The following is a 57,671-nucleotide window of genomic DNA, read 5'->3' as shown; positions in this document are numbered from 1 at the left end:
GCTGTATGCGTGAGACTAGTTGCACATACTCGCGCAGCTGCGTTTTATGATGCCAGGCAAACAGATCTTCGATGTGACGCTTGACCCACGGTTTCTGCTCGGTTTCAAAATCAACGTAACTATTGAGCCACCAATACGAAACAGTTTCGCCATTATTGAAGCCGATGCGCACAGCACCGCAAGCCAGCAAAATAAAGGCGGTTGCGAAAATCGTCAGCTTTTTCGCAATAGCAAGTGAGGGACGCGTGATAAGATTTTGCATTCTTTTTATTGGCTTTCTATGAACATAGTCATTCTTGCTGCAGGTATGGGAAAGCGCATGCAGTCCGCGCTCCCGAAAGTTCTGCACCCATTGGCGGGCAAAGCTCTTTTATCGCATGTAATCGATACTGCTCGACAACTGTCACCAACCAAACTTTGTGTTATTTACGGCCACGGCGGTGAACAAGTCCCGCAGTTATTACAGGCCAAGGATCTGGCATTTGCCAAACAGGAACCGCAACTTGGTACCGGTCACGCAGTGATGCAAGCGGTGCCGCAACTCGATGACAACGCGCCGACCTTGATTCTGTACGGTGATGTGCCGCTGACAACTGCTGCTTCATTGCAACGTTTGTTGGACATCGCAGGTTCCAATAAGTTGGGCATACTCACCGTCAACATGGACAACCCAACTGGCTATGGTCGCATCGTCCGTGAAAAAAATTCTATCAAGCGCATTGTTGAGCAAAAAGACGCTAGCGACGACGAGCGCGCAATTACCGAAGTCAACACTGGCATCATCGTCGCACCTACCGTTTTACTTAAAAAATGGTTGGCCAATCTTTCCAACAAGAACGCGCAAGGCGAGTATTACTTGACCGATATCGTTGCCAGCGCAGTGGCCGATGGCGTTGAAGTCGTATCCGCTCAACCCGACCACGTGTGGGAAACCCACGGCGTCAACAGCAAAGTCCAGTTAGCCGAACTGGAACGCGTACATCAACACAATATCGCCAACGCATTACTGGAACAAGGCGTCACGCTGGCCGATCCATCACGCATCGATGTACGCGGCACACTCACCTGCGGTCGCGATGTATCTATCGATGTCGGCTGCGTATTTGAAGGCAATGTCACCTTGGCCGACGGCGTACGCGTTGACTCATACTGCGTGATCCACAACACGAGCGTCGGTGCGCAAACCCACATTCGCCCTTTCAGCCATTTTGAAAACGCCGTCGTCGGAGAAGCGTGCATCATCGGACCTTACGCGCGTCTGCGCCCAGGTACCGTGCTGGCAGAAGACGTACACATAGGTAATTTCGTAGAAGTAAAAAACAGCGAAATCGCCGCGCACAGCAAGGCGAATCATTTAACCTATATCGGCGATTCGACGGTTGGGTCGCGCGTCAACATTGGTGCTGGCACAATCACCTGTAACTACGATGGAGTGAATAAATCGCGCACCATTATTGAAGACGATGTTTTCGTCGGCAGTGCGACACAATTGATTGCGCCTATACGTGTGGGTAAAGGTTCGACGATTGGTGCGGGTACGACCTTGACCAAAGATGCGCCTGCGGAGAAATTGACGGTATCGCGTGCCAAGCAGATTACGATTGAAGGCTGGCAGCGACCAGTGAAGATCAAGAAGTAAAAGATTTAAAAGTGAATATTCAGCGTAAGCGTTGAATATTAACTCTTGAATAAAAAATCGGGCCGCAAGCCCGATTTTTTATTTCAATGTGCCATCTGCACGACGGCATAACGACGCCCGTAATACATCTGCACTGCAATCGCCAATAAAGACAACACACCACCCATCACGCATACGCCCAGCCAGTGCCAGTGTATCCATGCGATATTGCCGATCAGCGAACCTATGCCGCCGCCTAAAAACCTTGTGACGTTATAGACCGTATTCAAACGCCCCAGCGCTTCGCTTTTCAATGCGAAGTTGCGCGTCATATTCGATACGTGGCCCGACTGCATGCCGAGATCCAGTAACACCACGCCGACTGCTAGGCCGACCAGCGAATAACCAATCGCACCGAACGCGACATACGCAACAACGAAGGCAATGCTGCTCAACATCACGGTTAGCCGCGGACTTTTACTATCGGATAATTTGCCAGCATACGGCGCGGCGATGGCGCCGATCACGCCGACAATCCCGAACATCCCGGCGACATCGCTGCCATATGCTTGCGGCAAGCTGTGCACATGGAATACCAGCGTAGTCCAGAACGCACTGAAAGCTGCGAACTGCAGCGCGGCGACCAATGACGTTTCGCGCAATACGGGTTGCGTGCGTATCAACTCCAGCATCGATTGCAACAGCGATTTGTAATTGCCGTGAAAAGTCGGCGGGCCTTTTGGCAGCGCGCGCCCGAGAGCAAAGAACAACACGATCATCAAGCCTGCAGCAATCCAGTACATGGTTTGCCAACTGAAATGCGCACCGACAAAACCAGCAATCGTGCGCGATAGCAAAATACCCGTCAGCAAACCGCCCATCACAATGCCGACCACCGCGCCGCGATCTTTCGGCTCTGCCAATTGCGCGACGAATGGTGTCACCAGTTGCGGCACGACGCTGGTGAATCCGACGACAAAGCCCGCGATGATCAACCAGTGAATGGATGGTGCCAACGCAGTCGCGACCAATGCGCAGGTGGAAGCGAGCAGCAACAGGCGGATCAACATCCGTCTTTCCAGCATGTCGCTCAGCGGTAAAAATACCAACATACCGAACGCATAACCAAACTGCGTCAATGCAGCGACCGGCCCGACCGATTTCTCGGTAACGCCAAAAGTGCGCGCGAACTCGACCAGCAAGGGCTGGTTGTAATAATTATTCGCAACCACCACGCCGCCCGTGATCGCCATGATCCATACCGTCGATTTGCGCAACATCACTTTCTCCAAATTCTTTAACTGAGCTTCAGTCTAGACGCGCACTGTTCATAAGGAAAATACTGTATTTATTCATCACTCATACCTTTAAAATATAAATAACCAAATCCAAAGGACTGCTATGGATATCCGACAACTCAAATATTTCATGGCCATCGCTGAAGAAGGCCAAATCAGCCGCGCCGCCAAACGTCTGCATATGGCGCAGCCACCACTCAGCCTGCAATTGAAGATGCTGGAAGAAAATCTAGGCGTGCAACTAATAGAGCGCAATACCAAAAGCCTGCGCCTGACGGAAGCTGGCCATGCGCTGTATCAACGCGCCGAACAAATCCTCGGGCTGGTGGATAGCACCACCAAGGAAATCCGCGAATTCGACCAGGGTTTGCGCGGCACTTTGGGAATCGGCAGCCCGCCTGGTATCGGTCATTTATATATGCCGCCGCGGCTTGCTGAATTCCATGCGAAATATCCGGAAGTGACTTTTCAATGGCGCGAAGGGAATACCTATCGCGTGCTGGAATTACTGAACTCCCACGTAATCGAAGTCGGCATCGTGCGACTGCCCATAGACGACAAGATTTATGAAATCAAACCGCTGGTGACCGAACCATGGGTTGCTGTCATGCGCAAAAATGCGGGACAAACGCGCCCTGCGACGATTACGCTGCCGCAAGTTGCGCGTGAACCTTTGCTACTGATGCAGCGCCAGCATGGGATTTTCTGGCACGACATGGTGTGGGATGAATTGCGTGCGGCCAAAGTTGAGCCGACCGTGTTTTGCGAAAGCGACAACGTGATGGCGCTGCTGACATTGGTGGAATTAGGCTTGGGCGCTGCGATCGTGCCGCGTTCGGCTGCTGCGCTCAAGGCTAGCGAGTCGCTGCATATTGCCGAGATCACCGGCTGCAAGCTGGAATCCGCGGTGGCAATTACCTGGCTTAAAGGCCAGCGCTTATCGGCTGCGGCGAAACAGTTTTTGGAAATGTTTTAAGCGACGATCGTCATACTGCGATGCGCGTTTCAAATTTGCTGCGATGGATGGAGAAAAAGCTTTTCACGTTGCGCACATTCGCATGCGATGCAAACAGGCGGTGCACCAGCGCGTTATACGCCGGCATATCCGCCACCTGTATCACCAGCACAAAATCCGGGCCGGGCGACACGCGATAGCATTGCAGCACTGCGCTTTCAGTGGCGACCAAGGCTTCAAATTCCACCTGCCGTTCGGCAGCCTGATTATCCAAAGTAATTTCAACTATCGAAGTTAGACCCGCACCTATCTTTTGCGGCGAGACGATCGCCACCTGACGCTCGATCACGCCCGCATCAACCATACGTTTAACGCGGCGCAGACAAGTTGGCGGCGAAGCGTGCACAGCCACTGCCAAATCGTTGTTGGTTTGCGATGAATCGATCTGTAGCGCATTCAAAATGCGTTTATCGAGTTCATCCAGCAATAGTATTTCGTCGCTCATATGGAAAATATATTCATATATTTGAAATTAAATTTCACTTAATCAATCAAGAGAAATAATAAGTCATTTATTTCAATATTTAGAAAACTTATTTCACAAACCCTCATCTAGACTGTGTCACTTACACAAATCACAACGAGGTTCCTATGTGCGGTATCGTCGGCGCAGTAGCGCAACGCAATATCACCCCTATTCTGGTCGAAGGACTCAAACGGCTGGAATACCGCGGCTATGATTCCTGCGGCGTCGCGCTGCACGTGGACGGCAAGCTGGAGCGCTCACGCAGCACCGCGCGCGTGGCAGAACTGGAAAAACAGATCGCCAAGGAACACCTCGAAGGTTTTACTGGCATCGCACACACGCGCTGGGCCACACACGGCGCACCGGCATCGCACAACGCGCATCCGCATTTTTCCCGCGACCGCATCGCCGTCGTCCATAACGGCATCATCGAAAATCACGATGAACTGCGCGATGAGCTGAAAGCGCTAGGCTACGTTTTCGAAAGCCAGACCGATACCGAAGTCATCGCCCATCTGGTCGACCATTTATATACCGGCGATTTGTTTGAAACCGTACAACTCACCACCAAACGCCTCGATGGCGCATTCGCGATTGCGGTATTCAGCCGCGATGAACCGCATCGTGTGGTCGGCGCGCGTCGCGGCTCGCCACTGATCGTTGGTGTTGGCAATGGCGAAAACTTTGTCGCCTCGGACGCATTGGCATTGGCCGGCACCACCGATCAAATTATTTATCTGGAAGAAGGCGATGTCGTCGACCTGCAGTTGCAACGCGTCTGGATCGTCGATGCGGATGGCAAGCAAGTACAACGCGAAGTCAAAACCGTACACGCCCACACAGGCGCAGTCGAACTCGGCCCGTATCGGCATTACATGCAGAAGGAAATCTTCGAGCAGCCGCGCGCGATCGCCGACACACTCGAAGGAATTGAAAGCATCACGCCGGATATTTTCGGCGACCAGGCGTTCAATATTTTCAAACAGATCGACTCAGTCCTGATCCTTGCTTGCGGCACCAGTTACTACTCGGGCATGACCGCCAAATACTGGATAGAAGCGATTGCCGGCGTGCGCTGCGATGTAGAAATTGCCAGCGAATATCGCTACCGCGACAGCGTACCGAATCCGAATGCGTTGGTCGTCACCATCTCGCAAAGTGGCGAAACCGCAGATACTTTGGCCGCACTGCGCCACGCGCAATCGCACGGCATGAAGCACACTTTAACCATCTGCAATGCTGCCACCAGTGCGATGGTGCGTGAGTGCGCGCTCGCCTACATCACGCGCGCCGGGGTCGAAGTTGGTGTTGCATCGACCAAAGCCTTCACCACGCAACTGGCCGCATTGTTCCTGTTGACGCTGACACTGGCGCAAGTCAAAGGTCGTTTGAGTGACAAGGACGAAGCCGCCTACCTCAAACAAATGCGCCATCTGCCAGTCGCCATCACCGCCGTGCTCGCGCTGGAACCGCAAATCATTGCCTGGGCAGAAGCCTTCGCCCGCAAAGAAAACGCACTGTTCTTAGGTCGTGGCCTGCACTATCCAATCGCACTCGAAGGCGCGTTGAAGCTGAAAGAGATTTCATACATCCACGCTGAAGCGTATCCAGCTGGTGAACTGAAACACGGCCCACTCGCACTCGTCACCGAAGAAATGCCGGTCGTCACGGTTGCACCGAATGATTCGATGATCGAGAAATTGAAATCAAATATGCAAGAAGTCCGCGCACGCGGCGGCGAGTTGTACGTGTTCGCCGATGGCGATTCGCGCATCACTTCGGGCGAAGGTTTGCATGTGATTCGTTTGCCGGAACACTACGGCGCGCTGTCACCGATACTGCATGTCGTGCCATTGCAATTGCTGGCCTATCACACTGCGTTGGCGCGTGGCACTGACGTCGACAAGCCACGCAATTTGGCGAAGTCTGTGACTGTGGAATAAGCCACGTGAGCAAACTGAACGAGCGCAGTCATGCTGATCTGATCGAATCCTTGAGCAAGCTTGAGTACGCGATCAGACAGTCAATGACCGTGCGTGAAGATCAAGACGAACCGGCAAATTCTGAACACAAGGATGAGGCGGAACGTTATGGGATCGAAGTTGATAGCGCCGTGACGAAAGGCGATCTACTCAACGCGGTGCAGACTTTAGTTAGGTCTATGCAAAGAAGAGATAGCCACTAATCGTCTAACCAAGAAAAGTTGGGCTAGGCGAATTAGCGATCCAAAAATGCTTGCCGAATCATTTTTACATTTGGCATGAAGTACGCGGCAACTTGAAGATCACCGGCAAAGTTGTCGATAAATTCGATCTTGCTTTGCGAGTCCATGGTTCTTCCCCACTCTTTTTCCAAACGCGACGCCGTGGCCTGAGCGTGCTGAACTGTCAGCGCTGTCGACGGAATAATGTCGGCCTCAGTAAGCGCAACTGCGATCAATGCCAAACGTGGGTGAAGCTCCAACAAAGCCAATTCACTGGCGATAGACTGAAAAGATATTACCGCCACATTTCGATAATGTTTGCTATAGCACTCGCGCGCGTAGGCTACGCCGGTATGTGTCTCGGTAGCCAGTACAAACGCGGCAAGCGCTTGTCTATCACCCTCTGCCACACTGGCGTTATCCAAATAAGATTGCATGTTCTGTACCGCACTCAACTCCAGGCGATACGGTCGCATGTTCGGCTGACCATCATGATGAAAATCATGCGCGACTGCTGCGACATAGAGTAGCGCTTTCTCGTGCGAGGACATCTCTGCAACAGACGCAATCGCCGAGGCACAGAGCAAGACTTCAAGGAAATGAATTTTATTGTGATAGGCGTTGCCAACACCAGCACCGATGCCTGCATCAATATCATGCGCCAAGGCGATACCCGCTTTATATAGCGGATCGTTAGTCGGCACTTCTGCTATTTCCATAGCGACGGAAAATGCTTCGACGAGTGGCGTAGCAAGCGAACAGAAATATTCTATGCATTGGGCGATTGCAATACCGGCTTCGCACGCATTCATGTCGCGTGTCAGGCGAAACGGAGCTTGCGACAACATCGCAGTTGGGATCATGACTGCTTGCCGAGATACCGCGACACGTCAACTTCATCGAGTTGCTCAGGCTTCAGAAAGCGCTCACCAAATTTCAAATGCAAACCCGACTGTAAAAACAAATCGAACAAACTGCTATCAATATGATTCTTGTCCCGCAGGTCTGCAAGAATCTCTATCGACTCAGACAAAGTCTTTGCGTTTTTATAAGGTCTATCGCTGGCAGTTAGCGCCTCAAAGATATCGGCAATTGCCATAATCCTTGCTGGCACTGAAAGTTGATCGCCATTGAGCTTGCGTGGATAACCACCACCGTTGATTTTTTCATGATGCGTACCTGCATATTCGGCGACGCGTTTTAGATTCTTTGGAAACGGCATTTCTTCCAGCATCACGATCGTCTGCATGATGTGTTCGTTGATCTTGAAGCGTTCTTCTGCAGTCAATGTGCCTCTATCAATTTTGAGATTGTAGAGTTCGCCGTGGTTGTACAAATATTCGGGGATCTCGATAGAGAAGCCGTACTTGGCATCCAGTGAACGAGATGGCGGGCGGGCGACAAGATGATGCGACTTATCTGAAAGAATGCGCTCGGTTGTCGGCAATGCTTCCGCAAGATCGCACCCTGACCGGAGCGCCAACTCTTCGTGTGAGAGTCCGAGGCAATCATCGAAATACCGCAACCATGTACCCTCACCTATTTGCTGAAGGCGATCAATCGCGGCCTGCGACAAGCGTTCGCCGCCGATATTGCATTGCGCGAGAAACTCAAAATCGTCGTTGAGCCGCTGCTCCGTCGCGGCGAAGTTAGCATCGGCATTTTCCCTGGACTCGCCCGCGAGCAAAGCCTCTAGTCGCACAATCTCTGCATCGCGCCGCAGTACTTCAAACCGCATTCTCACTTCGTGAATACGGTTATGGATCATCTCCAGCTTCGTTGCCTTGTCGACGATATGTTCCGGCGTCGTGATTTTGCCGCAATCGTGCAACCAGGCACCGATGCGAAATTCGCGCCACTGTTCTTCAGTGGAAAAACTGAAATCCGCCAGCGAACCGTCTTTGCAATTACTGGCTTCCTCTGCCAGCATCATCGCCAGTTCCGGCACGCGTTCGCAGTGACCGCCGGTATGTGCACTCTTGGCATCGATCGCGCCGGCCAGTACAGTGACGATCCCTTCTATCAATTCATCTTGCGAAGCGATCAAGCCACGCATATCAAGCGCAACTGCAGCTTGCGAAGCCAGCGCCTCTACATAGCGTTGATCGCGCTCTGAAAAAGTGCTGATCTCACCGTCGGAATCGATGGCATTAATCAGCTGCAGCACGCCTATAGATTCGCCGCCGCGAGGACGAATAGGGACGGTCAGCATTGATACCGTGTGATAACCCGACTCTTGATCAAACCGTCTGGTCCCGCTTAAATCAAACCCTTCTTCTTCGTAAACATCGTCAATCGCGACGCTACGGTTATGCAAAGAGACATACGTACTGACGTATTGCTCATTCGCTTGCCCGGTGTCTGGGTCATACAAAGGGATTTCGAAAGCAGGTAATTCGTCTGTGCGTGAACGCAAAGCAAAACGCAATGTCTGATGAGGCGTGTTCAGATATAGAGTCGCCGCGTCGGCATTACAAATCCGTTTGGCGGCCATGAGCAGATGGCGTAGCAGTTTGTCATGATCGCTTTCGGACGAGAGTAGCAAGCAGTTCTCAACCAAAGTAGAAAGTTGATTTTGCATGTGACGAAGCGTATCGCTTCTACCGAACATCGCGTATTCTTGCCCGATTTCCGGTTCGTCAAAAAAAGTAAATGGATGAGTGTTCATACGCCGACCTGAAACGAATGATTAAAAAATCCGAATCAAATTGATAATCTTCGGAATATGGTGCTGAAAATTTAACAAGAAATCGCTAACAATGCCGATCAACTTATTGCGACACATTCTAGATTATTAAATTGTTGAATTGGTTCAACTTTTCTCTCTGTTAACTATATTAATTACAAGGAATCACTATGAAGCGCCTGATGATATTACTTTTAAATGGTTTCTTGATAATAGGCTTGGGCAGTGCGGTTGCTGCAGAGCCGTCCAAAGACCCAATCGGCTATGTAATGAAAGTCACAGGCACTGCCACAGTAACGACAGGCACCGCCACAGTACCGGCAGTTGTGGGCACACCTGTACTTGAGGGCTCTACATTGCGCGTCGCGGAAAAAAGTTCGCTGGGCGTGACATTGAAAGACGATACCGTGATGTCACTTGGTCCAAAAAGCGAAATGCGGATTGATGACTATCTGTACGCTCCGGCAAAAAATGATTTGAAATTAACAACCAATTTGACGCACGGCACGCTGAATTTCATTTCTGGTGTCATCGCCAAACTGCGTCCTGAGAACGTACAGATCAAAACTCCGACCGGCACGATTGGCGTCCGCGGCACGCATTTTTTGGTGAAGGCTGACTAAGTGATACAGCGTTTTCTTGCCAGCATTGTCGTCGTCGCCTGCTGTTTGATTGCAACAGGCTGCGCCTCACCATCCTACGCTGTACTGCTGCCTAGCCCTGACGGCTCCGTTGGAGCAATTGTTGTCAGTACAGCCAAAGGCACCGTGCTATTAAATAAAAAACAGCAGGCCGTCGTGATGGATGGTTCGACAATCAAAACCTTTGATGCAAGCGACAAAGAAATCCAGACCGACTTTGCGTCAGCTCTGGCAGCCCAACCGGATTTACCAGTTTATTTCCTCGTCTACTTCAAAACAGGTGTGGCATCAATGACACCAGAATCGGAAGCGTTCATTCCCATGGTGATTACTACCATTCGTAATCGTGGCGTCGCGGCTGTTTCAGTGATTGGTCATACGGATACTGCCGGCGATCAATCAGCTAACGAACAACTTGCGCTACAGCGTGCGCAAGCCATCGCACAACTGCTAAAGCGCAAGGGTGTGCAGGCACTTGAGATAACGGTAACCTCGCATGGTGAACGCAATCTATTGGTGAAGACGCCGGACAATGTATCCGAGCCCAAAAATCGGCGGGTCGAAATTACAGTTCGTTAAAACGCATGGCTGTTTATTTAACGGCCATGACGATCAACTCTCCACGCTCTCCATTTTTCAAACGCTGCAATTGAAACGCGACCAAGGTATCTTGCGGTCGCGTTTTGTTTAAGTGCGCGAAAGCCGCGAGCGCCGACGCATCTTCTTGCTTTAACAAGTCAAACGCAGCGTCATATTCTGCGTCTTGATGGTGCGGGCTCACGTTGTCCAGCATTGCTTCCGTCAACGGCTCATACACTGCGATAGATTGGGATTTGCCTTTCAACAAAACCTGTCCGACCGCACGCATAGGCACATCCAAACACACCTCACGGATAGCACCGGACACGCACATCGTCGTGCCCAGATGTTGATTCAGTGTTTCCAGTCGCGCCGCTATGTTGACCGCATCACCCATTGCACGATAATCAAAAATAGTGCCTCCGCCGAAATTGCCGACGACGACTTCACCGCAATGCAGACCAATACGCGTGCTGCCGAATGCAATTCCTTTTTCTCGCAGTGCAGCGGCATGCTGTTGCGCATAGCGACGCATTTCCAAAGCACATTTCAAGGCACGCGCAGGATGATCCGCTTGCGGCACCGGCGCTGAAAACATGATTGCTACGGCGTCGCCGACGATGCGATCCAGGGTTCCCTCGTATCGGAACGCAATCTCTATCAAGCCATCGAGATACTCATTCAAGTAAGCGACAACTGTTTCCGGACTATTGCTTTCTACCAGACCGGTGAAGTCGGTCAGATCGGTAAAGATAAAACTACATTGCTGACGTCGCCCACCCAGCTCCAGCGCGTCAGGATTCGACATCAGATACGCAACGCGATTCGGCGACACATAGCGTGCGAAGGCTTGTTGTATCCAACGCTGCTTCGCTTCTGTTGCCATGTGTCGCGCTACGCTGGCGAGCACGTAAGTGATGGCGATACCGATGGATGGCATGACCGCATCCAGCAACAGCCGATGATCTCTGAATGCGATCCAGCCAGCCCAGTTCAGGCAAATGAGCAATAGCAGCGCGCCCGCCGCTGAGACGATGGCAGATGCGCGCCATGCGAGGATGCACAAGGCGATGCTGCCGGCGAGCATGACGAATGCTTCCAGCGCAGAAGCCCACTGCGGGCGTTGCAACCAATGACCGGTTTTGATTTGTTCCAGTGCCTGCGCGTGGATCTCGACACCCGGAATCACGCCGCCCAAAGGACTGAAGCGCAGATCCTGTAAACCTTGCGCCGACGTGCCGACCAACACTAGGCTGCCGCGCAAGCTGTCTTTCGGTAGCGCGTTCGTCATGACCTGCCATGCAGGAATAGTGCGGCCCGGTGCCGTGCGTGTGAAATGAATCCAGAACTGGCCGTCTGCCGAAGTTGGCACACGCAACTTGCCGATATCGAATTGATTGATGCCTGTGGATTCGCTGTGAATGATCACATTGCGCGATTCTTCAGAAACGCGCAGTAATTCGGATACGAGAGAAAGCAAAAGCTCACCGTTTGCATTCACCATCAGCGGCACGCGACGGACGATGCCGTCGGCATCAGGGATAAAAGTGATCGCGCCATTCCCTGCTGCGGCGTCGGCCAGTTGCGGTAACGCCGATACGGTTCCGGATAATTTTGGCAGCCACTGCTCGGCGGGCAAACCTTTCGTGACGACACCGAAGTGTTGCGCTGGCAGTGTGCCGACCTGTTGCGCTTCGGCGATTCCCAGAACAGTTTTGTTATTGCGCAAAGCCTGCGCAAACTGCGCATCCGGATCTGGCAAAGAGGCGACTTGCGCGGCCACGCTTGAAGATAAATTCCAACCACGCAGCATCGCGGATGGCGCCGTACGATCCGGTTCTGCAAACAACACATCAAAAGCAATGCTGTCGGCGCCAGCGGCTTTAAGTTGCGTCACCAAAGTGGCAACTTGCGCACGCGACCAAGGCCACTGACCTACTCGCTTCAGGCTTTCATCATCGAGATCAATAATCCGTACGCCTGCATCCTGATACGCCCGCGGATGCCATCGTTGATATTGATCGAATACGCCGTTGCGCAGCGTCTGCAGCGAAAGTGGCTCCAGAATAAAAATGACACACGCGACGAGCGCAGCAATGAGCGGCAAAACCAGTCGGTAATTTGCAGATTTCAGAATGGACATGCGTGCCAGCGATCGGATCGTGATGAAATGAAGATGCAGTATTGCCGAGGATGAACACCAGCACAAGTTGAAGTGATGCAGGTTTGGTATCTGTGTGCAGAGCGTGTAAATTTTTCACGATCCACGTCGCGTTTCGTGAGCTTCGATCCAATGGCCTGAAAAATAATTATCGATTTATTTCAGCACTCGCTAGACTGTTCGCAGAAAATCGCAAGGTCAGTCGCGAATTAAAAGGAATCACCTTATGGAACAAGAAATCAATCTGCCAGAAGTAGTCGCCGAAGTGACTGCAGCATTCATGCGCTATGACGCTGCACTCACCGGCAACGATGTCGCCGTACTGGATGAATTGTTTTGGAATAATCCAGCGACGCTGCGTTATGGCGTCGGTGAAAATCTTCTCGGTTACGAGGCGATACGCGCGTTTCGCTTGGCGCGTCCATCGAAGGGATTGGAACGCGATTTGATGAATACCGTCATCACTACTTATGGTCGTGACTTTGCCACTGCCAATACTGAGTTCACGCGTAAAGGCGAAGCCCGCATCGGTAGACAAAGCCACACCTGGCTGCGACTCCCGCAAGGTTGGCGCATCGTTGCGGCGCATGTATCGTTGATGGCAGCATAAAAATTTATCAATCTTTTCCGGCCGAGCGACGCATCATTTCGCTCGGCGTCATCCCCATGATCTGCCGGAACGCGTGACCGAAGGCTGCGACGCTGCTGAAGCCCAGTTGCGCCGCCAGTTGTTTGATCGATGTTTTGCCACTGCCCAAAGCTTCAACAGCCGCCATGATGCGTGCGCGTTGTCGCCATTCCTTGAAGGTCAAATTCGTTTCCGCTGAAAACAGTCGCGTGATGGTACGCGCTGAGGCACCTGCCGCATGCGCGAGCAATTCAAGATCTCTGTCATTGGCCGGATCTGCGAGGATCATGTCGGCCACGCGTCGCGCCCGCGGATCGCTAGGCAAAGGGACGAAGGTCGCCGCATCTTCATCCTCAACGAGTTCGAACAAGGCAACCTCCACCAACAGATCAATGCGCTTCGCATTTGCAGCATGCTTGAACGCGGCGAGTATGGTTTCGCGCAATAACGGGCCGACCGTGACGACGAACTCGCGATTCAAACGTGACGCTTCTGGATGAGCGGCCAGCCAATCTGCAGGAACCAGCAAGGCGCGCATTTCAATATCGGCCAGCACATCAACCGCATGTTCGATGCCGGGCGGTAGCCACACCGCGCGCGCAGGCGGCACCAGCCAGCGACCTTTCGGCGTCGCCACTTGCATGATGCCGCTGGACGCGAACAGCAGTTGCGCCTCGCGATGTACATGCAAGCCCAAATGCGTGCCGCGCGGATAAGAGGTGGCGCCAATAATCATGTATTTCTCAAGCTCGGTCGTGCGCAAACAATTTGGCGCTTCGGCGATGTTGCTTGTCTCCCAGTCGATGAGCGGTCAGATTAACCTAGCAGCACTCTTTTAGAAAGGCCTGCTCGTGAACCATCCCCGCACCGTTATCGCTTACATCAACATCGCTCACTTCATCGACCATTACGCCATGCTGGTATTCGCCGCGGCCGTCATCGTCATGGCTCCGGTTTTCAATATGAGTTATGCCGATCTGCTGCCTTATGCGACGCCGGGCTTTATCGCGTTTGGTGCTGGCTCGCTACTCACGGGATGGCTGGGCGATCGCTGGAGTCGGCGTCACATGATGGTGATTTTCTTTATCGGCATTGGACTCGCGATGATGTCTGTCGGTCTGACGCAAACGCCGCAACAACTCAGCATGGCGCTGCTCGCAGTTGGCCTGTTCGCCTCGATCTACCATCCGGTTGGTACTGCGATGCTGGTTTCGCATGCGGAAAAACTCGGCCGTGAAGTCGGCGTCAATGGCGTGTGGGGCAATCTTGGCGTGGCGTCATCGGCGCTGATCACAGGCGTCGTGTGCCAATACATAGGCTGGCGTTGGGCATTCGCAATCCCGGGTTTTGCGGCCATCGCCATCGGGATTTTCTTCGCTAACAAAGTGAAACATGAAGCGCGCGGCGTTCGCAAAGCGGCCAATCACACAGCAGCACGCGTATCGAAGGAAGCAATGTGGCGCGTCATCGCAGCGCTGGTCATCACGATCATCGCCAGCTCGACGACGTTTAATGCATTGACCGTCGCCTTGCCAAAACTGTTTGAAGAACGCTTATCAGATCTGACCACCAACACCGCGCTGCTCGGCGTCATCGCAGCAGGCACGTATGTATTTGGCGCACTCGCGCAGTACATCATCGGTCATCTGCTCGACAAGCATTCGCTCAAAACATTGTTCTTGCCGCTCGCGCTGATACTTGCGCCACTACTTTTCTTCGGCGCAGCTTTATCCGGCGTGCCGCTGGTCTTGGTATGCATAGGCATCATCATCGGCATCTTTGGCCAAATCACCGTCAACGACGCGATGATAGGAAAATACACCAGCGACGAATGGCGAGCACGCGCTTATTCAGTGCGCTACTTCCTCGGCTTTACCGCAGCGGGTGCGTCGGTTGGCCTGGTTGCGACGCTGCATGAACGTGGCGGTTTTACGCTGATGCTGCAAGCGCTTGGTGCTTTGTGCGTGCTGGTAATTTTGGGCGCGATTGCATTTCCAAATGAAGATCGCTCATCCACTTAAGCAAATTTTCAATAGAGCGATGGGCTGCCAATCCGGCGCTCCATCCTGACGCTACCAATTCATCAAGTCCTGTTTATCTTCCTGGCTCAAGCCGTTGTAAATATCTACGTTGGCGAACCACTCTTTGAATGTTTTGGTGAAGTCGATATAGAAGGAAACGATAGTCATGGTCATGATGGATAGCCTCGCGATAAATTGTGCGTGTCGCACTGTGATTAACGAAATGAAGTTGCTGGGCCAAACTCACATCGAAAAAAAACAGCTGCACGGCCCGCCACATCAGAGCGCGACTAAGCGCAGATAGTTCAGCGTGTAGAGCCACTATCCATCGCTATTTTTTGACTATGATTCTTGAAAGAAAACGATTTGAATAGCAATCTAATTCAAGGGCGAAACAAGGTTAAATCCACTCTGAACCTCATTTCACATTTGCTTAAAAATTAAGCAAATCATTGCGGCCGTTATGCCATTGAATTTTATTGAAATGATGCGATTGTAAAAACGTATTTAAAAATAAATACACCTTCTTATTCCATCGCCTGTTTGAGTTTCAGCGCAATGCGTCGCGCATCTTTTTCATCAACCACATTCGCAAAACCCAGCAACAATCCTTGCTGCGATTTGGCATTGATATACCACCGCGATAAAGCATGCGTCGCCAGGCCAAGTTCGCGCGCCTTCTCCGCTATCATCACATCGTCTTCGTGATCTGCCAGCTGCGCGAGCATGTGCAAACCGCCAGGACGCAAATCGATACGTATGCGGTCGCCCAATATTTCCTGAAAAACACGCTGCGTGACCGCGCGACGTTCTGCATACAGCAGGCGCATTTTTTTAAGATGGCGTGAGAAATGACCTTCGGCGATAAAGTCAGCCACGCCGGCTTGAAACAAATAAGGGCAACCAGCATTCAAGTTGGAAGATACCGCCTGAAAACGTGCGACTGCACTGGCAGGCGCGACCACATACGCCAGCCGCAAACCCGGGAACAGTACTTTGCTGAACGTGCCCGCATAAATCACGCGATCATTGCGATCCAGACTTTTCAATGCTGGCAGCGGCCGTCCTTGATAACGAAATTCACTGTCGTAATCGTCTTCAATAATCCAGCTGCCCGCACTACTCGCCCATTCCAGCAATGCCATCCGACGTTCCAGCGATAGCGTCACGCCCAATGGACTTTGATGCGAAGGCGTGACCATCGCGAACTTCGCATACGGACTGAGGCGTTTGCCTTCTTCGACCATCAAACCGTTTTCATCAACAGGCACCGGCACGATCTTGACTGCTGCATTTTGCAAAAACGGGCGCGCCAGAATGTAGCCGGGATCTTCAAACCAGAACTCGTCGCCGACGGTAGAAAGACTGCTGAGTGTCAGCTCCAGTGTTGTGCGCAAACCCGTCGTGATAAATACCTGTTCCGGCAAACAAGTTACGCCACGCGATACGCCCAGATAAGTCGCAATCTTTTCACGCAAACGCTCATAACCGGCCGGCGCCGGATACGCCAGTCGAGCCGGTTCGCTTTCGCGCAAGCGATGCGCAACGATCCGGTTCCACACCTTGCGCGGGAAAGCATCGAGCGCAGGCAAACCCAGTTGCAGCGCCTTCGGTGCCTTGCCATCGTGATCGAGAATCGCCGCCATCGTTTGCCCGGGTAGCGGCGTAGGCGGCTTCAGTACAGCCGGTTGCGGCAAGGTCGGCGAGACGACGGTGCCAGCCGCGCCTCTTACTTGCAAATATCCCTCGTCGGTCAAGATGCGATAAGCCATTTCCACCGTGCCGCGCGCCAGATTCAGTTCGGTCGCTAGCGCCCGCACTGCCGGTACGCGATCGCCCGCATGCAAATGTCCTTGCTCGATCGCCGTCTTGAAGCGCTGGCAAATCTGCAGATACATGGGCAGTTGCAGCGTGCGGTCGATGCTCAGATCAAGCGCAAGCTCGGGCTTATTTGTGGCGGTTTTCATGGACTAGTCCTTTTTGCATTTCTTGGCCCTTCTAACATGGCCATGATATTCGCATACTACTCATCAAGGAAACGCAATTCACTCAACCCGATTCACCTCAACAAGGAGCACCACATGCAAACTCGCCTCGACTTCTACACCGCCGATCCAGCCATCATGAAAGTCTTGATAGCCGTCGAAAACCAACTCGCCAAAGGCACCATCGAAATCCTGACCAAAGAATTGGTCCGTCTGCGCGCATCGCAAATCAACGGCTGCGCGTTCTGCCTCGACATGCACGTCACCGATGCGCTGAAGGAAGGCGAATCACAACGTCGCCTAGCGACGGTTTCCGCATGGCGCGAAACGCCGTTCTTCAACGACCGCGAACGTGCTGCGCTGGAATGGACAGAATCCCTGACACTGGTTTCGCAAAACCACGTACCCGATTCAGTATGGGAAGCAGTTCGCCCTCACTTCACCGATGCAGAATTGATGGAACTGACTGCGCTGATCACATCGATCAATAGCTGGAATCGTTTTGCCATCGCCTTCCGCAAAATGCCGGTGTAATCGCGCGGCATCTTTAGTAACTATTCGCAATCCCTCGCCTGTAAGCGGGCGTATGAAAAAGGTTTACATGAAAATTCTTGTTATCGGTGGCAGTGGCCTGATCGGCTCCAAAGTGGTCACCAATCTTCGCCAGCTCGGCTATGAAGTATTGGTAGGCGCACCCAGCACCGGCATCAACGCATTAACCGGCGAGGGATTGGCGGATGCAGTCAAGGGCGCGCAAGTCGTGATCGATTTGAGTAACTCGCCATCATTCGAAGATCAAGCCGTGCTCGACTTCTTTGAAACTTCCGGTCGCAATTTGCTCGCAGCGGAAGAAGCAGCTGGCGTCAAACATCACATCGCCTTATCCGTGGTTGGTACCGAACGCATGCTGGAAAGCGGCTACTTCCGCGCAAAAATGGCGCAAGAGAATTTGATCAAGGCAGCCAAAGTGCCGTACACCATCGTGCGTTCAACGCAGTTCTTTGAATTCCTCGGCGGCATCGCGCAATACGGCACCGTCGGCAACGAAATTCGCTTGTCGCCAGCGCACGTACAACCGATCTCATCCGACGACATAGCCGCTATCGTATCGGACACGGCACTAGCGCAACCCATCAACGACACCTTCGATGTGGCTGGGCCAGAAAAAGTTGGCCTCGCAGAATTGATGAAGCGTTATTTGACCGCACTCAAGGACAAGCGCGTCGTCGTACCTGATGGCAACGCCGCTTATTACGGCGCACAACTCAACGATCAATCATTGACGCCAACAGGCGAAGCACGTTTGGGCAGCGCAACGTTTGCAGCATGGCTCAGCAAATCGCAAGCGTCGAAATAATCGTCTTACAGAACAGAATGCAATTCTGTTCGCGTCCGTTCTATCGATGATTTATTCAAGTGTCACAGAATCATCGCATCGATAGTGCGGCGCACTTTTTGGAGAAAACAATGAAGTCTCTGGTGGACATCAGTCACATCGAACACAGCACAGATGATCTGGAAGCATCGTTCGCCGTGATGAAAGAATTGCGACCGCATCTGCGCGATCGCGTAACGTACGCGGTGCAAATCGATCACCAGCGCACACAAGGCTATCGCCTGCTCGCCGCATGGAGCGACGGCGCCATCGTCGGCCTGGCCGGTTATCGCCAGATGGATAATTTACTATACGGTCGCTTTGTTTACGTCGATGATCTGGTGGTGAAAAAATCTCTGCATCGCTCTGGCGTCGGCGAACGTTTGCTGCAAGCAGCGCGGCAACAAGCGATAGCATTGAATTGCGAAAACTTTGTATTGGATACCGGCTTGCACATGGCATTGGCGCAGCGCTTTTATTTCCGTCAGGGCTTGCTTGCGCAAGGCATGCATTTCGTCGAACCGCTTAAACAAACGCAATTACAAAAATAGGACTCAACAACATGACACGCATTTTGTTATTGAACAGCGGCCCGCACAGCGATGCCAGCCACGGCTACCAACTCGCGACCGAAACGATAGCCACATCAGGCATCAGCAATGTACAAATCACCGAACGCGATTTAGTGCGAACACCGATTCCGCCTATAGGCCGCGAGTATGCGACGGCCATCACCTCGCACACTCCGCACGATGCAAAAGAGTTCGATTGGTCGGAGCGCCTGATCACAGAACTGGAACAACACGATCTGCTATTCATCGTCACGCCCATGCACAACTTCACGGTGCCAGCTGCGTTGAAATTGTGGATAGATCATGTGATCCGCATCAACCGCAGCTTCAACGCGACGCCGCAAGGCAAGGTCGGCCTGATGAAAGACCGACCAACGTTTGTATTGGTCAGCTCAGGCAGTTTCCATGTGGGTGAACGTGCGAAGCAAGCTGACTTCCTGACGCCGTATTTGAAATATGCGCTGGCATCGATAGGCATCAGCGATGTGCACTTCTTCCCGCTGCAAGGTTTGGCCTTTGGGCCGGAAGCAGTGGCGCAAGCAGTCGATGAAGTGCGTCCGCAATTAAGTGAAAAATTGTCGCAGTCCGTCAGCGCAAATTAATTCGTCGCCCATTAGTGGACAAGTATTCCCTCCATCCATATTCAACCGCCGGCAATGTCGGCATGCGGAGCTTGGCAATATGACTTTCATCAAAAAACACATCATTCTCTTCGTCCTAAGTTGCGTCGCTTTGCTGTGCGCAAGCACCCTGCAACTGTCACAAGCAGCTGACCTTACCGGCAAAGATAAGCAGTCGCAACGCACGCAAGAAAGTCTTGATACAGCCAAACCCGCCGTCGTCAACGAAGGCGAGTCTCGCGCCCGCAGCGCCGGGCAATCGCTCATCGGCGCGCCAGGTCCGTATCTAAAGCTTAAAACCATCGATGGCAAAACCATAGCTCTCGGCAAGTTGTATGGCAAACAGCCGATCTACCTGAAGTTCTGGGCAACCTGGTGCATACCTTGCCGCGAGCAAATGCCCGGCTTTGAGAAAATCTATCAACAAGATGGCAAGCGCATCAAGGTGATCGCCGTCAATGCGGGCTTTAGCGACAACGAAGCCGCCGTGCGCGAGTTCAAAAAGAAGATTGCGATGCACATGCCTATCGTCATCGATAACGGCGATCTCGCTGCTGCCTTCAATGTGCGCGTGACGCCAACGCATGTATTGATCGACACGGATGGCCGCATCGCGCACATCGGCCATCTGGAAGATGACAAGTTCCACGCCGCGCTCAAACGCGTGATGGCTGGCGAAACTGCCGCGACTGAAGCGCGACGCTCAGGTGCCAAACCTGCGCAACAAGCCGTACTCAAACCCGGCGATGTGGTCACCGATTTGAACATCACAACTACTGATGGCAAAACCATATCGCTGGCGACGACTAGCGGCAAACCGCGCGCCTTGGTTTTCACCGCACCGTGGTGCGAATCGTATTTGGCACAAAGTCGCCCTGCCGTTTCGCAAGCCTGCAAACGCGTACGGCTGGAAGCCGAACAACTCGCCAAAACCGGCAACGTCGAATGGCTCGCTATCGCATCTGGTTTGTGGGCGAGCGAACAGGATTTGCTCGACTATCAAAAGTTGGAAAAAATCGAGATGCCATTAGCGCTGGACGCCAGCGGCAGAATCTTCCGCGCATTCGACATTCGACAGATCCCGAGCATCGTCTTGATAGATGCGAACAATCGCATCGTTCAAATATTGGGGCCAAACGATGTCACTCTGAAGAAAGCTGTGCAATCACTTCAACGTAAGTAAGTGCAAACTTTGAATAATGGGGATGTAAACGAAACGCGCGCGGCTTTGATTAAAAGTCGCGCGGTTTTAAAGAATCTTGAAGAATGAGAGCAAGGATCTGCGGTGCGCCTTACTTTTTCGCCTTGACCTTGATGTAGTGTTGCTTGGCCATTTCGCTCGCCTCTACCGCGAGATACAAACCGCCGAATACCCATAGCGGCAAGAGCAGACAAAAAAGTGCGTACAGTAAGACGTCCATCATTACCTCGCTTGGGGATTTCCAACCATCGCGCTTGATGATCGGTACAGCGGGAAACAGAATCTACACACACTCAAATGTACTCATGCTGCCGGCATGTTTCAAGTACCTGCCCTTAAATAGCCGCGATTAGGCGATGCACTTAGGCAAAACCGCCACAAAGTCCTGCGCTGCAAATTCCCGTTCCCAGCCGCATCAACTGCCGTCGCAACAGCCACTGAGCACCAAGCAAGGAACCATCGGCCCGATCAAGAACCTTAATGGATAAGCAGATTAATAATTTGTCACTAGCGCAATGTCCTTGCGGCAAACCCGAATCCAGGAGTTCCGATATGCCCGAACAACCAAACGCAAAACCGAGCGCAACACCAGACGATCCGCGCAGCCAGCGCGACAAGATGCAAAGCGGCGATCTGTATCTGGCCGACGATCCCGAACTGGCCGCAGCTTCGCGCCGCGCTTACTTACTGATGCGCGAATATGAAAAGCAATACGCGATCAACCTCGCCGACGCGCACAAAGTGCTGGAAGAATTGTTGGGTTCGGTCGCGCCCGATGTGCACATCAAGCCGCCCTTCTTTGTCGATTACGGCAAGTACATCACGATAGGTGCAGGCTCGTTTGCCAACTACGGCTTGATGGCGCTGGATGTGGCGCCCATCACGATAGGCAAAGACGTATTGATGGGACCAAACGTGCAGTTGCTGACGCCGACACATCCTATCGACATCGAATTACGCCGCGCCAAATACGAGGCGGCCAAGCCGATCGTGATTCACGACAATGCTTGGCTGGGTGGCGGCGTCATCGTGCTGGCGGGCGTGACGATAGGCGAGAACAGCATCATCGGTGCGGGATCTGTTGTGACCAAGGATATTCCAGCAAATGTGGTCGCGGTCGGCAATCCGGCGCGAGTGATACGTGCTATCGAATAATCGTCTTTATCAAAACGACAGACAAAAAAAGAGGACGAATTAATCGTCCTCTTTTTTATTTCAGCGATGCCACTTAAGGCTGGCGTGTCACCGCGTACTTATTGCTACTTACTTCCGTTTGCTGCCCAGCTTGATCATCGGTTTGCCGGAAGGACCGGTCGATGGTTTGGACGGCGAACGCGGTGCATCGTAGGACTTGCCGCTGGCAACAGCTGCTCGTTTCGATACTGGTTTGCCGCCACGCGCTTTTTCAGCGACACGTCTATCGCCGCCTTTGTTTGGTGGCGCAATCGTCACGCGCTTGTCCAAGGTCTTGTCTTCCATCGGACGCAAGCCAGAATGGCTGATGCGCAAAGGATTGCCAGCGATGGAAACGTTTTTCAACTGAGCGAAAACTTCATCCGGCATACCGGCAGGCAGATCGAGCAGAGTGTGACGTTCGAAGATTTCGATGCGGCCGATGTACTTGGCTTCCAGCCCTGCTTCATTCGCAATCGCGCCGACGATGTTGGCTGGCTTGACGCCGTGATCGTGACCAACCTCGATACGGAAAGCTTCCATATCCACTGCGCCAGCTTTTTTCTGTGCTGTGCGTTCTTTCTTTTGCGCGCCCGGTTCTTTCACCGAAGGCTCGTCGCTCTCACCATTTTCCTTGAAAACGGACGCTGCAACGGCGGGAGTTAAACGTTGCTCAGTGCGTGCTGGGCGCTCGGTCTGCGCAGGCTTGTCAAAATGCGCGGCGAAATCGCTGCGTGCTGGGCGATCCGAGAACGGCACTTGCGCCGGTGCTGCTTTTTTAGGTGCAGGCGCTGATGACGGTGAAGAGGTTGCCGCTTCGCCATCTGCAGTGATATTCAATTGCTGACCAGCGACCCAGACTTTTTTCAAATGTTCGAGCATGTCGGACGGCAAGCTGTTCGGCAAATCGAGTGTGCTGTAGTCGTCGTAGATTTCGATGCGACCGATGTATTTGGAATCGAGGTTCGCTTCATTCGCAATCGCGCCGACGATATTGCCCGGCTTGACGCCGTGCGTGTGGCCGACTTCGATGCGGAAGGTTTGCATGCCTTCATCCGGTGCGCGCGCGACGCGTTCCTTGCGCGGAGCGGCTGTGCGTTCGCTGCGTTCTGCGCGCTCAGGACGTTCGAATCTTTCCGAACGTTCTGGTCGGTCATTACGTTCAAAACGTTCTGCACGTTCAAAGCGACCGCCAGATACTGGCTTATCGCTGCCCCATGATTCACGCGGTGCTGGTTTGTTCTTGTCGATCACCAGTGGCACATCGCCACGCGCCATTTTAGCCAGCGCTGCAGCGATCTCGACTGCTGGCACATTGTGTTCGCGCTCGTAGTCTTCAATCAGCGAATGGAAAATTTCCAGTCCGCCAGCCGCTATCGTTTCTGCAATCTGTTCCTTGAACTTCGAGATACGCACATCGTTGACCGCTTCGACAGTCGGCAATTCCAGCATGGCGATCGGCTGGCGTGTCGCGCGCTCAATCGCTTTCAACAGATTGCGTTCGCGTGGCGCAATGAACAAAATCGCTTCGCCGCTACGGCCAGCGCGACCGGTACGACCGATGCGATGGGTATAGCTTTCCGGATCGTGCGGTACGTCGTAATTAATCACGTGGCTGATGCGCTCAACATCCAGACCACGCGCGGCAACGTCAGTCGCCACCAGGATATCGATCTTGCCATCCTTCAGTTGCTGAATGGTGCGCTCGCGTTGTTGCTGTTGAATGTCGCCATTGATTGCCGCAGCAGAGAAACCGCGTGCCTGCAATTTGGTCGCCAGTTCCTCGGTACCCAGTTTGGTACGCGCAAAGATGATCATGCCATCGAAGGTTTCCGCTTCCAGGATGCGGGTCAGCGCTTCCAGCTTTTGCATACCGCTGACCAGCCAGTAACGCTGGCGAATATTGTCGGCAGTGCCGGTTTTGGCAGCGACGGTAATCAACTCCGGATCGCGCAAATAGGTTGTTGCAATGCGTTTGATGGCGGAAGGCATGGTCGCCGAGAACAGGGCGGTCTGGCGCGATGCCGGCGTTTTTTGCAGGATCTTTTCGACATCGTCGATAAAGCCCATGCGCAACATCTCATCGGCCTCATCCAGCACCATCGTCTTGACCTTGGACAGATCGAGCGAGCCTTTTTCCAGATGGTCGATCACGCGACCCGGCGTACCGACAACCACATGCACGCCACGGCGCAAGGCGCTCAATTGCGAAACATAGCTCTGGCCGCCATAAATCGGCAACACGTGAAAACCGGGAATATGTGACGCATAACGCTGAAAAGCCTCCGCCACCTGGATCGCCAACTCACGCGTAGGCGCCAGCACCAAAGCCTGCGGCGTGGTTTGTTTGATATCAATACGGGACAAGATAGGCAGCGCGAACGCCGCCGTTTTGCCAGTACCGGTCTGCGCCTGCCCCAGCACATCTTTGTTATCCAGCAGCAGCGGAATCGTAGCGGCCTGAATAGGCGACGGCGCCTCGTAACCCAGCTCTTTCAGCACGCGCAACAGCGGCTCGCTCAGGTTAAGGTCGGCAAATAGGGGAAAGGATGCTTCAGACATAAGTACTCACAAGAATGGTCGTATCGCGGAAATGCGAAAGATGGGGCGTAGTTTACTCTGTTGGCACTCAATATTCCTTAAAACGTGTTCATTCGATACAACCTTTGAAACCCTCACGCGTTACAGGCGCGCATGCTTACAAAACGAGGGGGCAAAAAAAAGCCGCCCAAGGCGGCTTAATAAAGCATGCTTAAAATCAGCACCGCTGACCATATGGACAAATAGAATTTGCCCCACGGTTTGTAGGCTGTGGGTTATATGGCTGGTAATTCTGCTGAGGCTGTATGGTGCCTTGCTGCCCGGTGTATGGATTCACATTCCCTTGCGTGCCGTAATTATTGTATTGACTGTTATCGGGAGTACTACGATGTGAGGGTTGTACATACGTACCGTCTTTGCGCGTGTATCCGTCGACATGAACGTCTTTTGCGAATACAGCACTGCTCAAAAGCGTTAAGGCGATTATTGCGTATTTCATCCTGTCTCCTTTACCCGACATCAAATGTGTCGGCAGAGCAGCCTATTCTTCTACATGGCATAAGGGCATCCCATATATATGGGATCAAAAGTTATAAATTGTGAAATTACAGCCAAAACCAGCATTTTTGCGGCGTCTCCTTAATAATCCTCAGCTATTCTGCAGTCTACAAAAGCAATCAAGATGGAGACTTAAGCTTGGCACTGCGACTTCGATTTCTACTAGATACAAACATCCTAATACCCTTACAAGATTCAAATCATGTTCTTGAATCAAGTCTGATTGATTTTGTTCGTCTAGCCGGAATCGGTGGTCATCAATTGATCTACCACCCGGCAACGATTCGCGATCTTCTACGTGATACGGATCACAAAAGACGCGAGACAAGTTTGCATCGTTTATCCCAGTATTCAAAACTGGATAATCCGGCACCATGCCCATGGAATACGGAAAATACATCGGAAAATGACGCATGCGACAACGAAATTCTTTATGCCATGGAATGCGATGCAGCTCACGCACTTATTACAGAAGACAAACGTATTCATGCTAAAGCACGTAGTAAAGGATTAGCTGACAGGGTGTATACGATTCAAATGGCCCAAAATTGGTTAAGTGGGCTACTTGAATCAAAAGTCAAAATTCCCAATATTGAAGACGTACCACTACATAGCCTGACGCCTAATTTAAGGGATGATTTCTTTAATAGTCTTAGGGACGGGTATCAACCTTTCGATAAATGGTTTCGAGAGAAGGCAAGTGATGGACGGCGCGCTTGGATATACAAAGATGAGACGGACAAACTTTCTGCAATTTGTATTTACGCATCGCAAGAAAATGAAACTATCAACGATGACCAGGAAGTGCTCCATGGGAATGCTCTTAAGCTTTGCACTTTCAAAGTTGGAGAATCCGTCCGCGGACGCAAGATAGGTGAGTTATTCCTCAAAATGGCTTTTCGACACGCCTCCAGCAACGCTTGTGAAAATTTATTTATTCATGCAAACGAAGAACGTCAAGATTTTCTAATTAGGCTGCTTGAAGATTTTGGTTTTTCAAAGCAAGGGACGTATAACGAAGACATCGTAATGGTGAAACCTCACCCGAAATGTGCTCCTAAATCGGAAGGATTAAGCCCACTGGAATATGCGCGACGATATTTTCCTCATTTTATTCAGGACACTGCGGTAAAGAAATTTATCGTTCCAATTCAGCCCGCATTTCATGAAACACTCTTTCCAGATTACGTTCCAAAGCAATCACTTTTATTTAATCCAACAAACAATGCGGGTAATGCTATTAAGCTAGCCTATCTCTGCCATGCGCCAGTTAAATCAATAGTTGCGGGCGATATTCTTCTTTTTTACAGAACGCAAGATGAACAATGTTTGACGACTATAGGCATAGTGGATAAATTCGAAGTTCTCAAAGATTCCGCGAAGATCGCTAGTCTTGTAAGTCGCCGTACTGTTTACAGCCAAGAAGAGATCGAACGCATAGCGCTAAAAGAAACAAAGGTTATTCTTTTTAGAGCGGTAGAGCATCTTGCTCATCCCGTAAGCTATGCTGAACTTCAAGACGAATGTGGCATTGCAGGTCCACTACTTTCCATTAGAAATATCAATGATGATCAATTTTCAAAATTGCTTAGTGCCGCAGGGCGCCAACGCGATAGTTTTATCAATTAAGCCGAAGTACGCTGAGTTAATCCTTGCTGGTACAAAGACCGTCGAATTACGTCGTAGTTGGGCGGCGGAGAAAATTGACGTAATTTTGATCTATGCTAGTTCGCCTATTTGCCGTCTCGTCGGTATTGTAAAAGTTAAAGATATTCGGAAATTGGCACCAGCCACACTTTGGACTCACTGTTCACAAAATGGCGGTGGACTTACGCGACAAGAACTTCTGCAATATTTCGAAGGAAAAGAAAAGGGTTATGTAATCTTTCTGGATGACGCAAAGCGTTTTAGCAAGCCTATTGAACCTCAAACGATTATAGAAAATTTTTCAGCCCCACAATCTTTTCGATATTTAACGCCACCTGAAATTAGGAAACTCGAAACTAAATTACGCACCAAAAAGAAAACAACATGATAATTTTTGTGGCAGGTGTTCATGGCGTAGGAAAGACATATCTCGCGACACCTACTGCAAAACAGCTGGGGATTAAGCACGCGACTGCTAGCCAACTAATCAGAGAAGAACGTGGAACAAAATCTTGGTCGGAAAATAAGCGAGTTGATGAGGTTCACGACAATCAGACAGCGCTAATTTCTGCATTAAAGAAATTACAAGAAAAAGGTGAATCTCTGCTACTTGACGGGCATTTTGTTCTTCGCGATGAAACAAGTATCCCGATAACTATCGATATCGAAGTATTCAAAGCTTTGCAAATCGATGCGGTCATATTGCTCGAAGGAGATGCAGATACTATTTGCGCAAGATTAAGCGCGCGCGGCGATCAATCTTGGGCCAGCGAAAATCTCCGCTCTTTTGCATCATCAGAGTTAGCCCATGCCATTTTCGTGACTTCCTCTATGGGATTGCCACTACAACGAATGACGGCCCCGGATCATGCTCAATTTATAAGTGTTGTTAAGTCCTTTTTGGAAAACACTTAAAACACTAATGTTAGATAAGCAACCGAATAAACTTCTCAAACCCTGTAAAACCGGAATATGGGCAACCGTTTCAATCACGGATGCCATCCTTGCAAACCCACTCAGGAGTCCGTCATGAAAAAACTGTCCATCGCATTATTGAGCGTCGTCGCCATTAGCGGTTGCTCGACCTTCAACAGTTCTGGCCCTATAGCTGTCGCCAACATGGAACCGACGCAGGGCAACAAGGCGCAAGGCACTGTGTCCTTCATCAAAAAAGGTGATCAGCTTTTGGTCGATGCGCGTTTGACGGGCTTGCCGCCTGGCGCACACGGCTTCCATATTCATGAAAAAGGTGATTGCAGTGCGCCTGATGCAATGAGCGCTGGCGGCCATTTCAACCCGACCGGCAAACCGCACGGCAGCCCAATGCAAGCGGAACGTCATGGCGGCGATCTGGGTAACATCACTGCCGATGCGAATGGCAAGGCTGAGTTGCAGATGACGATCCCGCTGAGTGAAATCGACGTCAGCAAATCGGGCGCATCGAGCATCGTCGGCAAAGGCTTGATCGTGCACGCCGATCCTGATGATTACAGAACACAGCCGACCGGCAATGCAGGCAAGCGTTTGGCTTGTGGTGTGATCACTCTGCGTTAATTAGAGAGAAAGTTGCTGACGCGATTACAAAGTTAGTCGCGACATGCATAGCCAAAAAGAAAGCGAGCTGATGCTCGCTTTCTTTTTGGAAATTTAATCTGGGATCATCACTGCTTGTAAAGCGCCTGCAATTCCGCACGCGACGCTGCGACGTCCCGCTGAAAATCCGGGTTCCGCTGGATCAATACTGCAATCATTGATGCAAGTTGGCGCCCTGCTTCGACATCGCTTGGATAATGCACCCCGCCGATGACGCGGTTCTCGCCAAAGGCGTAGGCACGGTCGTAAATTTGCTCGCGCTTATTCGGCATCAGGTCGGCTAGAACAATCCCCGCAAGATAGGCATAGGTCGCGTGACCGCTAGGGTAAGAATGACTCTTGTACAGCGTGGATGGCGTCAGCCGATCATCGGCCAATGGCGGCCGCACGCGCTTCCATTTTTCCTTGCCTTGTCTATTGATGGGACGTTGTGTCTTGTAGAGCTTGTCGAATAACTTGATGGTTGCCGGCAGGTTGGCACGCGTAAACTGCGGACCCATTACATCAGCAAACATCAGCACGCTCTGTCTGAGATCACTGACCGTCTGCAGCACCTGTTGCGGTGTACGATTTTTCTGCAGGACGAGCATCGCCTCAATCTCGCGTTGCGTAGCTTCCGCATCGGGTGGTGGCGCCAGAAAGCGGGTGCTGTCGAACTGCGATGACAACAGGTAGACCTTATCCTGATCCGGTTTAGCGATCACGTCCATGATTGCTACCGGCGGATTGGCTGCGAAGACGTATGGCATATGCAACGCACATGCGAAGGCTAAAACGATCAGGCCGGTGCGGTCAAAGTTGCGTACGGGCATTACCAACTCCGTAATGAAATGACGTTCATAATAGCGTCCAAATTCACAACAGTTTGTGTGAAACCCCTCACAGTTTTGCCGATCGTGTTTGTCTTTTGGCAGCTTTGATATCCATGAAACAGCGGGGAAGTGTATTCTGTAGCTATCCCGATCTAATCCCTGAAAAAGCAGCCCTCATGTCCAGTACCGATGCCAAGAACATCAATTGCGCCGAACTATCGCCGACCTCTATCCGCATGCTGGAATTACGGGACGCGGTATTGGGCGAATGGCAAAAACGCATGCGCGCGAGTATCTCCAAGGCGGCGGTGTTGGCCGAGCCGATACTGGTCAATACGATGCCCGTTGTGTACGCCAATATTGCCGAAGCGCTGACGCCAGAATATGCGCGCACCAGCAACGGCGTGCTGGAAACGACAGTCGCATCCGAGCATGGCAACGAACGCGCGCGTTTGACCAACTACGATTTGAGCACGGTCATTTCTGAATATCAGGTGTTGCGCTCGGCCATCTTTGATGTGCTGGCAGAAAACGGTTTGCATCTGGTCGAAAGCGATGTGCGCATCATCAACATGACGCTGGACGCAACGATCAAGGAATCGGCAACGGCATTCTCACTGGTGCAAAGTGCATTCCGCGAACGCTTTGTGGCGACGCTGGCGCATGACTTGCGCAGCCCATTGAGCGCGGTGCAGATGTTTGCCGAACGCATCCTCAGGACGAACGATCCGCAAGCCATTCTCGAGATGGCAGACAAGATCAAACAAAATGTCGGCCGCATGGATCGCATGATCCGCGAGTTGCTGGATACGGTGGTGTTCGAGCAAGGTGAGCGTCTGAAGCTGACGCTCACCAACTTCAACATCATGGAAATCATCCAGGAAGTATGCGATGAATCTTTTGAGATTTATGGATCACGTTTTGAAGTCGTCGGCGAAGACGTCAACGGTTGGTGGGGTCGCGATGCCTTGTTGCGTTCGATGGAAAACCTGATCGGCAACGCCTTGAAGTACGGCTCGAAAGATACGCCTATCACCATCAAGATCGATCACTATCACGGACGGATTTTGATCTCGGTACATAACGAGGGTAATCCGATTCCACCGGATCAACTGGAATCAGTGTTCCAGGTATTTGAACGCGCCAAGATTGCAACTGATGAGAACGAACAGGGTTGGGGCTTGGGCTTGCCGTTTGTGCGCAGCGTGGCAGAAAGCCATGGCGGCAGCATCGTGACGGATAGTTCAGCGGATACGGGGACAACTTTTATCATCGATATCCCTATCGATGCACGTCCCTTTCTGAACTCACCGACCTTGCAGCTGAAGCAGTAAGCACGACTCAGCTACGCGCTGATTGCTTTTGCGATCGCGCTATTACGCAGCATCCTTGCCTAAATTTTCCATCAGAAAATTTACAAATGTCCGCACGCGCAATGACATGTGTCGCGCATGCGGATACAGCAGAATGAATGGCCGCGAGGTGCCACCAAAGCGTGGCAGCAGTTCGACCAGATCACCATTCTGTAAATCTTTCTCCACGATGAAGCGATAGGTTTGTACCAAGCCTGCGCCACTGCGCGCGAGCGTGACTATTCCCAGTACATCTTCTGAACAGCAGTAGCCCCCTTGCGTCGTAATATCGACCGGCTTCTTGTCGACGCGAAAATTCCACGGGATCTTGCGGCCAGTGCTCGGCAATTCAAACTGTATGCATTCATGCGCTTGCAGGTCTTCCGGCTTCTTCGGTGTGCCGGCGCGCCTTAGATAATCTGGCGATGCGACGAGGACCAACTCTGCATCTTCCAGCTTGCGGGCAATCATGTTGGAATCAGTTGGGGCGCGCCCGCGTATCGCGAGGTCGTAACCTTCTTCAGCAAAATCGATATTGCGATTACTCACGTGCACATCAACTTGCACGTCGGGATACAACTCGCGAAACTTTGGCAGCAAAGGCAGCAAGCGGTAATGCGCATACGGCGTCGGCATGCTGATGCGCAGCAGCCCGGCTGGTGCAACTTGCTCGCCCGTCACCAATCGCTCTGCATCCACCAATTGCGACAAGGCTTGCCGACTCTGCTCAAAGTAGACGCGCCCGGCATCGGTCAAACGAATCTGCCGCGTGGTGCGCACAAACAGACGCACGCCTAAACGCTCTTCCAAACGCGAGACGGATCGACTGACTGCAGCGGGCGTCACGCCGGCCGCATTGGCCGCAGCGGTGAAGCTGCTGAGCTCTGCCGCGAGGCAAAACAGTTCGATGCTACCCAGCAGAATGTCGTCGAAATTGCGTTTCATCAGCGTCTTTCATTAGTTACATCAGGTATCAGGTAATTTGCTTAAACCTGTATTTATCACTTCAATCGGCATAAGTATAGTTCATCACATCGGGAACACAAACCACCCGCTGCCGCAGTACCAAGTATCGAATTCGAGCAACAAGGCGCTGCGCACTTACATACTTTATTGAGGATTTGAAAATGAGCACAGCACCAAACACCAGCAACAAAACAGTGATCGTCACAGGCGCATCAAGCGGCATCGGCTATGCGATCGCAGAGGAATATTTGAAACGCGGTTACAACGTGGTCGGCAATGCACGCACGATGGCGCGCTTGCAAACCGCAGCGGAAAAACTAGGCTCGCCACAAAACTTTCTGCTGGTGGCTGGCGACATCGCACAAGCTGCGACCGCAAAAAAACTGTTCGCAGTCGCGATTGCGGCCTTCGGCAAAGTCGACATCCTGATCAATAACGCGGGCATCTTTACCGCCAAACCAGTGGTCGATTACACCGAAGATGATTTGAACACGATCGTCGATACCAACTTGAAGGGCTTCTTCTACCCAACGCAGGAAGCAGCCGCGCACATGGTCGCCAATCAACAAGGCCACATCGTCACAATCACTGCGAGCATCGCAATGCAGCCGAATGCATTGGTACCGGCCTTGTTGCCGGTGCTGATCAAAGGCGGCTTGAACCATGCAACACGCGGCCTCGCCATCGAACTCGCCGCATCGAACGTCAAGGTCAACGCTGTCGCACCCGGCATCATCAAGACGCCTATGCATAGCGATGATGAAGCAACGCAAGCATTCTTCCGTCGCTTGGCGCCTACAGGAACCACCGGCGTCACCAAGGATGTAGTCGATGCAGTGTTGTACCTGACCGAATCGCAATTCACGACCGGCGTAGTGCTGGCAGTGGATGGCGGTGCAACGGCTGGCACCTGGTAATAAGATAGACAGCACTGCTGATACTGCAAACAGTGGTCGGCCTGTTTTGAAAATTGTTCTCTGTCATTGGCAATGCGCCGGTGCAGAGAACATTCAACGAACGATTAATCCAAACCCGAAGGAGAACTCACCATGCCATACGTCAATATCCGCATTACCCGTGAAGGCGTCACTGCAGAACAAAAGCTGGCTTTGATTGAAGGTGCGACCGATTTGCTGAGTCGCGTATTGAACAAGAATCCGGCGACGACTTTTGTCATCATCGATGAAGTTGAAATGGATAACTGGGGCGTGAATCGCGAGAACGTCACGACCTTGCGCAAGCGTGAAGCTGAAAAGAAAAAGGCTGGCTAATTGTCTTTTGAATTGCGCAGTGACTAAAGTCGCTGCGCAATTTTACTAATCTCGATTGAAGACTTATTTCCAGGACGGGTAAGAGCGCCAGTTAGCGACCCAATCCGGGACTTCTGCAGCCAGCAACGGTTTGGCGATACCGTAGCCCTGGCCTAATTCACAACCCAGCTCTAGTAATTTTTCACCGATTTCAACTGTCTCTACGCCTTCTGCAATCACATCTCGGTGGAAGGCCGTTGCCAGGCCAATCACAGCTTGGACAATGGCGAGATTTTCGCAGTCTTCCAGCATGTTGCCGACAAAGCTGTGATCTATCTTGAGCGTCTCTGCAGGAAAATGTCTGAGGTAAGTCAGCGATGAATAGCCGGTGCCGAAATCATCAACAGAGAAACGCACGCCACATTGCTGGCAATCGCGTATCACATCTGACACGGCATGAATATCCTGCAGTGCGCTGGTTTCCAAAATCTCTAGATCGAGATCATGCGGATGAACTTCTGGGTATTTGGCCAAGGCAACAGCCAGACGCTTCGCAAAATCCTTCTGCTGTAATTGTCGTGCGGCGATATTGACGCTGACAGAAATATTAAGCCCGGCCTTGCGCCACGCATCCATCTGCTTCAGCGCTGCGTTCATTACCCACTCGCCTACCTCTTCGCTCAACGGATGGCACTCAATCGCGGGCAGAAATGCATCCGGTGCCAGTTGCCCTAGCTGCGGATGGTGCCAGCGTATCAATGCTTCTAAACCGATGATGGCGCCGGTGCGCATGTTGACCTTGGGCTGATAGCGCAGAAAAAATTCCTCTGCATTCAATGCCTGCCGAATTCTTTCGTGTTGCTGGCTGCGCGTCTTCACTTCAGCATCAAGCTCGGAATCAAAGATGTGAAATCGATTTTTGCCAGCCTGCTTGGCTTCGTACATCGCACGGTCAGCATGACGTAGTAGTTGATCGGCATCGACGTTGTCCAGCGGATAAATCGTGACCCCTATACTGGCGGATATTCGCAAAAGCTTGCCATCCACCACCACTGGTTCAGCGCAGGCACGTAATACGCGATCAACCATGCGACCGCATTGATGCGGCCCCTGTACATCAGCCAGCACGACTGCATATTCATCACCACCGATACGCGCCAGCGTATCCACATTACGCAAGGTAGTCTTCATATTCTTTGACACGGCAACCAGCACTTCATCACCAACATTGTGACCATACTCGTCGTTAATTTCCTTGAAGCCATCGAGGTCAAGATAGAGGACGGCGAGTGAGGTTTGTGTACGCTGGCTGACTGCCATTGCTTGATTCAGGCGATCTGACAGTAGTATGCGGTTCGGCAAATCGGTGAGCGCATCAAAATGTGCCAGATGTTCAAGCTGTTCTTGCTTGATACGCAAAGAGGTGATGTCAGCAAACAATGCGACGTAATTTTGGATGTTGTGGTCAGCATCCCTTACGACACTGACCTTCAAGTATCCCGCGTAGCTCTCGCCAGTTTTGCGACGGCTCCATAACTCGCCTTCATATTTGCCGTCGATGGCCAAACTGCTTGCCATGTCTATAAATACTTCTGGCCCTTGACGACTGGAACTGAACATCATAGGCGACGAACCGACCACGTCTTCGCGCGAGTAACCGGAGATATTAGTGAAGGCTTCGTTGACTTCGATGATGATGCATTGCGCATCGGTGACAATAATTGCTTCGTTCGTGTTGGTGAAGACACGTGAGGTCAGTTCGAGGCGCGCGTTCGCTTTCTTTTGATTGGTAATATCACGTGCGATCTTGGAGGCGCCTATTACGCGGCCAGTGTTATCACAAATAGGAGAAATTGAGACAGATACATCGATTAGCTCGCCGTCTTTGCGGACGCGCACTGTTTCGAAGTGATCGACTTTTTCGCCCTTGCGTAAGCGATTAAGAATCGAGGCTTCTTCGTCTTGTCTATCTGCTGGCAGCAAGACCAACATGGACTGGCCTATCATTTCTTCTGCGCTGTAGCCAAACATGGTTTGCGCACCGGCGTTCCAACTGTTTATGATCCCATCCAGCGATTTGCTGACGATCGCGTCGTCGGACGATTGCACTATCGCCTGGAACTGTTGTGCCTTCATTTCGCTACGCAGACGCTCGGTGATGTCGCGTGCGACCTTGGATGCACCGATTACTGTGCCTTGCTGATCGTAGATCGGCGAGATGGTGACAGAGATATCAAGCTGCTTGCCGTCCTTGCGGATACGGACGGTTTCGAAGTGATCGACTTTTTCACCAGCGATGATTTTTTCGAGTATGAATCGCTCTTCGTTCTTTTTATCCGGCGGAAATAATTTCAGCAGTGAATGCCCAATCATTTCATCGGCTGTATAACCAAACAGCCGGTGCGCTCCAGCGTTCCAGCTAGTCACGATTCCCAAGAGGTTTTTGCTGATGACTGCGTCATCAGATGAGTCCACGATGGCTTTGTAGTGCTGATTAAATGCGCTATCGCTTATCTGAGGCAAGCAATCCTGAACATCGACACTCAGTGCCAAGTCTTCAGTAGCGTCCTTATTATCTAAACTCATTTGACCTACTCCAAGAAACCGCTGGGTGATCGTGTCGGACCGCTTTATTTGTTCTTTGCAACGACTGTTGTAGCCGCACTAGTTCAATTAATTACGCTGCAAGCCAGCTTAAGCTTTTTTCGAAGGTTTATTCCCACATAAAACTAATTCTCCGCGCTTGTCGGAGATAGTCCACATTATTGGATGACTAATAAGTAAGCACTCCCATGAATATGGGATACCAAATAAAAAAAGGGCTCCCGAAGGAGCCCTGAAAGTTGAGACCGATTTACTACTAGGGGAAACTACTACTTAAGCGTGTGCGCCTGATGGGTTACCAGCAGCTGCAGCATTCTCTTTCGCGAGCTTCTCCTTGGACAACGCGACGTGTTTTGCCAGCGTTGGTCGGAGGGCTACGATAGCCAATACTGCGGCGGTCAGATCCATACATGCAACTGTGTACAGAACGGTAGACCATGTGCCGGTTGCTTCCATCATCAAGTTACCGACTGGTACGAACAATGCGCCGATACCTTTAGCGGTGTACAACACGCCGTAGATTTTACCGATGTGCTTGGTACCGAATGCATCGCCAGCCAGAGCCGAGAACAGGGAATAAACTTCGCCCCATGCCAAGAACACGACGCCGGACAAGATCAAGAACGCCCATGGGTTGTGACCGAAGTAGCCCAGAGCAATAATGCCGAAGCCTTCCAGTGTGAACGCAATAACCATGGTTTTTTCACGGCCGATGTTGTCTGAGATCCAGCCAAACAATGGACGGGAGATACCGTTCATGATGCGATCGAGCATCAGTGCCAGTGGCAACGCTGCCATGACAAAGAAGTACATATCGACTTCGAACTCTTTCACACCCAGATCGCTAGCGATAACGCCGAGCTGAGCAACAGCCATCATGCCGCCGGTAACTACGCAGATGAACATGAAGAACATGAGCCAGAACAGTTTTGTGTTCAGCGCTTCTTTCAATGTGTAATCACGAGTAGCTTGTACCAGTTTGCTCGATACTTGAATTTCACCTTTGAGTGGCGAACGCAGGAACCATGCAGCAACGAATGCCAGGCCACCTTGCAAGATACCGAAGAACAAGAACGTTGCTTGGAAGCCCGATGATTCGATCATTGCCGCGATAGGCAAAATCGTTGCAGCGGAACCAGCACCGTAACCACCAGCGGTCAAGCCAACTGCCAAGCCGCGACGGTCCGGGAACCATTTCAACGCATTGTTGATACATGTTGCGTAGATCGAACCGACGCCGATACCACCGAACACTGCGCCAACGTAGAACGCTGTCAGAGTAGTAGCTTGCGAGTTCAAGTACCAAGCAAAACCGATGAAGATCGCGCCGAATGCGACCATCAGGCGTGGGCCCAATTTATCGATGAAGTAACCTTCAATCGGTGCGAGCCAGGTTTGTACCAGAACGAAAATGGTAAATGTGATTTGAATTTCTGCACGTTTCCAGCCAAATGTTTCTTGGATTTCTGGAACGAACAATGTCCATGCGTATTGAATGTTCGCGGTTGCGATCATACAAATGACGCCGACTACCAGCTGCCACCAACGCTTGTTGGATACTGGTTTATCTAATGCTACTGCTGGTCCGCCGCTCATTTGGATGCTCCGTTAAAAGTTGCCATCATGTGTTCCTCATGTCCATCAATCATCTGGTCTTGCGGCCAGACAGCTAATGCTTGGATTAAATATTTGCCTAAGCAAAGTGCAAAGGCCTCTCAAGGTTTCAGTTTTAAGGCAGCCACTACGTGGTCCGGTCGATCGCCGTTCCGCCTTTCGTCTTGCTGATCCGATCAAGAATCGCCAAGACGTTTGGTTTGATCATGTACACCTTCACGCTTGCATGAAAAAACCATCTTTGGAGCAAACAACCCGGCTTGATCTGATCTCGCTACCGTTTGTGCCAAGCGTTGGGCATTCCCGGTTGCCGGCGAACCGGCGGCGTCATAAAAACGCAAATCAGAAAAAACGTGGTGAGTTGAATGAACCTCAGCAATCTCAAGGTACTGTTAAATACCCGTTAAATTTTCGATGGAATATACGTAGGTAGACCCACCCCAACAATACGTAGTTATACTTATAATTTCTGAATTTAACATTTTTATTGCGACGCGAAATCTTCTGAAAGCCTTATGAATAAAGGATTTAACGCGGAATTGAGAAGAAACGATGTGCGGATGCGGATATGCGATTTTTTTATAGCAGTTATCATTTTAAGCAATAAGACGTTGCTATCTGTTACACAAAATTCCCTGACGGCATTGCCGCAACTGATGATGAAAATGGATTTTGCAACGCGATGAAAACGGCAAATCCGGATGCCGTCGGATGCCGTTTTTGTATTTTGAGGGGGAGTTTTGAATGAGCTGGTTGCTCATTCAGAGTTTTGCTTCTACTTAAGATTTAATTCATTTAGACAGTGCTTTTTGCGCGCGATATCTGGCCGAGCGCTTGGGCATCAACATCGATCCGCTGCAACTAGGCGCGCCGCAATAACAGGCGAATGCCTTTTTGACGGCGGGCGTGTGACGCTCTTCAAAGATCAATGCGTAGTCGTAGCTGAGTTCTTCGCCAGCGGCAATTTCCACTACTGAATAGATATAGACGCGGCCATCGTCATGTTCAACCGCTTCGCAATTGGGCTCGCACGAGTGATTGATGAAGCGCGCTTCGTTACCGCCACTGCCACCATCAATGATGCGGCCATCATTCAGACTAAAGAAGTAAGTGTGATTGAGCGGGCCTTCGGCATCGGCACGGTCTTGTGCAACTTCCCACATGATGCGTTCGCCCTGGTATTCAACGATGCATGCGCCGGGTTCTATAGTCCTGCGCGCAAAAATGCCGGTGCCGTGGATGGTAGAAGTTTTGACTATGTATAAAGGTGGCGAGACCACACATACCTCAGCAGACACATCACCATTTATATCCGCAGCTAATATATCTGCAGCGACTTTATCTTGTGACTTTTTCAATTTGATTCTGTTTTCCAGGCGAAAATTGCATGCAATAGTTGCGAATAGCGTTGCCATTGTACGAAGAAAATCACCTGCGCTGACGCCGATGTCTGCTTAAGTATTCAATCTGTCGAACTTTAGTGCCGGGCTGACTGCCTTATATAGGTAGCGGACAATCCGCGGAGCAATATTTGGCGAAACAAATATCCCAGAGAAGTCCATAATGTGTGCAGTTTCCACCTGCTGTCGAAGATGAAGTCCAATTCCATTCTTGCCAACGCACGTAACCGCAGCACCATCGGTTTAGTGCTATCAGTGTTGTTCCATATTGCGATCCTGCTATTTGCGCTGGAGCATCAGTCGACCCCGCCGCAAGAAATCGGCACCTCGATGACAGCACCGATCTCGATACAGTTGCTGCCACCAGCCGAGAACTCAAGCAAATCCACGCCCTCGCCCGCCATCACCGTGACGCGACCTGCCACCAAAGCCGCTGGCAAACCAAAAGAGAAGGCGCGCAAGGATCAAGACGTCGCGCGTAAAAAGCCGACACCAGCGCCGCAAGAAAAAGTCGTCTCGGTCCAGCCGCAACAAGCCCAGCCAGAAGCCGCACCGACCGACATGATGAGCATGCTGAATAACGCACGCGAACGTCGCCGTGCAGCAGGCACGCCAGATCGCAACGATAGAGAAACCGAAGAACAGCCGGATGACAATGCAATTGCCAGAGCGAATATCCAGCACAGCATGCGGCAAGCGCAATCGCGCGGCCGCAACGATGGTGGCGGCGTATTCCAGGTGACATTCAAAGGTGTACGCACGGCAGAAATGATTTTCCGCGGCTGGGATGAGCGCCGCCGCAACACTACGCGCCAGTTGCTGGAAATCGATGCTGGCTTGAATGGCGATATCGACACCGCCATTGTCCGCAAGATGATTGAGTTGATCCGTCAACGCCAATCCGGCGACTTCAGCTGGGAATCGCGCCGCCTGGGTCGCGTCGTCATGTTGTCGGCACGCGTGCAAGACAATGCGGAGTTGGAAGAATTTTTGAAGAAGGATTTCTTTGAGTATTACCGCTGAGTTCTAGCGAACATTCCCGCTGCAGTATTTCGTCAAGTAAATAGCCATACGCCGAACCAATCGACACTAGCAACGCTCCATTCAATATGGTTTAGTCGAACTGCCAACACGGAGGCCTTATGCAACTTGAAGGATCATGTCATTGCGGCGCAGTGCACTTTTCTGTCAACAGCACGACGCCTTATCCCTACCAACGCTGCTACTGTTCAATCTGCCGCAAGACGCAAGGCGGTGGCGGTTACGCGATCAATCTGGGCGCCGATGCCAGCACCATGAAGGTAAAAGGTGCTGACGATATCAGCGTTTATCACGCCAAATTCAAAAACCCCGGTGATGAGCGAACGCATACCAGTACAGGACAACGCCACTTTTGCCGCCGCTGCGGTAGCGCGCTGTGGTTATACGATCCAACTTGGCCAGAGTTAATCCATCCATTCGCATCAGCCATCGATACGCCTTTGCCGATACCGCCTGAACATACGCATCTGATGTTGGACTTCAAAGCACCGTGGGTGGAAATCAATGCGACGAAGCAGGATAAGCAGTTTGATATTTATCCTGAAGAATCGATTGCCGAATGGCATGAACGCCTGGGATTAACCAAACCGGACTAAAGAAACCAAATCTGTTCTGACATAGTTCACACACAATAAAAAAACCGCGACCTGGATCGCGGTTTTTTATACAGCCAAGCGATGCGATTAAAGAATCGCCGACACTTCCGGATGCGGGATATTCATCGAGCTTCTATCCAGCACACGCAATTGCGTATCAAGCTTGTAGACCAGCGGCACGCTGTTAGGCACATCGAAGCGCGAGACTTCTTCGTCCGACATATCTTCCAGCAGCTTGACCAGCGCACGCTGGCTGTTGCCATGCGAAGAAATAATGATGTTCTTGTCTTCGCGCAAAGCGGGCGCGATCGATTCATCCCAAAACAGACGTACCCGCTCTACCGTATCTTTCAGCGATTCGCCCAAAGGCAATGAAGCGCGGTCGAGGCCGTCGTAACGCGGCTCGAAACATGGCGAACGCGGATCGTCTTTGTCCATCAGCGGTGGGCGACTGTCGAAGCCGCGACGCCATAACCAGACTTGCTCTTCGCCAAATTCTTTGATCGTTTCTGCCCGATTTTGCCCTGTCAGTGCGCCGTAATGCCGCTCGTTCAAACGCCAGTGACTGACGATGGGGATGTACATCGCGTCCAGCTCATCGAGCATCAGCCATTGCGAGCGGATGGTTCTTTTCAGCATTGAAGTGTAGGCAAGATCGAAGCTGAATCCAGCTTCAGCAAGCGCGCGGCCAGCGTTACGTGCCTGTTGAATTCCATTGTCGGTCAAATCGATATCGGTCCAGCCGGTAAAGCGGTTTTCCCTGTTCCATTGTGATTCGCCATGGCGAACAATCACCAAATTACCCATTACTTTTTCTCATGTTGAAGCAGCAAAGCATGAAGATTAACTGAGTTTCAAGAATGGTGATGTGCAAGATCGCACTTTGCGGCGCTAAAACTTAAAGAAACGACAAGAATATTTCACTATATTTCACAAGTTTATTCGCAAATATCCCATAAATATGGCTCGGCAACTCTTGCGAAATAGCGCTTAATTACCGAGAATTATTTCGAATAAGAAATATTCTTCTTATTCATTCTGCCTCATGAGGGACGCATGCAAATGCAAGCTAAACCTCTGGCACCGGAGAGTTGCCGCCGCCTCTCCAAGCTCAATTAATTAAGGCAATGCCTGCCTTTCCTTCGTCCGCTTATCAAAATAAGCGGGGGTTCTCATTTACACAGCATCATTCAACGGGAGTAATGGCATGTTTAAAAATATGACTGTAGGGACCAAGCTGATTTCCAGCTTTTTGACCTTGTCTGTCGCGGGCGCGATCGTCGCCGGCATCGGCATCTATGACATGGGCTTGATCAACGACAAGGCTGGCGACATATATAACAAGGAGTTATTGGGGCTGTCGCATATCAAGGAAGCAAACATCGACTTGCTCTCCATCGGACGTGCACGCGGCAATTTTTTGCTGTCGACCACTCAAGAAGAACGCACGCTGAATAAAGAGAACATTAAAAAATATCTGGCCTCGTCCAGAGACAATCTGGATAAAGCCAAACCTTTATTTTTCAGCGATAGAGCAAAAGTCCTGTTTGAACAATACGCCGCCGTCGCACAAGATTATGAAAAAGAGCTGTGGCAAACATTAGAACTCGCTGAGAAAGAACCGCTGCAACAGCGCAGCGCAGAGTTAAGCGCCAGCATGGCGCAAACACGTGTACATGCAAATAAGCTCGATGGCGTATTGGATGAACTGTCCACACAAAAAGAAGCACGCGCTGCGCAAGCCTATGTAGAAACCGAACAGTTATATGACTCCAGCCGCGCCATCATGGTCTTGTTGGTGATCTTCAGCACCTTCTCGGGCATCTTGCTAGGCGCGCTAATTACGCGCAGCCTCAAACGCCAGTTGGGTGGTGAACCTGATTACGCAGCCGGCGTTGCATCACGTATCGCAGCCGGCGATCTGACCGTTGATATCGACTTGCGCCCAAGAGATCAAACCAGCATGTTGTTCGCAATGCGCGAGATGCGTGACAGCTTGGCCAACATCGTCAGCCAGGTAAGAACCGGCACGGACACCATCACTACCGCATCAGGACAAATCGCCGCCGGCAATCTGGATCTATCTTCCCGCACTGAAGAACAAGCCAGCGCGTTGGAAGAAACCGCATCTTCGATGGAAGAGATCACTTCCACCGTTAAACAGAACGCCGACAATTCACGCCAAGCCAATGAGCTGGCCGTCAATGCATCCGATATCGCGGTGCGCGGTGGCGCGGTTGTCTCGCAAGTGGTCGATACGATGGGATCGATTACCGAATCATCCAGAAAAATTGTCGACATCATCGGCGTCATCGATGGCATCGCCTTCCAGACAAATATTTTGGCATTGAATGCAGCGGTGGAAGCAGCACGTGCAGGCGAACAAGGTCGTGGTTTTGCCGTAGTCGCATCGGAAGTGCGCAGCCTTGCGCAACGCTCCGCTTCGGCTGCGAAAGAAATCAAACAGTTGATCGGCGACTCTGTTGAAAAAGTGGATACCGGTAGCAAGCTGGTAGCGCAAGCAGGAACCACGATGAAAGAAGTGGTGGATAGCATTCAACACGTGACCGACCTGATGGCCGAAATTACTGCTGCGGGTCGTGAGCAAAGCGCCGGGATTGAGCAAGTCAATCAAGCCATTACGCAAATGGATGAAGTGACACAACAAAATGCAGCGCTGGTGGAAGAAGCTGCAGCAGCGTCGCAATCATTGCAAGATCAAGCGACTCATCTTTCTGAGATAGTCAGCGTCTTCAAACTCGACCAATCTCAAATTAGAACTGCGCATGCAAGCAAACCTGCAACGGCTCGTTCGCATGTAAAACCGCTGATCAATGCAGTGCAACGCAAGATTGCAGACGGCACCAAACCAGCTGCACCGCAAAAACTCGCGTTCGCAAATCCGCGCAGTAACAGCAATGATTGGACGGAGTTTTAAATTCTCTTAAAACTTACCTAACGTTGCTTCAAATAAAAAAGCCGCCCGATTTTTGATCGGGCGGCTTTTTAGTTTTCGCATTACTAATAAAAGATGAAGGTGGGTTGCTGCGTTACCAAACAGCGCACCACAATCAATTAGAACGAGTAACGAGCAGTCAACTCAACGCTACGCGGTGAACCTGGCAAAATACCGACATCGTTGTTAGCCGAGATAAAGTATTTACGGTCAAAGATGTTTTTCAGATTGAGCGCAAGGCTCATGCCTTTTGGCGCCGGACGATAGTAAGCAGCCAGATCGACAGTGGTGAATGCCGGGATCTCGATTGCGTTATCGATTGCTGCGTAGTTGGCCCCGCGGTAAGTAACACCGCCACCAACCTGCACACCAGGAATCCACTGATCAATCGATTTAAGTGTCCACAAGCTGGCAGTTTGTTTCGGTGTTAGTGCAAGAGTTTTACCTTTCAACAATGTTGCAGTTGCTCCCGCCAAAGGCGGCGTAGGGACATTACCAACTGCTTTGGTCACTTCGCCATCCATATATGAATAACTACCAATCAGCTGCCAGCCACGTGCAATTTCGCCGCCCAGACTTAATTCCACACCTTTGGTCTGCTGTTCGCCAATTTGAATCAATTGCGTTGGAATACTAGGGTTGGTGACTTTCACATCGCTACGTGTCAATTGATAAACGGCTGCGGTGAAGCTAGCCGCGCCATTGAACAAATCGAGCTTGGTGCCGACTTCAAGATTCTGCGTTTTTTCTGGGCCCAGATCAGCATTATTGGTGGCAAGTGCGCCAGCTTCAGCCGATGGCTGGAACGATTTGGAAACCGATGCGTAATAACTCTGGGTGTTTGTAGGTTGCCAGACAATACCAACACGCGGCGAGAATGCGGTATCTGTTCTCTTCAGATTTGGGCCAATCTGATTTTCATACTTCTGTCCGTAACTGTCATAACGCAATCCGACCAACGTTTTTATCTGAGAATTCCAACTTGTCAGATCTTGGACATATGCACCAGCAGTTGTCAAAATGGAGGTGCCAACGCTGTTATTACCTGCCGTCGTTGGTGGCGTAGAAACAGTGAAAGGTAAATTCGGCAGCACTGGATTACTTAAAGGCGTGAGGTAGTAATTGGCAACCAATGCATTGTTTACATACTGATATTTGTTCTGCTCACCAAATTCCAAACCCGTCAAAATTTGATGACGCGTGCTGCCCCACATCACATCATTCGTCAGCTCCGACTGATTGAACCAGCCGTGTTCATCACGATCGATATTCCCACGCTGAAAATTCAAAATTGGATTAGCCGCTGTACCGGTAGTGCGTATGACACGTGTGTGGTTACGATCAAGCGTGTAGTCAAAGTAACGGAACTTGTTGCTGAACGAAGTCTTGTCCGACAAACGCAAATTGTATTGTGCGGTGGTGGCTTGCATCACTGAAGCCGTAAAGTCGTTTGCATTGGCATTCGCTGCGCCATAGACCGTCGAAGGGTCAACATTGACTGGGCGACCATTAACACCTGGCACGCCGAAATCAATAGAACGCTTTTGATTCTGGTAATCGTATTGCAGCAACACACTTTGATTGCCATCTTTCCAAAGCAAGCTAGGCGAGATGTCTTTGTTTTTCAAGAAACCATCTTTGCGATAGCTGCCGGAATCTTCCAATGCGCCATCGACGCGCACTGCCAACGTGTCGCTGATCGGACGATTGAGGCTGAACTCCGTACGTTTCAATTCATCGCTACCAACTGTCGCGCTGATCTCGCCCGAGGGGCCAGTCAAATCAGGCTTTTTGGTGATGCGATTGATCACACCGCCCGACGAACCACGGCCGTATAAAACTGCTGCAGGTCCTTTCAACACTTCGATGCGGTCGATGTTGTACATATCGCGGAAATATTGCGAGTCATCACGCACGCCATCGAGCAAAATATCGGACAACGCAGTGAAGCCGCGAATCACGAACGCATCACGCTGACCATCACCCGTCGCCAGACCAATGCCAGGCACATTTTTCAGGACGTCAGTCAAAGTACGGGCACCCTGATCACGCATTACTTCGGATGTGATGACATTGATGGTTTGCGGAATATCTTTTTGCTGCGCATCGATCTTGAGCGCGGTACTGGCATTGGTTGGTGCGTAGTGATCGCCGTGCTCTTGCGCACCGGTGACTTTAATTTCTGGTAACTGATCGTCGGCCGCTGCCGCTTGTAACTGCATGCCGTTGACGAACAAAAAGGCGGCGACCGCAATAGCGCGTAATCGCAATGACTGATTCATAAAACCTCTGATAGATACGTGTTTGCTGCTGGCTGGCTGGGATACAAGATAATCTGGGCTGGCGATGCAGTGTCTCGAGATGAGAACGGTTATTATTCTCTCGTCGAGAAAAATAAGCTTCTACCATCGTAACTTCTTGATTACGTGTATTTTCGTCACAACACTTTTCTCAAGAAGGCATTAAGATAGCGTTAGATGTATGCATGTAATGACAAAAATCGATCCAGTTGCCAATTGGCAATGCGATCAGACGATATGGAATAGTCTGGAATTTTTCTCTGTCAGCCTTGTCCACTCAAGGACACCGTTTTTGGCAACTCAGCTTCAATCAAGGAATTTTTATGCATTTCAGCGCACGCATCCTGTCGCAGGGCGCGCTTTTGGCAGTTATCGGCATCATTGCCGGTTGTGCCGGTTCGAAACCAATCGTGTATACCGCTGAGAAATTTGATTCGGCTGATGTCTATTCACGCCGCTTCCCTGTGCCCGGCAACGTCGCATGTGAAGCGGTGCGTCGCACCTTGTTGAGCCAAGGTTATGTGATCAATGCGGCCACTCACGAGCAGGTCGATGGCCGCAAGAGTTTTCAGCCTGAGAATGATGTGCACGTACAGATTGCGTTTCGCGTGGTGTGTGCTGCCGATACTGCTGATGGCACAACCTCATCGGTATTCGTCAACGCACTCGAAGATCGTTATGCGCTGAAGAAGACCAATAATTCTGCGAGTCTGGGTGTCGGTGCGCTGGGATCGGTTTCACTACCGTTCTCTTCCAGCGATGATTCACTGGTCAAGGTGGCGAGTGCAACGATCTCAGCGGAAAATTTCTACGCGCGTTTTTTCCAACTGGTCGAACGCTATCTAACGAATGAAGCGACGCCGGCACCAGAGTCTATGGAAATCACGCACCCGCTGGTGCCGACTCCAACGGTGACTGGTCCGTAATTTTCCAGCCGCCGCCTAGCGCTTTGTACAAACTGACGGATGCCTGCAAACGCAGTGTATTCAATTGTGCGCTTGTGTCTTGCGCAGCATACAAGGTGCGTTGCGCATCGAGCAAAGTGAGCAGCGTTTCCGCACCGGCGCGATAACGCGATTCTGCCAAAGTCAGCGCGCGTTGCGCCTGCTTCAATTCTTCCTGCTGCGCGATGCGTTGCGCTTCAATCCCCGTCACTGCATTTAACGCAACTTCTACATCGCCGAAAGCAGCGATGATCGCCTGTCTGTAATTCGCCAATAATTCTTCACGTTGCGCCACTGCCAGATCACGTCCCGCAGCGAGTCGCCCTGCATTAAAAATAGGCGCGGTCAAACCAGCGGCGAGGCTGTACAGCGGATTATCAAATACCGTGCTCGATCGATTGCTGATTGCATCGGCATTCGCGGACAACACAACACTAGGCAGCATCGCTGCACGCGCCACCGTGATATTTGCATCGGCAGAAAGCAACCGCGCTTCGGCCCGTGCGATGTCGGGGCGCTGTGTCAGCAATTTACTGGGCAAGCCGGAAGTAATCGCCGGCGCTCGCAGTGTTCTCAAATCAGCGCTGGTCAACGTCAGCGCAGTGACGCTGCGTCCGAGCAAAACTGCGAGTGTGGTTTGGCTATCTTCTGCTTGCTGACGAATCGCTGCGAGCACGCGCTGTTGCGCAGCGACCAGGCCACGCTGTTGCGCGAGCTCAAGTTGATTGCCAGCACCGGCACGCGCGCGCGACTCCGCCACATTCAGCAAGCGTTGCGCACTGGCCAGGCTTAACTCGGCGATGGCTGAACGTTCGCGCAAACCAACTGCCTGCAACCATGCGGAAGCAACACCTGCGGTGACCGTCAAGCGCACCGTATCGCGATCAAAGATTGCGACACGCACCAGCGATTGCGAACCATCGCGTAATGCGCGATTACGTCCCCAAAAATCCAGTTCGTAACTTGCGCTCAAACCCGCGTTGTAACTTGTGCCGGTTACGACAGCATCACCACCGAGGCGCCCATTACGACCACCGCCTAGCGTGCCGGATAATTCAGGCAACATGGCCGCACCGGCAATTGTCGCCGAAGCTTGCGCCTGATTGACGCGCGCTACGGCAGCCGCGACGTCCAGGCTTTGCGTTTGTGCAATCGCGATCAGTTCATCCAGTTCAGTACTGCCGAAGCTGCGCCACCAATCTTGCGTCACCGCTGCGGAAGATAAAGCTTCAGCATCTTTATGCAGCCATTGCGCCGGCACGTCAGGGGCTTCCGTTTGCAATGGGGCTTGTGTGGCGCATGCTGACAGAGCCAACACGATAGAAATTGCGATTAAAGTCTTTTTCATTTTCAATCCGGTCATTCAGAAGCAAGCGCGACGACGGGGTCGAGTGCTGCTGCTTTTTTCGCCGGCATATAGCCGAAGATCAATCCGGTCGCTACCGAGCACGCGAACGCGCCGACAATCGCCGTTACGGAAAAAATCACAGGCACTTTCGATAGCAGCAAGATGCCGCCTATCGTCAAGCCGCTCACGACGCCGATCACGCCACCGACCAGTGACACCAAAACTGCCTCGGTCAAAAACTGTCGCATGATGTCGCGCTGACGTGCGCCAGTTGCCATGCGGATGCCGATTTCACGCGTGCGTTCGCGCACTGTCATCAGCATTACGTTCATCACGCCGATGCCGCCAACCACCAGCGATACCGCTGCAATCAAACCGAGCATCATCTTCATCGCGTTACTGGTTTGCGCTGCCGCTTGCAACTTCGCAGCGGCATTACCGATGCGGAAGTCATCATTGCCGCGCCGTGCCAGCAAGAGTTTTTTCATCGCAGCTTCAGCCGCTTGCACTTGCTCTTCCGACGCGGCTTCGACCACCGTGTAATCCGGTTCAGCGCGCGCATCATAAACACGCATGCGACCCGATTGGTAAGGGATGAATACCATCTCGTCATAATTTTGCGAACCGGAATCTGCACCGCGCTCTGCCATCACACCGATCACTTCAAACGGTGCGTCAACAATCAGAATTTGTTTGCCGATAGGATTGCTGCCATCAGGGAAAAAGTTCTCCTTGAACTTGTGGCCGATGACGACCACTGGTGCGATATCGCGGTCTTCTGCTTCCGTGAAGAAGCGCCCTTGCGCTACACGCCAGCGATGTACCAAGGGCATCGCATTCGAGCTGGCGAATGCATATACTTGTCTATCGACATTGGCGTAACGCACAGTGACCGGATCGCCGATGATGGGCATGACGTGACCGATTTCCGGCAAGTCGGCAACCGCATCCAGATCTTCTATCGTCAAGCGACCCGGTGGACCACCATTGGATGGATGACCGCTACCCAAATACATGATCGTCGTGCCGAGCGAGCCCATCTCGTCAATCACGCGCTGCTTGGCGCCTTCGCCGACTGCCAGCATCACAATCACAGACGCAACGCCGATGACGATACCGAGCAAAGTCAGACTGGTACGCGTGCGATTCAGTTTCATGCCGCGCCATGCAGTGCGTGCGGCCTCGCGCAAATCGTCCCAGAACGATGCGCCTGCATCACGACCGGCTTGCGTCATGTCGGGTGCAGGCAAAGCCTGCTTGACCGTCGACACGCCAGAGTCGGCAATGATCTGGCCATCGTGAATCTCGATTACGCGGCGCGCCTGCTCAGCGACATCGCGATCATGCGTAATCAAAATAATGGTGTGACCGGCATCCGCCAATTCATTCAGCAACAGCATCACTTCTGCACCGCTTTTGCTGTCGAGTGCGCCGGTCGGTTCATCGGCGAGGATGATGCGGCCGCCGTTCATCAACGCGCGCGCAATCGACACGCGTTGCTGCTGCCCGCCGGATAATTGTGTCGGCCGGTTATCGAGCTTGTCGGCCATGCCGAGTCGCGTCAGCAAGGCGGCGGCGCGTTCAGCACGTGCCTCTTCCGGCATGCCTGCATAAATCGCCGGGACTTCAACGTTCTCGCGCGCGGATTCGGTGGCGATCAGATGATAGCCCTGGAACACGAAACCGAATGCTTCGCGCCGCAACCATGCCAACTCATCGCCATCCAGCGTGGCGACATCGCGCCCGCTGAATAAATATGTGCCTGAGCTTGGTCTGTCCAGACAGCCGAGCAAATGCATCAGCGTCGATTTGCCGGAACCCGATGCGCCTACGATGGCGACAAATTCGCCTGCGTGGATATTCAGCGTGAGGCCATGCAGTACTTCAACCGCAGGTGCGCCATCAACATTACCGCCATATTGCTTGCGGATTTCACGCAGAGAAATCAACGGTGGTGCCGAATTCAATTCGATTACGGAAGCACTACTTACCACTTGAACCTCGACGTCCCTGCCTTGCTGACGGTTTCGCCAGTAATCAGTTGCTCACCTTCTTTCAAGCCTTCCACTACTTGCACTGCGAGCCTGTCTTGCACACCGGCGCGCACGTCACGCTCTTGTACTTTGTCATGTGCGTCGAGCACGCGTGCCTTGTACATATTCGGTTTTTGATCGACGGGTTGCAATGCGCCCAAAGGTGCGATCAACACATCGCGCGCGGATGCGGTGATGAATGAAACTTGCGCCGTCATTTGCGGCAACAGTTCAGCATCCTTGTTATCTACATCGAACAACACCGTGTATTGCACAACTTTGCTGGCAGCCGGCTGACCTGCTGCAGCTTGGCTTGCAGCAGCAACTGGTGGTGCCGGCAAGACCTGACGTACCTTGCCGTTCCAGCGACGTCTATCACCAGCCAGCGTCGAAAAGTATGCAGCCTGACCCGCTTTGACGCGACGAATATCCGCTTCAGAAACTGTGGTCCACACTGTCATCTCTGACAAATCCGCGATGCGCATCAAGGTTGGTGTTTGATATGTTGCGTTCAGCGTTTGCCCTTCTTTTGCATCGATGCCGGTAACGGTGCCAGCCATAGGCGCGAAGATGCGCGCGTAACCGAGACGCGCTTCATCCGCTTTCAGACTGGATTGCGTTTGCACGATGCGCGCCTTGAGTTGTTCGATGCGCGCAGCTGCTGATGCCAGATTTGCTTCGGCAGTTTGCACGTCTTCCAGACGCGTAGACTCATCACGATTCATTTGTTGCTGACGCGCGTGCTGCTGTTGCGCGAGTTTATGCTGCGCACGCTGCTCGTCGAGTTGCGCACGCAAATCCATTTGCTCTGCACGGCCCGCTTCCACCGTTGCCTGAAATACGCTGGCATCGATCTCCACCAGCAACTGGCCTTTTTTAACGACATCGCCAGGCTGCACATGAATGCGCGTGATCTGGCCGGATACCTGCGCACCGACCTCAACCGAAGTTACTGGCTGCAAAGTGCCGATCGCGGTGACAGTCGCTTCGATATTGCCACGCGTGATAGGTGCGGTTTCAAACTGCGCGTCGTTACTATTGCTCGACCATACAGCGGCGACTGCAATGACGCCTAATAGTGCAACGGCACCAACTATCTTTTGCTTCGTTGAAAATCTCTTGCCGGTAAATTTTTTCTGCGTCATTACTTTCGCCATCAGTTCTTGACCTCGAAGGTCAGGGTTGCGGTGTGTCGTACGTCTTCATATTTTTTGCCATCGACAGTGACCGAGCCATTGATACGCGCGGTGACTTCCAGCAAATAGCGGCCGGGGAAAGGTGTGGCCAAAGTAACCGTGCCATCCTTGGCTGGTTTCAATACACGACGCCAGCCTTCGGAGGTATCGACATTGACTTGCGATGCGGCGACGACGTTGCCTTTCCACACCAGCTTGAAGGTATTGCCATTGGCTTCCGTTGGTACCAACTCCAGATCATTAACTGCCTTGGTTTCACTGCGACCGTTCTTGGCCTGGTAATAATTCAGCACGCCTTTTTCACCCAAGCGGCTGGCAACCAAACGTACATCGCCCGTCACTTCAGAACCGATCACCAAACGCTCAGCCTCAGTTGTCAGTGGCAGATCCTTGCCATCAGCAAGATATGCGCGCGGTGATGTAATGGTGGTAGGTGCCAAACGTGCGCCATCCAATTCACCAACGTAAGCCGTTGCTGCACCGGCCGCGTCGCGCTCCAGCCAAACGTAGTCTGCGTGCGCGGAAAAAGAAGTCGCCAGCATCGCAATGCTGAACGCTGACAAGAATGATTTTGGTATTGAGATACGCATATGAATTCTGAATTTTTTGAAAAAGTTGACGAAAAATTTTTCACGAATATGGCAAAAATGCCAAGCACACATCGCAAAATGGAAAGGGCGGCGTTGCACAGTCCATGCAAGGCCGCCATTTAGCGATAGAGCTGCGAACAGGTCGCCGCCCTATCTAGTCGCTAAAATTATTTCGCGACGAAGCTCAAAGTCGTGGTGTACGACAGCTTCTGCACTTTTTCACCGGCGATTTCATAGTCGCCTTTTACTTCGTGATTGCTCATCAGGATGTAACGGCCCTTTTCTTTTGCTGAAACTTCAATACGTCCATCCTTGTTAGTTTTAAAGCCTTTTGTCCATTGATCCGGATTAACAACGGTCACTTTTTTGTCTGCTACTGGTTGGCCCTTGAAGGTCAATGTAAATACATTGCCATTGGCTTTCACCGGCACCAATTCAAAATCCAGTGCTGCGTTGGTTTCGGTACGGCCAGCGCGCGAGTTGAACACTGCAGCTTGTAATTGGCCGTCTTTATTTTTCCATGGCTTCCAGACTTGATCGTTGATCAGACGCACGTCGCCCGCATCGGTAACCGCTGCTTCAAGATATTCTGGCTTGACGCTGAGCTTGGCGAGTTGCTTCACATCTTTTGTGAATACCTGTGTGGTCGCTGCCAGCTTGGCAACGTCATCACCGTGATCGCGCTCGCCGTCAACGTCGCCTACATACACTTTTGCCGGGTCGGTCGCGTCGCGTTCTATCCATACTTGATGGGCGCTGGCAGCCAATGCAAAGCTTGAGAGGGCGAACAGGGCGAGAGATTTCTTGATCATGTGTATATCCTTTGTTTAGATAAATTAAGTACAAAGTCAGGCTGGCAATATGCCGACCACGACCGAAAACATCAGCATTGATCTCAACGGGCTGATAACGGCATTTTTCTGCTCTTACTATCTATGACCAACGAGATTGAAAAAAGGGCCATTTCGGTGCGAAATAAGCATAGAAACGACCCGATCGACTTGCGGCCAATTGATCTGAGTTTAAAAACGCATATCCAAGCCGACACGCAGATTGCGTGGTGCGCCGTAATACGAACCGCCAGTCGAGGTGTAATACGATTTATCGAATGCGTTGTACAGATTGACGGTAGCGGTCAAATCCTTTGAGATTTGATAACGCGCCATCAGGTCAACGACTGCATACGATTCTTGCGTGAAACGTACGCTGGAAGGCCCTTGATTTTCGCTATAAATTTCATCCTGCCAGCGCACACCTCCACCTACCGTCAGGTTGTTATCAAGAACCGGTAAGCGGTAGCTGGTAAAGAGCTTGAACGTATTGCGTGGCACGTTGGTATTCAAAGCCTTGCCAGTACGATCCGATGTCATGTTGCGTGCAAAGGCTACAGAAGCTTGCCAATTGCGCGCGACTTCACCACCCACTTCAAGTTCAACACCTTTGGTGCTGGTACCTGAAACAACGTCATAGGCATTGCCGCCACCTGACAGCGGAATGTTTGGCACGATTAGAACCGCGAGGTTGTCTTGCTTGATCTTGTAAATCGCGGCTGCCACGTTAAGGCGTTTGTTGAAGAATTCGCCTTTGGCACCGATCTCATAGCTGTTGCCCAGCAGGGGATCAATGTATTCGCCGTTAATATCCTTGTTACTTTGTGGCTTGAAGATATCGGTGTAACTGGCGTATGTCGACCAGTTTTGATTGATGTCGTACACAACACCCGCATACGGCGTGACCTGGTTCTTCTCTTCACGACTGGTATTGACTACAGCATTGGTCGCGTAGGTCCGCGTGCTCTTGTCGTTTTTCCAGGTGGTCACCCGTGCACCGAGAATGACGGATAAAGCATCTGTCGGTTTCAAACGTACCGATGAATAAGCGCTGTTGGTGCGCTCTTTCATCGAGATGTCACTGTTTGCAGGATTGTTTGGCGCAGCCGGACTAGTGCCATCCCATGTATAAATATTCGGGACGGCACTGCTCCAGCCGGCAAAGTTCCACAAACCATAACCAACAGTGGCATCCACCGTACGTGTTGACGTCGCGCCTACAACCAGTTCATGCTTGCGGCCAAACAGATTGAATGGACCAGTCGCGTAAACATCCAGACTGTCTTGCACTGGCTTACCAGCCCATCGGCCCGCCCATAGATTTACACCTGCACCGGTTGCACGAACCGGATAACCACCTGCCGCATAACCAAGCACTTCATCGTATTCACTTGATGCGTGGTTGAAGGTTCCCTTCAGCAGCCATTCATTGTCGAAGCGATGTTCGAGCGATGCAAAGATCGATTGATTTTCACGTTTGGAATATGCCCATGACGCGGCCGCAGAATCCGAGCGAGACCAGATCGCGCGTGAGCCGTCTGAATAATATGCAGGGAGTCCGCTACGAGCGTGGCCGGTGGCATCCTGTTGTTGCAGCGTAAAGCCGACAGTTGCGAGTGTGGAAGGACCGATATCGGCCTCGACGATGCCGGCAAAGATTCTTGTTTTTTCCTCCAGCCTGTCGATGTAAGAATCGTTATCCTGAACGGCTGCGATCATGCGACCACGTACAGTACCGGCTTCATTCAGCGGCGTGGAAATATCGCCTTCAACACGGCGATAGTTCCAAGAGCCCACTTCGACTTTCGCAGAGGCTTGGAATGTTTTTGTTGGACGCTTGCGTACCAAATTGATTGTTGCACTTGGCGAACCTACGCCATTCATCAAGCCAGTCGCACCACGTACGACTTCGACACGGTCGTAAAGCACCATGTCGCTGGTTTGAAAGATTGAACTGTAGTTACTATAAATCTGGCCCACGCCGTCAACCTGATAGTTTTCCACTGCGAAGCCGCGCGCATAAATCGTGCTGCTATCGGAGCCCATGTTGCCGGCATAGTTGATCGTTAAGCCTGGCGTCTGTATCACAACATCAGACAATTGAGTCAAACCTTGATCATCCATGCGCTGACGCGTCATGACGCTGACCGACTGCGGCGTTTCACGGATCGAAAGATTCATGCGCGTCGCGGTGCTGGTAGCACCCGATGTATATAGACCGGTTCCTTCAGTCGTGCCATCTAACGCTACGGCAGTCACCAACACCTCAGGCAATGTCGAGCTTTCCCGCGGAGCATCGGCTGATTTTTTTGCCAAGGTGTAGCTGCCATCAGCACGAGGTACGATATCCAGACCACTGCCAGTCAACAATTTTGCAACCGCTTCGCGTGCGGAATAGCTACCCGACAACGCGGGGCTATTTAGCCCCTCGGTCAATGCAGGATCGAACGACAAGGCAATCCCGGCTTGCGCGGCAAAGCTGGACAGGTTGCGACCGAGCGGACCCGCAGCAATGTTGTAGGGTTTGGCGGTAACGGCATCAAGTGTAGTGGCAGCATTGACATTGACGCTGGTAACAGCGGCGCCGGCCAACATCATGCTCAACAATGCGATACGAACAGCTTGATTCAGAGGGCGCTCGACACAGCGCGAACGTGCGGATGACATGAGGGGATATTCCTTTCGGATGGATAAGTAGGTTTCTTCAACCTACTTGCCAGCCGAAATCAAAAAAAGTATCACCGAATACAAAAATTATTTTTGCATACAGCTTTATTCATATTCAGCGCGGCACCAGCGTGATCCAGCGCCCACCCAAACGCGTCGCTGCATCGATCGGATAGGTTGATACCAGCATTGACAAGGTCTGGTCAGTATCGCCAACTGGAAATGCACCGGAGATACGTAGATTGGCCAGCGTCGGATCGACGCGCACGATGCCACGGCGATAGCGCGATAACTCATCGGCGAAATCACCCAGTGGCATCTTGTCCGCCATCAGCATTGCTTGCATCCATGCGATCACAGAATCATCGGCATCAATTGACGCTTGTACATTGCGCTTGGTGAAAGTAGTTTGCTGCCCGGCTTGCAACACTTGCTGTGCAGCCTTTGCATCCTCGGGCGTGATTCTTACCGCGCCTTCCAGTACGGCGATATGTGTCAGCGCATCACGTTGACGTACGCTGAATCGCGTGCCGAGGGCTTCCATATTTCCTTGAATGGAATTGACGCTGAAAGGCCTATGTTTCGCTGCGATATCCGGCGCAGTCTCTACAAGAATTTCGCCTTCACGCAATGCGACGGTTCGATGCTTTTCATCAAAATGCACATCGATGGCAGTGGCTGTATTTAACGCAAGCCGCGTGCCGTCAGCCAAGCGAAGATCGCGTCGCTCACCAACAGCCGTCCGATAATCAGCCGTCCACTCTTGCTCATCAATAAAGCGCCATGCGCCCCAACTGGCAGGAACTGCGGCCAACAACAAGGCAAGCTTGACGACTGCGGCGCGGCGCCCGACGTTCGCGGGACGACGCAATGCAGGCATTGCCAATCCGGGCGGCAAGCCGCCCAATTTATTCATCAACAATTCGGCACGCGCCCATGCGCGCGCATGTTCCGGACTGCGTTGACGCCATCGTTCACAGGCGATGCGATCACTTTCTTTTACCGCACCGTCGTGCAATTGCAGCAGCCAATCAGCAGCCTCGTCAAGAATCTGAGGATCAATAGCGATTGCGGGATTCATTTGTAGCGCCATATTTTTACTCCATGAAGCTCAGGCAATGCAGGAACGCCTGCTTCATGTAGCGCTTGACGCTGATCAGAGAGACGTCGAGTTGCTGTGCGATGGCTTCGTACTTCATGCCTTCGATTTGAGACAGCAGGAAGGTGTGTTTTACCTTGGCAGGCAAAGCATCCAGCATGCGATCAATCTCATGCAGGGTTTCAAGGATGATGTAGCGCTGCTCGACTGAAGGCGCTTGTTGCTCAGGCAAAACTGATAGCGCATCCAGATAAGCGCGCTCCAAAGCTTGGCGCTGATACCAGTTGATCAGCAAGCCTTTGGCGACCGTGGTCAGATACGCACGCGGCTCTTGCACTGTTGTTACATTACGCGAATCGAGTATGCGAGTAAAAGTATCTTGCGCCAGATCGGCAGCGTCGAAGGTGTTACCTAGCTTTTTACCCAACCACCCTTGTAACCAGCTGTGGTGGTCGCTGTAGAGCGTGCCGATATCGTGCTGCGGTGAAAGTGGCGCGGAAGCTGACATGCGTTGCTGCCTTATTTTTCAGCAGTATGCAAAACGTGTGATGCACCTGCGAGCTCATCCGTATTTGCATTCGTCGGGACTGTCGATACTTCACTCAGACTGCGCACGAAATGCATAGCCTGCGGTTGTTCGACCAACACGCATTGTTTGCCGGTACGCTTGCAATGATCCTGCACACGCCAATACGCATCGTGACTAACGCAACCGGTTTGGCAAATCACCATATCTGCTGCGGTCAAACTTGCTTCCAGCGCAGTGTCATCAACGACATCACGACCGTCGTGATGCAGAAAATGGCCGCCAGCTTTTTCAATCGCTTGCTGCGCGATGATCGTGGCAGGCTCATCCTGGCCTATGCACAAGACTGATTTTTCAAGTAGATTGATCGGCATAGCCGCATCGCCTAATGCCGCTCCTTCTACCTCTGCGGTCGTCTGCACTTTGCCGTGCAAACCCAAGCGCTCGCGCAGTAAATCTTGTACATGCTGCGTTAATTTTTCCACGCGACGCGCCAAAGTTAAACGCGTAGACAAGCCAGGTATGCTTGCCTGTAGTTTGCTCAAATCTTCACGTGCATAAGCGAGCGCGGTATCGCGCACTATGACTTCTCCGCGTAAACGGATGATTTCCGCCTGCATGCGCGCAGCTTCGGTCTGCAAGGTTTCGATTTGATCGACTTGTCTTGCCACCAATTCACTGCAACGACTCTGGACGCGGCCGTACTCATTGAGCAGCACACTGTGCTCACGCGCGATGTTTTCGAAATTGTTGCGGGACTTGCTCATTACCAATCTCCAACCCGATCAATTGCGTATCTCGCAAACATGCATAGATACGCATACCGACCAGCAAATTGGAGTCAATTATAAATGATAATGATTCCTATTAACAGGGAATTTTATTTCTCGCTTTATTAGAATATTCACCGCGATTAAAGGCCCGAGAGGTATTCTTCTTTAAGCTAGGAGTTAATTCTGTATTCTC

The 57,671-nt window shown here is 51.7% G+C and carries 51 protein-coding genes (1 of these 51 only partly in view); 25 read left to right on the top strand and 26 right to left on the bottom strand.

The window, feature by feature from the left end; all coding sequences use genetic code 11:
- Positions 1-262 carry the start of a DUF6279 family lipoprotein gene (locus tag Q7T66_RS06365; RefSeq protein WP_304932494.1) on the bottom strand. 635 nt of this gene lie to the left of the window's left edge, so 262 of the gene's 897 nt are visible here — the first part of the coding sequence; it begins with the start codon at positions 260-262; its stop codon lies off the left edge, out of view.
- Between the two features lie 18 nt (positions 263-280).
- On the opposite strand from Q7T66_RS06365, the gene glmU reads away from it, so the two are divergent.
- A complete protein-coding gene (glmU, locus tag Q7T66_RS06360) occupies positions 281-1,639 on the top strand; it encodes a bifunctional UDP-N-acetylglucosamine diphosphorylase/glucosamine-1-phosphate N-acetyltransferase GlmU (RefSeq protein ID WP_304932493.1) in 1,359 nt (452 codons plus the stop codon).
- A gap of 83 nt (positions 1,640-1,722) precedes the next feature.
- On the opposite strand, the gene Q7T66_RS06355 is transcribed toward glmU, so the two are convergent.
- Positions 1,723-2,898 (bottom strand): MFS transporter, encoded by a 1,176-nt coding sequence (locus Q7T66_RS06355; RefSeq protein WP_304932492.1) that lies wholly within the window; start codon positions 2,896-2,898, stop codon positions 1,723-1,725.
- 121 nt (positions 2,899-3,019) lie between these two features.
- Between Q7T66_RS06355 and Q7T66_RS06350 the strand changes: the two genes are divergently transcribed.
- Entirely contained in the window at positions 3,020-3,892 is an 873-nt protein-coding gene (locus Q7T66_RS06350; RefSeq protein ID WP_304932491.1) for a LysR family transcriptional regulator, read from the top strand.
- Between the two features lie 10 nt (positions 3,893-3,902).
- Here the strand turns inward: Q7T66_RS06350 and Q7T66_RS06345 are convergent, their stop codons facing one another.
- A complete protein-coding gene (locus Q7T66_RS06345) occupies positions 3,903-4,376 on the bottom strand; it encodes an Lrp/AsnC family transcriptional regulator (RefSeq protein WP_304932490.1) in 474 nt (157 codons plus the stop codon).
- A 146-nt stretch (positions 4,377-4,522) separates the two neighbouring features.
- Here Q7T66_RS06345 and glmS point away from each other — a divergent pair, with 146 nt between their 5' ends.
- Both glmS and Q7T66_RS06335 read left to right on the top strand, forming a co-directional pair.
- Positions 4,523-6,340, top strand: a complete 1,818-nt coding sequence (glmS, locus tag Q7T66_RS06340) for a glutamine--fructose-6-phosphate transaminase (isomerizing) (protein WP_304932489.1) — start codon at positions 4,523-4,525, stop codon at positions 6,338-6,340.
- Between the two features lie 5 nt (positions 6,341-6,345).
- Positions 6,346-6,582, top strand: a complete 237-nt coding sequence (locus tag Q7T66_RS06335; RefSeq protein ID WP_304932488.1) for a hypothetical protein — start codon at positions 6,346-6,348, stop codon at positions 6,580-6,582.
- Positions 6,583-6,614: 32 nt separating this feature from the next.
- On the opposite strand, the gene Q7T66_RS06330 is transcribed toward Q7T66_RS06335, so the two are convergent.
- Positions 6,615-7,463: a hypothetical protein gene (locus tag Q7T66_RS06330; protein WP_304932487.1), complete on the bottom strand. Its 849-nt coding sequence runs from the start codon at positions 7,461-7,463 to the stop codon at positions 6,615-6,617.
- Entirely contained in the window at positions 7,460-9,268 is a 1,809-nt protein-coding gene (locus Q7T66_RS06325; protein ID WP_304932486.1) for an HD domain-containing phosphohydrolase, read from the bottom strand. Before Q7T66_RS06325 ends, Q7T66_RS06330 begins: the two co-directional genes overlap by 4 nt.
- Positions 9,269-9,456: 188 nt before the next feature.
- Here Q7T66_RS06325 and Q7T66_RS06320 point away from each other — a divergent pair, with 188 nt between their 5' ends.
- A complete protein-coding gene (locus Q7T66_RS06320; RefSeq protein ID WP_304932485.1) occupies positions 9,457-9,909 on the top strand; it encodes a FecR domain-containing protein in 453 nt (150 codons plus the stop codon).
- A complete protein-coding gene (locus tag Q7T66_RS06315) occupies positions 9,910-10,506 on the top strand; it encodes an OmpA family protein (protein WP_304932484.1) in 597 nt (198 codons plus the stop codon).
- Positions 10,507-10,519: 13 nt separating this feature from the next.
- On the opposite strand, the gene Q7T66_RS06310 is transcribed toward Q7T66_RS06315, so the two are convergent.
- Positions 10,520-12,649, bottom strand: a complete 2,130-nt coding sequence (locus Q7T66_RS06310; RefSeq protein ID WP_304932483.1) for a CHASE2 domain-containing protein — start codon at positions 12,647-12,649, stop codon at positions 10,520-10,522.
- Positions 12,650-12,893: 244 nt separating this feature from the next.
- Between Q7T66_RS06310 and hpxZ the strand changes: the two genes are divergently transcribed.
- Positions 12,894-13,277 carry an oxalurate catabolism protein HpxZ gene (gene hpxZ, locus Q7T66_RS06305; protein WP_304932482.1) on the top strand — a complete coding sequence of 128 codons (384 nt, stop codon included), beginning with the start codon at positions 12,894-12,896 and terminating at the stop codon, positions 13,275-13,277.
- Positions 13,278-13,284: 7 nt separating this feature from the next.
- Here the strand turns inward: hpxZ and Q7T66_RS06300 are convergent, their stop codons facing one another.
- Positions 13,285-14,031, bottom strand: a complete 747-nt coding sequence (locus tag Q7T66_RS06300) for a helix-turn-helix domain-containing protein (RefSeq protein WP_304932481.1) — start codon at positions 14,029-14,031, stop codon at positions 13,285-13,287.
- 115 nt (positions 14,032-14,146) lie between these two features.
- Here Q7T66_RS06300 and Q7T66_RS06295 point away from each other — a divergent pair, with 115 nt between their 5' ends.
- Entirely contained in the window at positions 14,147-15,316 is a 1,170-nt protein-coding gene (locus Q7T66_RS06295; protein ID WP_304932480.1) for an MFS transporter, read from the top strand.
- 527 nt (positions 15,317-15,843) lie between these two features.
- Here Q7T66_RS06295 and Q7T66_RS06290 read toward each other — a convergent pair.
- Positions 15,844-17,283: a PLP-dependent aminotransferase family protein gene (locus Q7T66_RS06290; protein WP_304932479.1), complete on the bottom strand. Its 1,440-nt coding sequence runs from the start codon at positions 17,281-17,283 to the stop codon at positions 15,844-15,846.
- 114 nt (positions 17,284-17,397) lie between these two features.
- Between Q7T66_RS06290 and Q7T66_RS06285 the strand changes: the two genes are divergently transcribed.
- From Q7T66_RS06285 to Q7T66_RS06265, 5 genes are all read left to right on the top strand, one after another.
- Positions 17,398-17,835 carry a carboxymuconolactone decarboxylase family protein gene (locus Q7T66_RS06285; protein WP_304932478.1) on the top strand — a complete coding sequence of 146 codons (438 nt, stop codon included), beginning with the start codon at positions 17,398-17,400 and terminating at the stop codon, positions 17,833-17,835.
- A gap of 67 nt (positions 17,836-17,902) precedes the next feature.
- Positions 17,903-18,658 carry an SDR family oxidoreductase gene (locus tag Q7T66_RS06280; RefSeq protein WP_304932477.1) on the top strand — a complete coding sequence of 252 codons (756 nt, stop codon included), beginning with the start codon at positions 17,903-17,905 and terminating at the stop codon, positions 18,656-18,658.
- Between the two features lie 110 nt (positions 18,659-18,768).
- Positions 18,769-19,227 (top strand): GNAT family N-acetyltransferase, encoded by a 459-nt coding sequence (locus tag Q7T66_RS06275; protein ID WP_304932476.1) that lies wholly within the window; start codon positions 18,769-18,771, stop codon positions 19,225-19,227.
- Between the two features lie 11 nt (positions 19,228-19,238).
- Positions 19,239-19,850 carry an FMN-dependent NADH-azoreductase gene (locus tag Q7T66_RS06270; protein WP_304932475.1) on the top strand — a complete coding sequence of 204 codons (612 nt, stop codon included), beginning with the start codon at positions 19,239-19,241 and terminating at the stop codon, positions 19,848-19,850.
- Between the two features lie 79 nt (positions 19,851-19,929).
- On the top strand, positions 19,930-21,051 hold the full coding sequence (locus tag Q7T66_RS06265) for a TlpA disulfide reductase family protein (protein WP_304932474.1): 1,122 nt from the start codon (positions 19,930-19,932) through the stop codon (positions 21,049-21,051).
- Positions 21,052-21,160: 109 nt separating this feature from the next.
- Here the strand turns inward: Q7T66_RS06265 and Q7T66_RS06260 are convergent, their stop codons facing one another.
- Positions 21,161-21,289, bottom strand: a complete 129-nt coding sequence (locus tag Q7T66_RS06260) for a hypothetical protein (protein WP_304932473.1) — start codon at positions 21,287-21,289, stop codon at positions 21,161-21,163.
- 332 nt (positions 21,290-21,621) lie between these two features.
- Between Q7T66_RS06260 and Q7T66_RS06255 the strand changes: the two genes are divergently transcribed.
- Entirely contained in the window at positions 21,622-22,224 is a 603-nt protein-coding gene (locus Q7T66_RS06255) for a sugar O-acetyltransferase (protein WP_304932472.1), read from the top strand.
- Between the two features lie 108 nt (positions 22,225-22,332).
- Here the strand turns inward: Q7T66_RS06255 and Q7T66_RS06250 are convergent, their stop codons facing one another.
- Complete coding sequence (locus Q7T66_RS06250) at positions 22,333-24,804, bottom strand: DEAD/DEAH box helicase (RefSeq protein ID WP_304932471.1); 2,472 nt, start codon at positions 24,802-24,804, stop codon at positions 22,333-22,335.
- A 675-nt stretch (positions 24,805-25,479) separates the two neighbouring features.
- On the opposite strand from Q7T66_RS06250, the gene Q7T66_RS06245 reads away from it, so the two are divergent.
- The 4 genes from Q7T66_RS06245 to Q7T66_RS06230 all read left to right on the top strand — a co-directional run bounded on the left by Q7T66_RS06245 (position 25,480) and on the right by Q7T66_RS06230 (position 28,542).
- The gene (locus Q7T66_RS06245) at positions 25,480-26,970 is read left to right on the top strand and encodes a GNAT family N-acetyltransferase (RefSeq protein WP_304932470.1); all 1,491 of its coding nucleotides are present in this window, start codon (positions 25,480-25,482) and stop codon (positions 26,968-26,970) included.
- A complete protein-coding gene (locus Q7T66_RS06240) occupies positions 26,906-27,376 on the top strand; it encodes an ASCH domain-containing protein (RefSeq protein WP_304932469.1) in 471 nt (156 codons plus the stop codon). Before Q7T66_RS06245 ends, Q7T66_RS06240 begins: the two co-directional genes overlap by 65 nt.
- Positions 27,373-27,903, top strand: coding sequence for an ATP-binding protein (locus tag Q7T66_RS06235; RefSeq protein ID WP_304932468.1), 531 nt, complete (start codon positions 27,373-27,375; stop codon positions 27,901-27,903). Before Q7T66_RS06240 ends, Q7T66_RS06235 begins: the two co-directional genes overlap by 4 nt.
- A 114-nt stretch (positions 27,904-28,017) precedes the next feature.
- Positions 28,018-28,542 (top strand): superoxide dismutase family protein, encoded by a 525-nt coding sequence (locus tag Q7T66_RS06230; RefSeq protein WP_304932467.1) that lies wholly within the window; start codon positions 28,018-28,020, stop codon positions 28,540-28,542.
- A 107-nt stretch (positions 28,543-28,649) separates the two neighbouring features.
- On the opposite strand, the gene Q7T66_RS06225 is transcribed toward Q7T66_RS06230, so the two are convergent.
- Positions 28,650-29,393 carry a phosphatase PAP2 family protein gene (locus tag Q7T66_RS06225; RefSeq protein WP_304932466.1) on the bottom strand — a complete coding sequence of 248 codons (744 nt, stop codon included), beginning with the start codon at positions 29,391-29,393 and terminating at the stop codon, positions 28,650-28,652.
- Between the two features lie 176 nt (positions 29,394-29,569).
- On the opposite strand from Q7T66_RS06225, the gene Q7T66_RS06220 reads away from it, so the two are divergent.
- Positions 29,570-30,727, top strand: coding sequence for a sensor histidine kinase KdpD (locus tag Q7T66_RS06220; RefSeq protein WP_304932465.1), 1,158 nt, complete (start codon positions 29,570-29,572; stop codon positions 30,725-30,727).
- Positions 30,728-30,769: 42 nt separating this feature from the next.
- Here the strand turns inward: Q7T66_RS06220 and Q7T66_RS06215 are convergent, their stop codons facing one another.
- Entirely contained in the window at positions 30,770-31,690 is a 921-nt protein-coding gene (locus tag Q7T66_RS06215; protein ID WP_304932464.1) for a LysR family transcriptional regulator, read from the bottom strand.
- 182 nt (positions 31,691-31,872) lie between these two features.
- Between Q7T66_RS06215 and Q7T66_RS06210 the strand changes: the two genes are divergently transcribed.
- The gene (locus Q7T66_RS06210) at positions 31,873-32,628 is read left to right on the top strand and encodes an SDR family NAD(P)-dependent oxidoreductase (RefSeq protein ID WP_304932463.1); all 756 of its coding nucleotides are present in this window, start codon (positions 31,873-31,875) and stop codon (positions 32,626-32,628) included.
- A gap of 132 nt (positions 32,629-32,760) precedes the next feature.
- Positions 32,761-32,982, top strand: a complete 222-nt coding sequence (locus Q7T66_RS06205) for a 4-oxalocrotonate tautomerase family protein (protein ID WP_304932462.1) — start codon at positions 32,761-32,763, stop codon at positions 32,980-32,982.
- A 63-nt stretch (positions 32,983-33,045) separates the two neighbouring features.
- Here the strand turns inward: Q7T66_RS06205 and Q7T66_RS06200 are convergent, their stop codons facing one another.
- From Q7T66_RS06200 to Q7T66_RS06190, 3 genes are all read right to left on the bottom strand, one after another.
- The gene (locus tag Q7T66_RS06200; RefSeq protein ID WP_304932461.1) at positions 33,046-35,547 is read right to left on the bottom strand and encodes a PAS domain S-box protein; all 2,502 of its coding nucleotides are present in this window, start codon (positions 35,545-35,547) and stop codon (positions 33,046-33,048) included.
- 291 nt (positions 35,548-35,838) lie between these two features.
- The gene (oxlT, locus tag Q7T66_RS06195; RefSeq protein ID WP_304932460.1) at positions 35,839-37,161 is read right to left on the bottom strand and encodes an oxalate/formate MFS antiporter; all 1,323 of its coding nucleotides are present in this window, start codon (positions 37,159-37,161) and stop codon (positions 35,839-35,841) included.
- Positions 37,162-37,970: 809 nt separating this feature from the next.
- Entirely contained in the window at positions 37,971-38,537 is a 567-nt protein-coding gene (locus tag Q7T66_RS06190; protein ID WP_370691616.1) for an SET domain-containing protein, read from the bottom strand.
- A 234-nt stretch (positions 38,538-38,771) separates the two neighbouring features.
- Here Q7T66_RS06190 and Q7T66_RS06185 point away from each other — a divergent pair, with 234 nt between their 5' ends.
- Together Q7T66_RS06185 and Q7T66_RS06180 are read left to right on the top strand one after the other, a co-directional pair.
- A complete protein-coding gene (locus Q7T66_RS06185) occupies positions 38,772-39,602 on the top strand; it encodes a hypothetical protein (protein WP_304932459.1) in 831 nt (276 codons plus the stop codon).
- A gap of 119 nt (positions 39,603-39,721) precedes the next feature.
- A complete protein-coding gene (locus Q7T66_RS06180; protein WP_304932458.1) occupies positions 39,722-40,216 on the top strand; it encodes a GFA family protein in 495 nt (164 codons plus the stop codon).
- 87 nt (positions 40,217-40,303) lie between these two features.
- Here the strand turns inward: Q7T66_RS06180 and gpmA are convergent, their stop codons facing one another.
- Positions 40,304-41,023, bottom strand: coding sequence for a 2,3-diphosphoglycerate-dependent phosphoglycerate mutase (gene gpmA / locus Q7T66_RS06175; RefSeq protein WP_304932457.1), 720 nt, complete (start codon positions 41,021-41,023; stop codon positions 40,304-40,306).
- Between the two features lie 400 nt (positions 41,024-41,423).
- Here gpmA and Q7T66_RS06170 point away from each other — a divergent pair, with 400 nt between their 5' ends.
- Positions 41,424-43,154 carry a methyl-accepting chemotaxis protein gene (locus tag Q7T66_RS06170; RefSeq protein ID WP_304932456.1) on the top strand — a complete coding sequence of 577 codons (1,731 nt, stop codon included), beginning with the start codon at positions 41,424-41,426 and terminating at the stop codon, positions 43,152-43,154.
- 137 nt (positions 43,155-43,291) lie between these two features.
- On the opposite strand, the gene Q7T66_RS06165 is transcribed toward Q7T66_RS06170, so the two are convergent.
- Positions 43,292-45,454: a TonB-dependent siderophore receptor gene (locus Q7T66_RS06165; RefSeq protein WP_304932455.1), complete on the bottom strand. Its 2,163-nt coding sequence runs from the start codon at positions 45,452-45,454 to the stop codon at positions 43,292-43,294.
- 341 nt (positions 45,455-45,795) lie between these two features.
- Here Q7T66_RS06165 and Q7T66_RS06160 point away from each other — a divergent pair, with 341 nt between their 5' ends.
- Entirely contained in the window at positions 45,796-46,398 is a 603-nt protein-coding gene (locus tag Q7T66_RS06160; RefSeq protein WP_304932454.1) for a DUF2242 domain-containing protein, read from the top strand.
- Here the strand turns inward: Q7T66_RS06160 and Q7T66_RS06155 are convergent.
- From Q7T66_RS06155 to Q7T66_RS06115, 9 genes are all read right to left on the bottom strand, one after another.
- Entirely contained in the window at positions 46,355-47,764 is a 1,410-nt protein-coding gene (locus Q7T66_RS06155) for an efflux transporter outer membrane subunit (protein ID WP_304932453.1), read from the bottom strand. The two genes, Q7T66_RS06160 and Q7T66_RS06155, sit on opposite strands and share 44 nt — an antisense overlap.
- 11 nt (positions 47,765-47,775) lie before the next feature.
- Entirely contained in the window at positions 47,776-49,731 is a 1,956-nt protein-coding gene (locus Q7T66_RS06150; protein ID WP_304932452.1) for a MacB family efflux pump subunit, read from the bottom strand.
- A 20-nt stretch (positions 49,732-49,751) separates the two neighbouring features.
- Positions 49,752-50,942, bottom strand: a complete 1,191-nt coding sequence (locus tag Q7T66_RS06145; protein ID WP_304932451.1) for an efflux RND transporter periplasmic adaptor subunit — start codon at positions 50,940-50,942, stop codon at positions 49,752-49,754.
- A gap of 11 nt (positions 50,943-50,953) precedes the next feature.
- Entirely contained in the window at positions 50,954-51,583 is a 630-nt protein-coding gene (locus Q7T66_RS06140) for a hypothetical protein (protein WP_304932450.1), read from the bottom strand.
- A gap of 167 nt (positions 51,584-51,750) precedes the next feature.
- Positions 51,751-52,395: a nickel uptake transporter family protein gene (locus Q7T66_RS06135; protein ID WP_304932449.1), complete on the bottom strand. Its 645-nt coding sequence runs from the start codon at positions 52,393-52,395 to the stop codon at positions 51,751-51,753.
- 210 nt (positions 52,396-52,605) lie between these two features.
- On the bottom strand, positions 52,606-55,080 hold the full coding sequence (locus Q7T66_RS06130) for a TonB-dependent receptor (RefSeq protein WP_304932448.1): 2,475 nt from the start codon (positions 55,078-55,080) through the stop codon (positions 52,606-52,608).
- A 115-nt stretch (positions 55,081-55,195) separates the two neighbouring features.
- Positions 55,196-56,161: a FecR domain-containing protein gene (locus Q7T66_RS06125; RefSeq protein ID WP_304932447.1), complete on the bottom strand. Its 966-nt coding sequence runs from the start codon at positions 56,159-56,161 to the stop codon at positions 55,196-55,198.
- A 16-nt stretch (positions 56,162-56,177) separates the two neighbouring features.
- Positions 56,178-56,687, bottom strand: a complete 510-nt coding sequence (locus tag Q7T66_RS06120) for a sigma-70 family RNA polymerase sigma factor (protein WP_304932446.1) — start codon at positions 56,685-56,687, stop codon at positions 56,178-56,180.
- 11 nt (positions 56,688-56,698) lie between these two features.
- On the bottom strand, positions 56,699-57,472 hold the full coding sequence (locus Q7T66_RS06115; RefSeq protein WP_304932445.1) for a DUF2325 domain-containing protein: 774 nt from the start codon (positions 57,470-57,472) through the stop codon (positions 56,699-56,701).
- Positions 57,473-57,671 lie beyond the last annotated feature (199 nt).

Source organism: Herminiimonas sp. (genome assembly GCF_030655415.1).
The sequence above is the reverse complement of the archived record's forward strand: the minus strand, read 5'-3'. Positions and strand labels throughout refer to the sequence as shown.

What these genes read in the sequence shown, in the direction of transcription:
- glmU (WP_304932493.1), top strand. Translation starts at nt 281, where the DNA reads ATGAACATAGTCATTCTTGCTGCAGGTATGGGAAAGCGCATGCAGTCC.
- Q7T66_RS06355 (WP_304932492.1), bottom strand. Translation starts at nt 2,898, where the DNA reads ATGTTGCGCAAATCGACGGTATGGATCATGGCGATCACGGGCGGCGTG.
- Q7T66_RS06350 (WP_304932491.1), top strand. Translation starts at nt 3,020, where the DNA reads ATGGATATCCGACAACTCAAATATTTCATGGCCATCGCTGAAGAAGGC.
- Q7T66_RS06345 (WP_304932490.1), bottom strand. Translation starts at nt 4,376, where the DNA reads ATGAGCGACGAAATACTATTGCTGGATGAACTCGATAAACGCATTTTG.
- glmS (WP_304932489.1), top strand. Translation starts at nt 4,523, where the DNA reads ATGTGCGGTATCGTCGGCGCAGTAGCGCAACGCAATATCACCCCTATT.
- Q7T66_RS06330 (WP_304932487.1), bottom strand. Translation starts at nt 7,463, where the DNA reads ATGATCCCAACTGCGATGTTGTCGCAAGCTCCGTTTCGCCTGACACGC.
- Q7T66_RS06325 (WP_304932486.1), bottom strand. Translation starts at nt 9,268, where the DNA reads ATGAACACTCATCCATTTACTTTTTTTGACGAACCGGAAATCGGGCAA.
- Q7T66_RS06320 (WP_304932485.1), top strand. Translation starts at nt 9,457, where the DNA reads ATGAAGCGCCTGATGATATTACTTTTAAATGGTTTCTTGATAATAGGC.
- Q7T66_RS06310 (WP_304932483.1), bottom strand. Translation starts at nt 12,649, where the DNA reads ATGTCCATTCTGAAATCTGCAAATTACCGACTGGTTTTGCCGCTCATT.
- hpxZ (WP_304932482.1), top strand. Translation starts at nt 12,894, where the DNA reads ATGGAACAAGAAATCAATCTGCCAGAAGTAGTCGCCGAAGTGACTGCA.
- Q7T66_RS06300 (WP_304932481.1), bottom strand. Translation starts at nt 14,031, where the DNA reads ATGATTATTGGCGCCACCTCTTATCCGCGCGGCACGCATTTGGGCTTG.
- Q7T66_RS06290 (WP_304932479.1), bottom strand. Translation starts at nt 17,283, where the DNA reads ATGAAAACCGCCACAAATAAGCCCGAGCTTGCGCTTGATCTGAGCATC.
- Q7T66_RS06285 (WP_304932478.1), top strand. Translation starts at nt 17,398, where the DNA reads ATGCAAACTCGCCTCGACTTCTACACCGCCGATCCAGCCATCATGAAA.
- Q7T66_RS06280 (WP_304932477.1), top strand. Translation starts at nt 17,903, where the DNA reads ATGAAAATTCTTGTTATCGGTGGCAGTGGCCTGATCGGCTCCAAAGTG.
- Q7T66_RS06275 (WP_304932476.1), top strand. Translation starts at nt 18,769, where the DNA reads ATGAAGTCTCTGGTGGACATCAGTCACATCGAACACAGCACAGATGAT.
- Q7T66_RS06270 (WP_304932475.1), top strand. Translation starts at nt 19,239, where the DNA reads ATGACACGCATTTTGTTATTGAACAGCGGCCCGCACAGCGATGCCAGC.
- Q7T66_RS06265 (WP_304932474.1), top strand. Translation starts at nt 19,930, where the DNA reads ATGACTTTCATCAAAAAACACATCATTCTCTTCGTCCTAAGTTGCGTC.
- Q7T66_RS06260 (WP_304932473.1), bottom strand. Translation starts at nt 21,289, where the DNA reads ATGGACGTCTTACTGTACGCACTTTTTTGTCTGCTCTTGCCGCTATGG.
- Q7T66_RS06255 (WP_304932472.1), top strand. Translation starts at nt 21,622, where the DNA reads ATGCCCGAACAACCAAACGCAAAACCGAGCGCAACACCAGACGATCCG.
- Q7T66_RS06250 (WP_304932471.1), bottom strand. Translation starts at nt 24,804, where the DNA reads ATGTCTGAAGCATCCTTTCCCCTATTTGCCGACCTTAACCTGAGCGAG.
- Q7T66_RS06240 (WP_304932469.1), top strand. Translation starts at nt 26,906, where the DNA reads ATGATGATCAATTTTCAAAATTGCTTAGTGCCGCAGGGCGCCAACGCG.
- Q7T66_RS06235 (WP_304932468.1), top strand. Translation starts at nt 27,373, where the DNA reads ATGATAATTTTTGTGGCAGGTGTTCATGGCGTAGGAAAGACATATCTC.
- Q7T66_RS06230 (WP_304932467.1), top strand. Translation starts at nt 28,018, where the DNA reads ATGAAAAAACTGTCCATCGCATTATTGAGCGTCGTCGCCATTAGCGGT.
- Q7T66_RS06225 (WP_304932466.1), bottom strand. Translation starts at nt 29,393, where the DNA reads ATGCCCGTACGCAACTTTGACCGCACCGGCCTGATCGTTTTAGCCTTC.
- Q7T66_RS06220 (WP_304932465.1), top strand. Translation starts at nt 29,570, where the DNA reads ATGTCCAGTACCGATGCCAAGAACATCAATTGCGCCGAACTATCGCCG.
- Q7T66_RS06215 (WP_304932464.1), bottom strand. Translation starts at nt 31,690, where the DNA reads ATGAAACGCAATTTCGACGACATTCTGCTGGGTAGCATCGAACTGTTT.
- Q7T66_RS06210 (WP_304932463.1), top strand. Translation starts at nt 31,873, where the DNA reads ATGAGCACAGCACCAAACACCAGCAACAAAACAGTGATCGTCACAGGC.
- Q7T66_RS06205 (WP_304932462.1), top strand. Translation starts at nt 32,761, where the DNA reads ATGCCATACGTCAATATCCGCATTACCCGTGAAGGCGTCACTGCAGAA.
- Q7T66_RS06200 (WP_304932461.1), bottom strand. Translation starts at nt 35,547, where the DNA reads ATGAGTTTAGATAATAAGGACGCTACTGAAGACTTGGCACTGAGTGTC.
- oxlT (WP_304932460.1), bottom strand. Translation starts at nt 37,161, where the DNA reads ATGAGCGGCGGACCAGCAGTAGCATTAGATAAACCAGTATCCAACAAG.
- Q7T66_RS06185 (WP_304932459.1), top strand. Translation starts at nt 38,772, where the DNA reads ATGAAGTCCAATTCCATTCTTGCCAACGCACGTAACCGCAGCACCATC.
- Q7T66_RS06180 (WP_304932458.1), top strand. Translation starts at nt 39,722, where the DNA reads ATGCAACTTGAAGGATCATGTCATTGCGGCGCAGTGCACTTTTCTGTC.
- gpmA (WP_304932457.1), bottom strand. Translation starts at nt 41,023, where the DNA reads ATGGGTAATTTGGTGATTGTTCGCCATGGCGAATCACAATGGAACAGG.
- Q7T66_RS06170 (WP_304932456.1), top strand. Translation starts at nt 41,424, where the DNA reads ATGTTTAAAAATATGACTGTAGGGACCAAGCTGATTTCCAGCTTTTTG.
- Q7T66_RS06165 (WP_304932455.1), bottom strand. Translation starts at nt 45,454, where the DNA reads ATGAATCAGTCATTGCGATTACGCGCTATTGCGGTCGCCGCCTTTTTG.
- Q7T66_RS06160 (WP_304932454.1), top strand. Translation starts at nt 45,796, where the DNA reads ATGCATTTCAGCGCACGCATCCTGTCGCAGGGCGCGCTTTTGGCAGTT.
- Q7T66_RS06155 (WP_304932453.1), bottom strand. Translation starts at nt 47,764, where the DNA reads ATGAAAAAGACTTTAATCGCAATTTCTATCGTGTTGGCTCTGTCAGCA.
- Q7T66_RS06145 (WP_304932451.1), bottom strand. Translation starts at nt 50,942, where the DNA reads ATGACGCAGAAAAAATTTACCGGCAAGAGATTTTCAACGAAGCAAAAG.
- Q7T66_RS06140 (WP_304932450.1), bottom strand. Translation starts at nt 51,583, where the DNA reads ATGCGTATCTCAATACCAAAATCATTCTTGTCAGCGTTCAGCATTGCG.
- Q7T66_RS06135 (WP_304932449.1), bottom strand. Translation starts at nt 52,395, where the DNA reads ATGATCAAGAAATCTCTCGCCCTGTTCGCCCTCTCAAGCTTTGCATTG.
- Q7T66_RS06130 (WP_304932448.1), bottom strand. Translation starts at nt 55,080, where the DNA reads ATGTCATCCGCACGTTCGCGCTGTGTCGAGCGCCCTCTGAATCAAGCT.
- Q7T66_RS06125 (WP_304932447.1), bottom strand. Translation starts at nt 56,161, where the DNA reads ATGAATCCCGCAATCGCTATTGATCCTCAGATTCTTGACGAGGCTGCT.
- Q7T66_RS06120 (WP_304932446.1), bottom strand. Translation starts at nt 56,687, where the DNA reads ATGTCAGCTTCCGCGCCACTTTCACCGCAGCACGATATCGGCACGCTC.
- Q7T66_RS06115 (WP_304932445.1), bottom strand. Translation starts at nt 57,472, where the DNA reads ATGAGCAAGTCCCGCAACAATTTCGAAAACATCGCGCGTGAGCACAGT.